This is a genomic window from Aliarcobacter sp., from assembly GCF_041672065.1.
Lineage (GTDB): Bacteria > Campylobacterota > Campylobacteria > Campylobacterales > Arcobacteraceae > Aliarcobacter > Aliarcobacter skirrowii.
In genome coordinates, this window is sequence record NZ_JBAZAH010000010.1 from 1 (window position 1) to 43,091 (window position 43,091).

Annotated in this window: 43 protein-coding genes and 3 tRNA genes; 16 read left to right on the forward strand and 30 right to left on the reverse strand. The window is 28.5% G+C overall.

Annotation, left to right across the window (positions count from 1 at the left end; translation table 11 throughout):
- Both WC168_RS02765 and WC168_RS02770 read right to left on the reverse strand, forming a co-directional pair.
- Nucleotides 1-123, reverse strand: a 123-nt coding sequence (locus tag WC168_RS02765) for an anion permease (protein ID WP_372617457.1), incomplete at its 3' end; no start/stop codon positions are given.
- Between the two features lie 68 nt (nt 124-191).
- Nucleotides 192-1,481, reverse strand: a complete 1,290-nt coding sequence (locus tag WC168_RS02770; RefSeq protein ID WP_372617408.1) for a tellurium resistance protein TerC — start codon at nt 1,479-1,481, stop codon at nt 192-194.
- A gap of 67 nt (nt 1,482-1,548) precedes the next feature.
- Here WC168_RS02770 and maf point away from each other — a divergent pair, with 67 nt between their 5' ends.
- Nucleotides 1,549-2,097, forward strand: a complete 549-nt coding sequence (gene maf / locus WC168_RS02775) for a septum formation inhibitor Maf (protein ID WP_066351498.1) — start codon at nt 1,549-1,551, stop codon at nt 2,095-2,097.
- Here maf and WC168_RS02780 read toward each other — a convergent pair.
- The 10 genes from WC168_RS02780 to gap form a co-directional block, all read right to left on the reverse strand.
- Nucleotides 2,092-3,234, reverse strand: coding sequence for an MFS transporter (locus WC168_RS02780; RefSeq protein WP_372617411.1), 1,143 nt, complete (start codon nt 3,232-3,234; stop codon nt 2,092-2,094). The two genes, maf and WC168_RS02780, sit on opposite strands and share 6 nt — an antisense overlap.
- A gap of 97 nt (nt 3,235-3,331) precedes the next feature.
- Nucleotides 3,332-4,354 (reverse strand): cytochrome-c peroxidase, encoded by a 1,023-nt coding sequence (locus WC168_RS02785; protein WP_372617413.1) that lies wholly within the window; start codon nt 4,352-4,354, stop codon nt 3,332-3,334.
- A 121-nt stretch (nt 4,355-4,475) separates the two neighbouring features.
- Nucleotides 4,476-6,281: a 1-deoxy-D-xylulose-5-phosphate synthase gene (dxs, locus tag WC168_RS02790; RefSeq protein WP_372617415.1), complete on the reverse strand. Its 1,806-nt coding sequence runs from the start codon at nt 6,279-6,281 to the stop codon at nt 4,476-4,478.
- A 7-nt stretch (nt 6,282-6,288) separates the two neighbouring features.
- The gene (hisC, locus tag WC168_RS02795) at nt 6,289-7,392 is read right to left on the reverse strand and encodes a histidinol-phosphate transaminase (protein WP_066409072.1); all 1,104 of its coding nucleotides are present in this window, start codon (nt 7,390-7,392) and stop codon (nt 6,289-6,291) included.
- 18 nt (nt 7,393-7,410) lie between these two features.
- Nucleotides 7,411-8,493 carry a chorismate mutase gene (gene pheA / locus WC168_RS02800; RefSeq protein WP_066351485.1) on the reverse strand — a complete coding sequence of 361 codons (1,083 nt, stop codon included), beginning with the start codon at nt 8,491-8,493 and terminating at the stop codon, nt 7,411-7,413.
- A gap of 9 nt (nt 8,494-8,502) precedes the next feature.
- Complete coding sequence (gene lysA, locus WC168_RS02805) at nt 8,503-9,711, reverse strand: diaminopimelate decarboxylase (RefSeq protein ID WP_372617418.1); 1,209 nt, start codon at nt 9,709-9,711, stop codon at nt 8,503-8,505.
- A gap of 24 nt (nt 9,712-9,735) precedes the next feature.
- Nucleotides 9,736-10,560: an enoyl-ACP reductase FabI gene (gene fabI / locus WC168_RS02810; RefSeq protein ID WP_279133943.1), complete on the reverse strand. Its 825-nt coding sequence runs from the start codon at nt 10,558-10,560 to the stop codon at nt 9,736-9,738.
- Nucleotides 10,560-11,270 (reverse strand): triose-phosphate isomerase, encoded by a 711-nt coding sequence (locus tag WC168_RS02815; protein ID WP_372617420.1) that lies wholly within the window; start codon nt 11,268-11,270, stop codon nt 10,560-10,562. Before WC168_RS02815 ends, fabI begins: the two co-directional genes overlap by 1 nt.
- Nucleotides 11,271-12,473, reverse strand: a complete 1,203-nt coding sequence (gene pgk / locus WC168_RS02820) for a phosphoglycerate kinase (RefSeq protein WP_066161972.1) — start codon at nt 12,471-12,473, stop codon at nt 11,271-11,273.
- A gap of 8 nt (nt 12,474-12,481) precedes the next feature.
- Nucleotides 12,482-13,480 carry a type I glyceraldehyde-3-phosphate dehydrogenase gene (gap, locus tag WC168_RS02825; protein ID WP_372617422.1) on the reverse strand — a complete coding sequence of 333 codons (999 nt, stop codon included), beginning with the start codon at nt 13,478-13,480 and terminating at the stop codon, nt 12,482-12,484.
- A gap of 90 nt (nt 13,481-13,570) precedes the next feature.
- On the opposite strand from gap, the gene nadD reads away from it, so the two are divergent.
- Together nadD and rsfS are read left to right on the forward strand one after the other, a co-directional pair.
- Entirely contained in the window at nt 13,571-14,119 is a 549-nt protein-coding gene (gene nadD / locus WC168_RS02830) for a nicotinate (nicotinamide) nucleotide adenylyltransferase (RefSeq protein ID WP_066351476.1), read from the forward strand.
- A complete protein-coding gene (gene rsfS, locus WC168_RS02835; protein ID WP_066351473.1) occupies nt 14,109-14,435 on the forward strand; it encodes a ribosome silencing factor in 327 nt (108 codons plus the stop codon). Before nadD ends, rsfS begins: the two co-directional genes overlap by 11 nt.
- Nucleotides 14,436-14,471: 36 nt before the next feature.
- On the opposite strand, the gene WC168_RS02840 is transcribed toward rsfS, so the two are convergent.
- Nucleotides 14,472-15,332, reverse strand: a complete 861-nt coding sequence (locus WC168_RS02840) for a hypothetical protein (protein WP_372617425.1) — start codon at nt 15,330-15,332, stop codon at nt 14,472-14,474.
- Nucleotides 15,333-15,449: 117 nt separating this feature from the next.
- Here WC168_RS02840 and WC168_RS02845 point away from each other — a divergent pair, with 117 nt between their 5' ends.
- A complete protein-coding gene (locus tag WC168_RS02845; RefSeq protein ID WP_372617427.1) occupies nt 15,450-16,823 on the forward strand; it encodes a DUF4885 family protein in 1,374 nt (457 codons plus the stop codon).
- Here WC168_RS02845 and argS read toward each other — a convergent pair.
- Genes argS through WC168_RS02890 form a run of 9 tightly spaced genes read right to left on the reverse strand, consistent with a single transcriptional unit; the run spans nt 16,816 to nt 24,127 of the window.
- Nucleotides 16,816-18,405 (reverse strand): arginine--tRNA ligase, encoded by a 1,590-nt coding sequence (gene argS, locus WC168_RS02850; protein ID WP_372617429.1) that lies wholly within the window; start codon nt 18,403-18,405, stop codon nt 16,816-16,818. The genes WC168_RS02845 and argS overlap by 8 nt on opposite strands.
- Nucleotides 18,406-18,439: 34 nt before the next feature.
- Nucleotides 18,440-18,676 carry a twin-arginine translocase TatA/TatE family subunit gene (locus tag WC168_RS02855; RefSeq protein ID WP_066161955.1) on the reverse strand — a complete coding sequence of 79 codons (237 nt, stop codon included), beginning with the start codon at nt 18,674-18,676 and terminating at the stop codon, nt 18,440-18,442.
- A 60-nt stretch (nt 18,677-18,736) separates the two neighbouring features.
- Entirely contained in the window at nt 18,737-19,123 is a 387-nt protein-coding gene (crcB, locus tag WC168_RS02860; RefSeq protein WP_066161952.1) for a fluoride efflux transporter CrcB, read from the reverse strand.
- Nucleotides 19,113-19,799 (reverse strand): lysophospholipid acyltransferase family protein, encoded by a 687-nt coding sequence (locus WC168_RS02865; protein WP_372617432.1) that lies wholly within the window; start codon nt 19,797-19,799, stop codon nt 19,113-19,115. Before WC168_RS02865 ends, crcB begins: the two co-directional genes overlap by 11 nt.
- Nucleotides 19,786-20,859: a hypothetical protein gene (locus WC168_RS02870; protein WP_319079686.1), complete on the reverse strand. Its 1,074-nt coding sequence runs from the start codon at nt 20,857-20,859 to the stop codon at nt 19,786-19,788. Before WC168_RS02870 ends, WC168_RS02865 begins: the two co-directional genes overlap by 14 nt.
- Before the next feature lie 20 nt (nt 20,860-20,879).
- Nucleotides 20,880-21,551 carry a phosphoribosylformylglycinamidine synthase subunit PurQ gene (purQ, locus tag WC168_RS02875; protein ID WP_372617434.1) on the reverse strand — a complete coding sequence of 224 codons (672 nt, stop codon included), beginning with the start codon at nt 21,549-21,551 and terminating at the stop codon, nt 20,880-20,882.
- A 2-nt stretch (nt 21,552-21,553) separates the two neighbouring features.
- The gene (gene purS, locus WC168_RS02880) at nt 21,554-21,799 is read right to left on the reverse strand and encodes a phosphoribosylformylglycinamidine synthase subunit PurS (RefSeq protein ID WP_372617436.1); all 246 of its coding nucleotides are present in this window, start codon (nt 21,797-21,799) and stop codon (nt 21,554-21,556) included.
- Nucleotides 21,800-21,844: 45 nt separating this feature from the next.
- Entirely contained in the window at nt 21,845-22,798 is a 954-nt protein-coding gene (locus WC168_RS02885; RefSeq protein ID WP_372617438.1) for a phosphoribosylaminoimidazolesuccinocarboxamide synthase, read from the reverse strand.
- Between the two features lie 21 nt (nt 22,799-22,819).
- Complete coding sequence (locus tag WC168_RS02890) at nt 22,820-24,127, reverse strand: S41 family peptidase (RefSeq protein WP_066356630.1); 1,308 nt, start codon at nt 24,125-24,127, stop codon at nt 22,820-22,822.
- Nucleotides 24,128-24,238: 111 nt separating this feature from the next.
- On the opposite strand from WC168_RS02890, the gene WC168_RS02895 reads away from it, so the two are divergent.
- Nucleotides 24,239-24,817, forward strand: coding sequence for a hypothetical protein (locus tag WC168_RS02895; protein ID WP_066161932.1), 579 nt, complete (start codon nt 24,239-24,241; stop codon nt 24,815-24,817).
- Nucleotides 24,818-24,820: 3 nt separating this feature from the next.
- Nucleotides 24,821-25,804 carry a hypothetical protein gene (locus WC168_RS02900; protein WP_066356627.1) on the forward strand — a complete coding sequence of 328 codons (984 nt, stop codon included), beginning with the start codon at nt 24,821-24,823 and terminating at the stop codon, nt 25,802-25,804.
- Nucleotides 25,805-25,808: 4 nt separating this feature from the next.
- Here WC168_RS02900 and WC168_RS02905 read toward each other — a convergent pair whose 3' ends face one another.
- The 5 genes from WC168_RS02905 to WC168_RS02925 form a co-directional block, all read right to left on the reverse strand.
- Nucleotides 25,809-26,807: a tRNA pseudouridine(13) synthase TruD gene (locus WC168_RS02905; protein ID WP_066161926.1), complete on the reverse strand. Its 999-nt coding sequence runs from the start codon at nt 26,805-26,807 to the stop codon at nt 25,809-25,811.
- On the reverse strand, nt 26,804-27,175 hold the full coding sequence (gene dksA, locus WC168_RS02910) for an RNA polymerase-binding protein DksA (protein ID WP_066161923.1): 372 nt from the start codon (nt 27,173-27,175) through the stop codon (nt 26,804-26,806). The genes WC168_RS02905 and dksA overlap by 4 nt, the downstream gene beginning before the upstream one ends.
- Before the next feature lie 90 nt (nt 27,176-27,265).
- Nucleotides 27,266-27,341, reverse strand: a tRNA-Cys gene (locus WC168_RS02915).
- A gap of 45 nt (nt 27,342-27,386) precedes the next feature.
- A tRNA-Ser gene (locus WC168_RS02920) sits at nt 27,387-27,475 on the reverse strand.
- 13 nt (nt 27,476-27,488) lie between these two features.
- Nucleotides 27,489-27,575: transfer RNA gene (locus tag WC168_RS02925), tRNA-Leu, on the reverse strand.
- Nucleotides 27,576-27,754: 179 nt separating this feature from the next.
- On the opposite strand from WC168_RS02925, the gene ilvD reads away from it, so the two are divergent.
- The 5 genes from ilvD (at nt 27,755) to WC168_RS02950 (ending at nt 35,108) form a co-directional block, all read left to right on the forward strand.
- Nucleotides 27,755-29,443, forward strand: coding sequence for a dihydroxy-acid dehydratase (gene ilvD / locus WC168_RS02930; protein WP_372617441.1), 1,689 nt, complete (start codon nt 27,755-27,757; stop codon nt 29,441-29,443).
- 92 nt (nt 29,444-29,535) lie between these two features.
- Entirely contained in the window at nt 29,536-30,954 is a 1,419-nt protein-coding gene (locus tag WC168_RS02935; protein WP_319087414.1) for a Do family serine endopeptidase, read from the forward strand.
- A 12-nt stretch (nt 30,955-30,966) separates the two neighbouring features.
- On the forward strand, nt 30,967-31,644 hold the full coding sequence (locus WC168_RS02940; RefSeq protein WP_217226786.1) for a response regulator transcription factor: 678 nt from the start codon (nt 30,967-30,969) through the stop codon (nt 31,642-31,644).
- Nucleotides 31,641-32,858 carry an ArsS family sensor histidine kinase gene (locus WC168_RS02945; protein WP_066356624.1) on the forward strand — a complete coding sequence of 406 codons (1,218 nt, stop codon included), beginning with the start codon at nt 31,641-31,643 and terminating at the stop codon, nt 32,856-32,858. Before WC168_RS02940 ends, WC168_RS02945 begins: the two co-directional genes overlap by 4 nt.
- A gap of 132 nt (nt 32,859-32,990) precedes the next feature.
- Complete coding sequence (locus WC168_RS02950; RefSeq protein WP_372617444.1) at nt 32,991-35,108, forward strand: TonB-dependent receptor domain-containing protein; 2,118 nt, start codon at nt 32,991-32,993, stop codon at nt 35,106-35,108.
- A 36-nt stretch (nt 35,109-35,144) separates the two neighbouring features.
- Here WC168_RS02950 and WC168_RS02955 read toward each other — a convergent pair whose 3' ends face one another.
- Both WC168_RS02955 and alaS read right to left on the reverse strand, forming a co-directional pair.
- Nucleotides 35,145-35,615 carry a hypothetical protein gene (locus tag WC168_RS02955; protein ID WP_372617446.1) on the reverse strand — a complete coding sequence of 157 codons (471 nt, stop codon included), beginning with the start codon at nt 35,613-35,615 and terminating at the stop codon, nt 35,145-35,147.
- Nucleotides 35,616-35,636: 21 nt separating this feature from the next.
- Nucleotides 35,637-38,192: an alanine--tRNA ligase gene (gene alaS, locus WC168_RS02960; protein WP_372617448.1), complete on the reverse strand. Its 2,556-nt coding sequence runs from the start codon at nt 38,190-38,192 to the stop codon at nt 35,637-35,639.
- A 198-nt stretch (nt 38,193-38,390) separates the two neighbouring features.
- Here alaS and trxA point away from each other — a divergent pair, with 198 nt between their 5' ends.
- The 4 genes from trxA (at nt 38,391) to purF (ending at nt 41,910) form a co-directional block, all read left to right on the forward strand.
- On the forward strand, nt 38,391-38,708 hold the full coding sequence (gene trxA, locus WC168_RS02965) for a thioredoxin (RefSeq protein ID WP_066351435.1): 318 nt from the start codon (nt 38,391-38,393) through the stop codon (nt 38,706-38,708).
- A gap of 135 nt (nt 38,709-38,843) precedes the next feature.
- Nucleotides 38,844-39,773 (forward strand): thioredoxin-disulfide reductase, encoded by a 930-nt coding sequence (gene trxB, locus WC168_RS02970; RefSeq protein ID WP_066351432.1) that lies wholly within the window; start codon nt 38,844-38,846, stop codon nt 39,771-39,773.
- Between the two features lie 4 nt (nt 39,774-39,777).
- On the forward strand, nt 39,778-40,551 hold the full coding sequence (dapB, locus tag WC168_RS02975; protein WP_066161893.1) for a 4-hydroxy-tetrahydrodipicolinate reductase: 774 nt from the start codon (nt 39,778-39,780) through the stop codon (nt 40,549-40,551).
- A 12-nt stretch (nt 40,552-40,563) separates the two neighbouring features.
- On the forward strand, nt 40,564-41,910 hold the full coding sequence (gene purF / locus WC168_RS02980; protein ID WP_372617451.1) for an amidophosphoribosyltransferase: 1,347 nt from the start codon (nt 40,564-40,566) through the stop codon (nt 41,908-41,910).
- A gap of 23 nt (nt 41,911-41,933) precedes the next feature.
- On the opposite strand, the gene WC168_RS02985 is transcribed toward purF, so the two are convergent.
- Entirely contained in the window at nt 41,934-42,563 is a 630-nt protein-coding gene (locus WC168_RS02985) for a DNA-processing protein DprA (protein ID WP_372617453.1), read from the reverse strand.
- 126 nt (nt 42,564-42,689) lie between these two features.
- Between WC168_RS02985 and WC168_RS02990 the strand changes: the two genes are divergently transcribed.
- Complete coding sequence (locus WC168_RS02990) at nt 42,690-42,959, forward strand: hypothetical protein (RefSeq protein ID WP_372617455.1); 270 nt, start codon at nt 42,690-42,692, stop codon at nt 42,957-42,959.
- The last annotated feature ends 132 nt before the right edge of the window (nt 42,960-43,091 follow it).

The following is a 43,091-nucleotide window of genomic DNA, read 5'->3' on the forward strand; positions in this document are numbered from 1 at the left end:
TACAGCTAAGAATATACCAAAAAATCTCCAAGCTTCAATGCTTAAGCCTTCAGGGGCAGGAATAAACCAAATAATTAACCCCAATAATATAGGTACAAGTAATTTTATATTTTTACTTGACATAAAATCTCCTTATAAAAAAATTAAGTAATTATAATATATTTTTATTACAATCTTATTATAAGAAAAATTTAAATATTTAAAAAGTGTGATAAAAGATATAAAAATATCAGACATATAAAATAAATCTTAATTGCATAAATAATATTTAATTTAAAAATCTCTTTTGGATTGCAAGAGTATCTTGAACTTAAAGTTAGATTTAACCCAGATATTGGAGAGGTTGATACTGTTGTTGCCCATGACATTAAAAAAGTCATAGCAAGAAGAGTATGATTTGCATTGACAAAAAAATCTCCCAAAATTGATATAGATATAATTGGATGAATTCCAATAAAACCTAAAATTATAAAAGTAAGTAAAACAATTGAAGCTGTTTTGTAATCAAAAATTTCAAAAGGGAGTTTAAAATCAAATGATAAAAGAGTAGTTCCTATAAAAATTCCAAAAATACCAGCTACTAAAAATAGTGTTAATTCACTCTTCATTTTTGGTAAATCATCAATTATATAAAATTTTAATATTTTAAAACTTTCAAAAAAACCTTTTTTTATAGGTAAAATAAAAAGAGTAAGAAGTAAAGAGAAAAGTGAGATTAAAACAATAATTTTAAGATCTTCGTAAAAATGGTGAGTAAATAGAACAAAAATAGCTAATAGAAGTGGAATAAAAAGTGTTTGTAAAGATAAAGGATAGCCTTGAAATGTTGATAAATCAAACTTTTTATTGTAGTTTACTTCAAGTAGCGTAATTATAAAAGTTGCTATTGCTAAAAATATTCCAAAAAAGATTATTGTAAGCGTTTGTAAATTTGGAGCATAAGTAATAGCAGCTGCAAATGCCACAAAAAAAGGTGACCAGTAAGCATCACTTGCAAATGATCGAGTAAGTAAAACTATTTGTAAAGTACTCAATTTCCCTTTTTTGTACATTTTATCAGCAACCAAAAGTAGGGCTGATAGATTTATAACTGAACCAAATAGATGAATACTTAAATATGTTTTTATAAATGAGCTTTTTCCACTTGGAAGTTCAATACTCTTTTCACTTCTAGGAGTTGCAATAAGTTTTAAAAATCCAACTGCTATTAAAAGATTTAGAAGATATAAATTTATACTAAATGCTTTGTAAAAATCTATTTTTATATCATTAAAATAGCAGTATAAAAGGGATAAAAAGGATAAAAGTAGAAGTGTTGATATAAGTTTTCTCTTTTTTAATGTAAAAAACAAAATTGTAACAGCTATCCAAATTGATACAACAGCCACTATTTGAAGATTTTCATTAAAAAAGTATGAGTAGAGTGTAAAAATAAACGATAAAAATATTAAAAATCCTGAAAATCTTGAAAGTGCTAACATAAAAATCCTATATCTTAAAATCGTATTATATTAAAACTTAGTATAATTCAAGGAAAAAAGGAAAAAATTGATAAGACTTGGTTCAAATTCGCCAACAAGAGCAAAGATACTAAAAGATTTTAAGATTGATTTTATACAAAGTGGTGGAAGTTTTGATGAGGATAGTATAACAACTTCAAATCCTAAAGAGTTTTGCTATGCTGCTACAAAGGGAAAATTTGATGAGTTGTATAATAGATATGGGATTGAAATACCACTTTTGGTTGCTGATAGTGTAGTAACTTGTGAAGGTAAACTTTTAAGAAAAGCAAAAGATTATGAAGATGCAAAAAATATGCTAGAACTTCAAAGTGGAAATGAAACTTCTGTAATTACTTGTATGATTTATAAATCAAAATCTATTGAGTTAATTGATATATCTATTACAAGTTATGAGTTTGAAGAGTTTAGAGAAGATGATCTTTTAAACTATTTAAAAAGTGGTGAGTGCTTTGGAAAAGCAGGAGCAATTATGGTTGAAGGTTTTTGCAAACCTTATATAAAAAAGGTATCTGGTCTTGAAACTACAGCTATGGGACTTAGTATTGAAAAATTAATACCTTTTTTAAAACTATAAAGTTTTAAAAAGGTCTTTGTTTAAAGCTACAACTAAAGCTACAACTAAAAGTAAAATCACAAATACAATTAGCATTATATTCCAATTAAATGCTTTGTATATCATTGATGGAACAAGTGAGCCTGTTGCTCCTCCTAGATAGTAAAAGGTTAAATACATTCCAGAAGTTAAAGATTTTTGTGATTTTTGCATAGAGTTTGCAAGTTGAGTGCTAACTGTATGAGCTGTAAACATTCCTATACAAACTAAAAATAGAAGTAAAAAAAGATATAAAATATTTTCTATAAATAGTGATGATATAGTAAAGATAAAAAATATTGTTGCATATAATATGGTATTTATTTCACCCTTGAAAAAATTTACTATTTTTTTAGAGTTTAATGATACTAAAATTCCCATTCCATATCCTAAATATAAAAGAGCAATTTGAAACTCAGAAAAATCACTTGATAACTCTTTTGCTCTAAAAGGAAGCACATTTAAAACACCTGAGAATACAAAAAATATACAAAACATTACAAAATATACTATTACAAATCTTCTATCTTTTAATATATTTACTACATCTGAAATTTTTGGTTTTATAATATTGGCTTCACCATTAAAGTTTAGTTTTTTAATTAATAAAATAGAGATAAATATAGCAAATGACAAAGAGTAAAATACATATTCATAAGAAAAAGTTGTTGCAATAAACCCTGAAAAAACTCTTCCAATAAGTCCTCCAAAAACTGTTCCAGCAACATAAATAGACATATTAAATTTAATATTATCTTTATCTATATTTGCCAAAATACTCATAAGTGAAGTTAAAATTGCTGGAATTACTAATGCTTCACAAACTCTAAAAAACAAAAATAGTTCATAACTATTTGATAAACCTAAAAATATGTTTGTGATTAATAGAACTATTGATGCATTTATTAACATCTTTTTTGCACAAACTTTCTCTAAAATATAACCGTATATTATTGGTGCAACTGCTAAAAAGAACAAAATAACAGCTGTAAAAAGTGAAGCCTCTGTAATAGTTACTTTAAATTTTGTGGCTAAAAGTGGTTGAAGTGGTTGAGTTGCATACATTACAGACATTGTAACAATTAGTCCATATATGATAATTAATAGATTACTTTTCAAAATAGATTACCTAGCCTTTAAAAAAGCTAATTCTACTCTTAAAAATATTTGTTTAAAGTTAAGCAAAATAGTAAAACTAGGGAAAAATCCCTAGTTTTTAATCAAATGAAGGTTTTGGAGTTTTATCGTTTGATTCTGGAAGTTGTGGATAAACAATAGCTGGTTTTTCACCTGTTAATGATTTTAAGAAAGTTACAATTTTAGAAGCTTCTTTATCAGAAATTTCTATTCCTAATTGTACAGAACCCATCTCTTTAACTGCCTCTGCTAAAGACCAGATTTGTCCATTGTGGAAATATGGAGCTGTTTCAGTTATATTTCTTAAAGATGGAGTTTTAACCATACCGTTCTCATCACCTGCAAAGTCACCAACGCTTATAAATTTGTATTTATTTGCAACTTGGAATGGTTGCATTGTTCCACCAAGAGCAATTCCTGTGTGACAAGCCGTACAACCTTTATTTAAGAATAATTCTAATCCCTCTTTTTCAGCTTTTGTTAAAGCATTAGCATCACCTTCTAAGAATTTATCAAATCTTGATGGTGTAACTAAAGTTCTTTCAAATGTAGCAATTGCACTTGTGATTTTATCAAAATCAACTTTTGTATTTTTCCCATAAGCTTTTTTAAACTCATCTACATAAGCTGGAATTGAATTAATTCTCTCTTCAACAAGTGCTGGAGGTGCAGCCATCTCTGGACCTGCTTGAATTGGACCTGCTGCTTGATCAGCTAAGTGAGGGCTTCTTCCATCCCAAAATTGTGCTTTAAAAAATACTGAGTTATAAACTGTTGGAGAGTTTAAGTGGTGTGGATTTGAAGTCCATCCATGTCCAATTGCAACAGGAACACCATCAGCTCCACCAAGTGCTAGATTATGACATGTGTTACAAGATATTAAATTACTTCTTGAAAGTCTTGGATCAAAATATAATTTTTTTCCAAGTTCAACTTTTGCATCTGTTATTGGATCTGCTTTATCATCAATTAATTTCATTAAAGCTTTTTTATCTGATGGGATAGGCTCCAAACCAAAGTTTTTTGATTTTGTGATTAATGCTTGATCAGCAAAAAGTGTAGTTGCACCTAAAAATAGTGCTAAAGAAATTTTTAGTTTCATATAAAATCCTCCTAAATGATTTAAGAAATCATAGGAAAATTTTTATTAATTAGAGCTTAGTTTTATCTGTTTTTATAAATAATATTATAATTTTTACTTATAAAATAGGAGATAAAATATCCTATTTTATCTTTTCAACTAACTGTTTTGGAAGAAGACCTAAAGAGTCTTCAACAAGCTTAGTGTCGCCGTGTTCTATAAAGTTATCTTCAAATTCAAATGATTTTAAAGAGATATTTTTTATACTCTCTTCATTTAAAGCCTCTAAAATAGCACTTGCTACACCGCTTTGTTTTTGTGAATCACTAAAAACATACCAAGAGTCATATTTTTTTGATAAATCTTTTAAGATATTTTTATCTATTGGTTTTATAAATCTTAGATCTAATATTGCTATATCTTCACTATGAAGCTGTTCAACTTCAATAGCTTTTGATACACCACTTCCATATCCAATGAAAAGTTTATTTGAAGTTCCATTTTTAAGTAGTTCTGCTTTTCCTAACTCAAATTTAGAAGCTTTGTACTCTAAATCTTTAAATGAACCTCTTGGATATCTAATTGCACAAGGACTATTTAAAGTATATGCAAACTCTAAAGATAGTTCCAATGTTTCGTTATCTCTTGGAGCAAATAAAATCATATTTGGAATAAATCTTAAAAAACTAATATCAAAAGCTCCTTGATGAGTCTCACCATCATTTCCAACAATTCCAGCTCTATCCATTGCAAAAACAACAGGCAGATTCATAATACAAACATCATGAATTATCTGATCAAAACCTCTTTGTAAAAATGTAGAGTAGATTGTAACAAAAGGTTTAAATCCCTCTTTTGCCATAGCTGCCATTGAAGTAACTGCATGTTGTTCAGCAATTGCTACATCCCAAAAACGAGAAGGAAACTCTTTCATTAATTTATCCATTCCGGTTCCACTTGGCATGGCGGCAGTTACACCAACAATATTTTCATATTTTTTTGCTAAATTTAATAAAGAGTTAGAAAATACTTCAGTTGCACTTATTTGTGTACTTTTTTTGATAAACTCTCCATTTTCAACATTAAAAGGACCAACTCCATGCCACTTTTCATGTTGTCCTTCAGCAATTTTATAACCTTTTCCTTTTACAGTTCTTGCATGAACAATTACTGGTTTATTCATAGATTTAGCTATTTCTAAAGTCTCTATAATCTCTTTTAGATCATGTCCATCAATTGGACCTATATAATCAATTCCCATCTCTTCAAATAAAATACCAGGAGTTATTAGTTTAATTGAGCTCTCAATTCTTTTTGCTAAATAAGTTGTACCTTCTGGCATATTGTTTCGTATAAACTTATCAACTGTTGCTTTAAAACTTTGATAAGTTTTTCCAGCTAATATTTTTGATAGATATTTTGAAATTGCACCAATTGGTTTTGCAATACTCATTTCATTGTCATTTAAAATTATTACAACTGGAAGTTTTAAATCTCCTAATTCGTTTAGAGCTTCATAAACCATTCCAGCGCTCATAGAACCATCTCCAATCATAACAACTGGAACTCTATTTTCACCTTTTAGTTTTATAGCTTTTGCTGCACCAACTGCAAGTGAGATAGAAGTTGAACTATGACCAGCTACAAAGTAATCAGCAGAGCTCTCATTTGGTTTTGTAAAGCCACTTAATCCACCAAATTGTCTAATTGTTTCAAACTCATCCCATCTAGAAGTTAAAAGTTTGTGAGGATAACATTGATGAGAAACATCAAATATAAATGGATCACTATTTACATCAAAAACTTTGTGCATTCCAATAGTTAATTCAACAGCACCAAGTGTTGATGAGAAGTGCCCACCTTTTCTTGATACTACATCAATTATTCGCTCTCTTATTTTGCAAGATAGCTCTTTTAACTCTTCGATTGATTTATCTTTTATTTGCATTTTAAATCTATTTTAACTCTTCTAAAACTTCAGTCAGCAGTTTAAAAAACTTAGTATTTTGTGCTTGAGTACCAATTGTAACTCTAATTGCATTTAGACCATAACCTGTTAAATCTCTAATAATCATCCCTCTTTCTAAAAGTTTTTGAGCAATCTCTTTTGAAATAAAGTTTTTGAATAAAATCGTAATGAAGTTTGTATATGAAGGTATATATTCAAAACCATTGTCTTGGCAATATTTTTCATATCTTTTCATCTGTTTAAAGTTTTTTTCAATACAATCATCTACAAACTCTTGATCTTTTAAAGCTTCAATAGCTGCTGCTAAGCTTAAAGTTGTAATATTAAAAGGAGCTCTTATTTTATAAAAAGTTGAAATAATATCCTCATTTGCTAAACCATAACCAACTCTCATTCCTCCAAGAGCATAAGCTTTTGAGAAAGTTCCAAGATAGATTGCATTTGGAAATTTTTCTATTAAATCTTTTGGAGAGATTCTTTTTTTCTCATCTTTAAAACTAGCATACTCTTGATATGCACCATCAACTACAACTAATGTGTTTTTATCAATAGTTTCTAAAAATTCATAAACTTCATCTTTATCTAAACACTCCCCTAATGGATTGTTTGGAAGACAAAGAAAAATTACATCAGCTCCATGTTTTTTATAAAGTTTACTAAACTCTTTTAAGTTGTGTTGAGAAGATTTTGTTTTGATAATCTTTGCACCAACTTGTTTTGAATATATTTCATACATAGCAAATGTTGTTTGAGCCATTAAAACTTTTGAATTCTTTTTACATTTTGCATGAACTGCAAACTCTAAAATTTGATCACTTCCAGAACCAATAATTACATTTTTGCTATTAAGATTGAACTTATTTGCCAAAGCTTCTTTTAATTCAAACATAGAGTCATCTGGATATAAGTACATATTTTTTGCAAGACTCTCTATTTTTGCAACAACTTTTGGGCTTGTCCCATAAGGATTCTCATTTGATGCAAGTTTTACAACATCTTTTTGATTAATTCCATACTCTCTTACAACTAACTCAATTGGTTTTCCAGCCTCATAAGTTGATAAATTCTTCAACACTTTATTAAATTTCATTTTTGCTCCTTGCTTAATTTATATATCTTTTATCTCTTTTACATAAGATCCTAAAACCTTTATACTACTCTTATGTTTATCTAAAACCTCTTTAACATTTTCATCATCTTTATGTCCATCAAAATCTATGAAAAATATAGATATTCCTTCAACAATATGAGATTTTATTTTTGTTAAATTTATTCCAGCATCGTTAAAATCATTTAGAAATTTTACAAGTGCTCCTTGAGTATCTGGAAGATTTACCAAAATAGATGTTTTGTCATTTCCACTTTGAGAATTTTCAAAATCACTTAATATGAAAAATCTTGTTTTATTGTTATCTTTATCTTCAATATTTTCAAATAAGATTGGAAGATTATAAAGTTTTGCTGCAACATGAGAACAAATTGCCGCACTATTTGCTTCAATTGCTGCTAGTTTTGCAGCTTTTGTTGTTGATTCAACTGGAATTAATTCAACTTCATTTAGTCCAAAATTATTTAAAAATTTTCTACACTGATCAAATGCTATATCTTTTGAATATATCTTTTTTATATCGCTTATTTTATCACAAGTTGTTGCAAGTGTGTGATGAATGTTTAATACAACTTCAGCAACTATTTTTGAGTTAAAATTTGTAAAACCATTTATTGTGTCATTTACAATTCCATTTGAAGAGTTTTCAATTGGTACAACACCAAATTTTATCTTTTTTGACTCTAACTCTTTAAAAATTCCCAAAATTGAGCTAATAGATACATAAGAGCTCATAGCTCCAAATCTACTCTCAGCTGCTTGATGTGTAAAGCTTCCTTGAGGACCCAAATATCCAATGTTTTCTGGTAGTTCAATATTTCTTGATATTGCAAAGATTTCTAAAAACAGAGCTTCAATAGCACTTCTATTTAAAAGACCATTTTTTTCTTTATTAATTTTATCAAGTCTATCAATAATAGCCTTCTCTCTATCAGGTCTATATATTGCACCACCACTTTTTGCTTTTAAAGCCCCAACTTTATGAACTAGCTGCATTCTTTCATCTAAAAGTTCAAGAAGTCTATTATCAATATTATCAAGCTTATTTCTTAATTCAAGTAAGCCATCTTCACAACTTGCCATTCAAAATCCTTATTTTATAAACTCTTCTTCTAAAGCAATTAAATCTTCAAATTTTTCTCTTCTTCTAATTAATCTATCAACACCATTTTCAACTGCAATCTCTGCAACTCTTCCTCTTGTATTGTAGTTACTAGACATTGTAAATCCATAGGCTCCAGCACTGTGAATTACCACTAAATCATCACTTTGTGTCTCTTGTAAATCTATATTTTTTGCAAAAAAATCTCCACTTTCACAAACAGGTCCTACAATGTTACAATTTGAGAAGTTTTTATTATCATTTAAAACTTCAATTTTATGATAAGCATTATATAAAGCAGGTCTTATTAAATCATTCATAGCTCCATCAACAATAACAAATCTCTTATTTCCGTTTATTTTTTCATATAAAACTTTTGTTACAAAATATCCAGAGTTTCCAACAATAAATCTTCCTGGTTCACAAATAACAGTTAAATCAAGACCAAACATAGAGTCTAAAATTGATTGTGCATACTCATATGTATCAATTAGCTTCTCTTCATCATAGATAATTCCTAAACCACCACCAACATCCATAAATGATAGTTCAATTTTTATAGCTTTTAAGTTTCTTACTAAATCAGCCACAATTTTAACAGCATCTTTAATTGGTTGAAGTTGAGTAAGTTGCGATCCAATATGACAGTGAATTCCAGTTGGCTCTAAAAAATCACTATTTTTACACTGAATATACATTCTTTTTGCTGTATCAATATCTACTCCGAACTTATTTTCATGTAGACCTGTTGAGATATATGGATGAGTTTGTGGATCAATATTTGGATTTACTCTTATTGAGATTCTTGCAACTTTATTTAACTCTTTTGCTATTGTTTCAACTTTATTTAACTCAGCAGCACTCTCTACATTTATAAGTAAAATATCTAAAGTTAAAGCCTCTTTTATCTCTTCATCACTTTTCCCAACACCTGAGAAGATAATTTTATATGAAGGAATTCCAACTTTTAAAGCTCTTTTTACCTCTCCAATACTAACACAATCAGCTCCTGCTCCTAAGTTTGCAAGATGTTGTATTACACTTAAATTCGAGTTTGCTTTAACTGCATATGCTATTAGAGATTTTCTTGCTCTAAATGACTCTTTAAGCTCAGTATACTGTTTTTTAATGTAATCAAAATCATATACATAATATGGTGTTTGATATTTTTGTGCAAGTGTTTTAAAATCTATATTCATAATTCTCCTAATTAAAGTTTATATCTATTTATCAGTTCCATTCCAAGCAATTTTTGGTTTTCCATCTTCAAACTCAACTGCTGGCATACCCATTATATTAAATCCACTATCAACATGGTGAATTTCACCAGTTACCGCACTACTTAAATCGCTAAGTAAATACATTCCAGAGTTTCCAACTTCATCAATTGTTACATTTTTCTTTAATGGAGAGTGAGCTTCATTCCATTTAAGCATAAATCTAAAATCACCAATTCCAGCAGCTGCTAAAGTTTTGATTGGACCTGCACTAATAGCATTTACTCTAATTCCATCTTTTCCTAAATCTTCTGCTAGATATTTAGTAGTCATATCTAAAGCTGCTTTTGCAACTCCCATTAAGTTATAGTTTGGAATATATTTTTCTCCACCATAATATGTTAATGTTAAAATTGAAGAGTTAGAAGATAAAAGAGGTTTTAACTCTTTTGTAACTTCAATTAATGAAAATACAGATATATCCATTGCTATATCAAATGCCTCTTTTGATATATTGTGAAATCTTCCGCTTAAACCCTCTTTTGGAGCAAAAGCGATTGAGTGAACAATAAAATCAATCTCGCCTAAATCTTTTTTTAAAGATTCTCTTAAAGCAACTATCTCTTCAGGTTTAGAAACATCACAAGGATAAACTAAATTAGAGCTTCCAAACTCAGCAGCTATTGGTTCAACTCTTTTTTTAAGAGCATCATTTAAATATGTAAATGCAATTTGTGCACCTTGTGCATGACAAGCTTTTGCAATTCCATAAGCAATTGATTTGTCATTTGCTACACCTAAAATAACACCTTTTTTACCCTTCATTATCATTATAAATCCTTTGTATTTTCTAAAATTTGTATAAAATCATCTATTTGCCAAGATGCAGTTCCAATTAAAGCTCCATCAACATTTTTAATAGAGCAAATCTCTCTTACATTTTCAACTTTAACACTTCCACCGTAAAGAAGAGGTTTGTTGATTTTTGATTTTATTGCATTGTGAACTTTTTTGATATCTTCGTTTGTTGCAGTAACACCTGTACCAATTGCCCAAACAGGCTCATAAGCAAGAATTAAATTTTCATAGCTTGTATCAATACCAACAAATTGTTCAAAAATATACTCTAAAGTTTTGTCTAAACCTTCATTTTTAACCTCTAAAGGCTCTCCAATACAGTAGATTATTTTAAAATCTAAGTTTTTGTAAAACTGATATTTTTTTGCAATCTCTTCTTGAGACTCATTTAAAATATGTCTTCTTTCACTGTGACCTATTAATATAGTTTTGATTCCAAACTCATCAATTTGTAAACTTCCAATCTCACCTGTAAAAGAGCCATATTCTACAGCATAAGCATTTTGAACACCAATTTTAAGATTTGAAACTATATTAAAAGAGTCTAAAGAGCATGAAGTTGGAAATACTAAAACTTCATTTTGAATACTTTTTTCAATCATAAAAGAGTTTAATTTTTCAATATACTCTTTAGTACTCTTTCTTGTATGGTTTGTCTTAAAATTACTTGCAATAATTGCCATTTATTTATCATCCTCAATAACTAAAGCTTTAACTCCAGGAAGAATTTTTCCTTCAATTAACTCTAAAGATGCTCCACCACCAGTGCTTATAAATGTCATATCATCTTCATCACCAGTAATTCTTACTAAATCAGCTGTATCTCCTCCACCAACAACAGTGGTCGCATATGAACTTGCTACTGCGTGAGATATTTTTGTGCTTCCTTTTGCAAATTTTTCCATCTCATAAACACCCATTGGACCGTTCCATAAAATAGTATTTGCATCATTTAAAACTTCACTAAATAATAAGGCAGTTGCTGGTCCTATATCAAGCCCTATCCAAGATTTTGGTATCTCTTGAACTGGAACAATTTTAGCAATAGCTTCAGCATCAAAAGCTTCAGCAACAACAATATCAACAGGAAGATATAGTTTTGTATCTTTTTGTTTTGCTAATTCCATAATTTTTAAGGCTTCAGGAATTAAATCCTCTTCAACAAGTGATTTTCCAATTTCATATCCTAAAGCTTTTAAGAATGTAAATGCCATTCCGCCACCAATTACAATTTTATCAACTTTTGGAACAAGATTATAAAGTGCTTCAAGTTTTCCAGATACTTTTGATCCTCCAACTATTGATACAAATGGTCTTTTAGGATTTTCAACAATATGGTGGAAAAATTTAATCTCTTTTGCAAGTAAAAATCCAGCAGCTTTGTGATTTATATCAAAATATTTTGCAATACCTTCAACAGATGAGTGAGCTCTGTGAGATACTCCAAAAGCATCATTTACATAAACATCAGCCATTGAAGCTAATTTTTTACTTAACTCTTCATCATTTTTTGTTTCACCAGCTTCAAATCTCATATTCTCTAAAAGCATTATTTCACCAGATTTTAACTCTTTTGCCATTTGTAGAGTTTTTTCACAAACTACATTTGGAGCTAATTTTATCTCTTGCTTTAATAAAATATGTAATCTTTTTGCAATTGGTGCTAGTGAGTATTTCTCTTCAAAACCACCTTTTGGTCTTCCAAAGTGGCTAGCTAATATAACAGAGCAATCATTATCAATACAATATCTAATTGTATTCAAAGCACTTCTAATTCTTCTATCATCTGTAATGTTATTGTACTCATCAACTGGAACATTAAAGTCACATCTAATAAAAACTTTTTTACCAGCAATATCTATATTTTTAATCTCTTGTAACTTCATTTTATCCCTTATTTTTTCGATATATAAACAGCTAAATCTACAAGTCTAGCAGAATATCCCCACTCATTGTCATACCAGCTCATAACTTTTATCATATTTCCACCAATAACTTGAGTTAAATCAGTAGCAATAATTGTAGAGTTTGTATTTCCTATTAAATCACTTGATACAAGCATTTCATTATCAACTGCAACAATACCAGCTAACTCTTTTGATTTTTGAGTAAATAAAGCATTTATCTCATCTTTTGTAGTATCTTTTTTGATTACAAAGTTTACATCTACCATAGATACATTTGGAGTTGGAACTCTTACGCTTTGACCATGAAGTTTTCCATCAAGTTGAGGCATAATAAGTCGCATAGCTTTAGCTGCACCTGTGCTTGTAGGAATCATATTAGCAGCACCAGCTCGTGCTCTTCTTTTATCAGATTTGTGTTTTACATCTAATATATTTTGGTCATTTGTATATGAGTGAATAGTTGTCATTAAACCTTTTTCAATTCCAAAAGCATCATCTATAATTTTAGCTATTGGTCCAAGGCAGTTTGTAGTACAAGATGCATTTGAAACTATATTTTCACCACCATAAGTTGACTCGTTTACACCCATAACATAAGTTTTTGTATCATCTTTTGCAGGTGCACTCATAACAACTTTTTTAGCACCATTTTTTATATGAACTTGACAAGACTCTTTTGTTAAATATGCTCCTGTACACTCTAAAACAATCTCTGCACCACAATCTTTAGTAAATGTTAGCTCATTTGCATCTCTAGTTGAGTATAATTTTGCATTAATTTTACCCATTTTTAAGTAACCATTCTCAACTTTAACATCACCATTAAAAGTTCCATGAACAGTATCATATTTTGTAATATACTCAAGCATTGAAGCTTCAGCAGTATCATTAATAGCAACCAGTTCAACATCATCTCTGTTGGCAATAATTCTAGCCACACATCTTCCTATTCTTCCAAATCCGTTTATTGCAACTTTAATAGCCATCTAATCCCTTTATAAAAATTCTAAATAGCAAATATTTTATCGAAAAATTGCTATAATATAATTTAATTCATAATTTGAGGTAAGTTTTTTTTGAAAATTGCAATTTTTGGTGGTAGTTTTGACCCAATACATTTAGCACATGAAAAGATAGTTAAGACTGCACTAGAAGTTTTAGATATTGATAAATTAATCATAGTTCCAACTTATCTAAATCCATTTAAAAAAGATTTTTTATTTGAGCCAGAGATTAGATTCAAGCTTTTAAAAAAAGTTTTTGAAGATGATAAAAGGGTTGAGGTTTGTGATTATGAGATTAAGCAAAAAAAACTAAGCTACACTTATGAGACTATTAGATATATTAAAAGTTTATTAAATCCTAGCAAAATCTACTTCATAATAGGTGAAGATAATCTAAAATCTCTTTATAGATGGCACAATATTGATGAGCTAAAAGAGAATTTAGAGTTTGTTGTGGCTAAAAGAGCTGGATATAATCTCTTATCAAGTGAGTTTAAAACTCTTGATATAAATATAGATATTAGCTCTACAAGACTGCGTGAAAAATTAGATTTAAACTATGTTCCAAAAGTTATTTGGGAAGATTTAAAAAACTTAAAAAAGGAAAAAATTGAAAAATAGAGTAGAGAATATAAAAGCTATTTTAGAAGATAAAAAAGCTGTTGATGTTGAACTTTTTGATTTGAAATCAAAAGAGTATTTAGTTGATTATGTTGTAATTGCTACAACTTTAAATCCAAAACATGGTGCTGCACTTTTGGATTATTTAAAAACAGATTTAAAACCAAAAGGTGAAGAGTTTTTAAGAGTTGATGAAGATGAGAATTGGACTGTTATTGATTTAGGAGATATTTTTATTCATTTAATGAGTGAAAAATATAGAGAAAAATATAACTTAGAAGATTTTTTAGAAAGCTTTGCAAAGCCTAAAAATTAAATAAAGATAGAGATTTATCTCTATCTTTTGTTTAGATTAAAACCCATCAGTTATATCATACTCATAATTTATTGTTGCTTTTACATTTTTCATAGTTGAAGCTCCTAATGCTTTTTGATTATATTTAAAAGACCAAACTTTTTTTACTTCTAAGTCATCATTAACAGTTATTGGATAATTACTTCCAAGCACACTTGATGTGTACCAAATATTGTTTTGACTTGAAGATATTTTGTGTAGTATTCCACCTTTGCTAGGAGTTACTGTACCTGTTGTTGTAATAGATTTAACAATAGCACCATTTGGAATAGATGAATTATTTGTTAAATTCATATTAATAATTGAAGAATCAACACCATTTGGGTTTGTTAATATATCTGGATTTCCAGGATTTGAAGCAGTACCTACAAAATCAAATGTTCCATTAGCTGAATATATTCTTTTTTCAACTGTAACCGTAAAATACATATCGCCAGTATAACTTCCTCTAGTAACTTTTATATAAAATGTTTGTGCATTTATATCAGCATCTGCATTTGCAAAAAGAAATGGTAAGTAATTAGAAGTAGTATTTATTATAGTATCTCCTAGATTAATTCTTTTGCCAGTACTATCAAGTGTTTCTATTGTCATACCTAAATAGCTATCATTGTAGGAAGTTCTAGCATATATTTTATCTCCAGCACTTGCTGTAAATTTATAATAAGCTTCATTTATATTTGGTTCTAGCCAAGTAGTATCTGGAGTATAATATTCCCAATAACCCATTACATAGGCATCATTTAATGTATTATTGCCTGTAATTGTAGCAGAAACATTTGTTATACCAAATAAACCAACAAAAAACATTACTAAAACAGCTTTTAGTATCTGTTTAAAACTTTTTTTCAACATCATTTTTGTCTCCTTGTATATAAGATATTTGATTTTATGATTGTTAAAGTTAAATAAAGATTAGTTTGATAAAATTAATCTAAATTAAAGAAATGTAATAATAAAAAAAGGGGAATTGTTATGAAGATAAACACTAATATTCAGCAGTTTAGTTCGTTAAGTGGAATAAAAGTAACACAAAATAATTATACACAACAAACTAATAAAAATAGTGAAGCAGTAAATATTGATATAGATAAAAATACTTTAAATAGCTTAAATCTACTTTCATCTTTAGATGAAGAAACTTTTATTAAAAGCTACAACAACTTTATAAGTGATGATGAAAAAGCTGTTAGAAATAGACTAGAAGAAGTTTACTCAAAAGCAACAAAAGAGAATAAAAAATTTGCAAATCCAGAGCAACATATTAGTGATAAATATTACTCACAAGCTTCACCATATTATATAGAAGGATTAAGTCGAATAGAAAGAGATGTAGCTCATAAACATGAAATGGATTATTTAAAATATGGGAAGTTAAGAAATATAAGCTTTATTGACCCAAATATAAAAGATTTAAATTCAATGAATGATAGAGTAGAGAGTGCTGAAAAAAAAGCATTTAATAGAGATATGGTTAATGAGCAGTTCCAACAACTTTTAAATAAATATGGTATTTCTATTCCTAAAGATAGTAATCTTAGATTTACAATTGAACCTTATGATTATAAAGTAACTGTTAGCGGACTTGATGATAAAAATCTATCTAGTTTAATAGAAGATGTTTTAAATACAGGAGATAACTCAAAAGAATTATTTAGTCATATTTCACTTAGTCGTTCAAGCTATATAGATGATTCAATACAATTTAGTAAAGATAAATCAATGAAACATTCTATATATCATACTGTAAAAGAGCTAACTGGCTATGACTTAAGAGATTTGGAAAATGTAGATGGTAAATTTATTACAGAAGATGGAACAGATGTTATGGAGCTACTAAGAATTGGTGTTATAAATAGTAAAAATATTCCTGAGGAATACAAGGGAGTTGCCTTTGATGGTTATAGTGCGAATTTATCAGAACTTGCAAAAAAAGGCTTTGAAAATGTACCTGATTTGGTTTTATCAATAGATTATAAAAATGGAAGTTTTTATGATGTAGGACAAAGTGAAAATTTTGGAATGGGAAAAACAAAATGGATAGATGAGTTAAAAGCTTCAAAATCTCAAACTTTAGGAGAAGCTTTCAAAAATTATAGACAAGATAGTGTAAATCTTGAAGATAAACAAGATATTATAAAAGATGCTTTAAATTTAAATACTCTAACTTTGGATAGTTTAAAATCTGAAGCAAAAGGTTTATTTGAAGAGTATGGAACAACTGATTTTGAATTAATCAAACTAATACTAATGCAAAAATATCTTACTGGAAAAGAGGATAGTCAAGCCGATAAAGAATTTTATAAACTCTTAAAAGAGTGGGAAAATCATACAAAAGAGATTACATAATCTCTTTTGCTTCAATTCCAAGAAGTTTAAGTCCTGTTTTTATACTTAATTTTGCCATACTTAGAACTTTTAAGTAAGTTTTTTCTTCACTACTTCCAATAATTTTATGTTCATTATAAAACTTATGTACGCTAGAAGCTAGATTGTATAAGTATTCAGTAATTTTTTGCATATCTCTTTTAGAAAATGCATCCTCTAAAACAGATTTTAAAAGAAGTGATTCATAAACTAAATTTAAAGCTTCACTATTTAAAGCTTCAAAGCTCTCATCTTTTACATCATCTAAACTTAAATTTGATTTTACAAAAACTTGATTTATTCTTGCGTGTGCATAGTTTATATAAAAAATTGGATTACTTGAGTCTTGATTTTTTAACATATCAATATCAAACTCCAAGTGAGTATCACTTTTTTTAGTTAAGAATATAAATCTTAAAGCATCACTTCCAATCTCAGAAGTTATATCAGACATTAATATAACATTACCAGCTCTTTTACTCATTTTATAAGGTTGTCCACCTTTAAGTAGCTGAACCATTTGAGATAAAATAACCTCAAGTTTAGAAGAGTCATTTCCTAAAAACTCAATAGCTGCTTTTACTCTTGTAATATAACCGTGGTGATCAGCTCCCCAAATATTTATATATTTGTCAAACTCTCTATCAAATTTATTTTTGTGATAGATTATATCTCCAGCTAAATACGTAGGAATTCCATTTTCTCTTACAACAACTCTATCGCTATCATCACCAAATTGTGTTGATTTTAGATAAACTTTTTCATCTTTTGTGTAAAGTGAACCATTTTTTTCTAAAACAGTTTTTGTATTTTCCCATGAGCTATAAAGTGATTTTTCGGATACAAAATTTTGAAAACTTATTCCTAAATCACCTAAATCTTTTATGATTATTTGCATTACTATATCTTTTGCAAAAATTGCCATCTCTTCAAATCTACTCTCATCATAGATAATATCTTTTCCATATTTTTCTATAATTTTTTCGGCAATCTCTATTAAATATTCGCCTCTGTAATAACTCTCTGGATACTCTACAGTTTCATTAAATATAAAATCTCTAGCAGCCAAACTAACGCTAATTCCAAGAAGTTGCATTTGAGCACCAGCATCATTTATATAGTACTCTGTTGTTATAGGATATCCTAAATATGTTCCAACTTTATATAAAGTATCTCCAAAAACAGCCCCTCTTGCATGTCCAATATGAAGAGGACCTGTTGGGTTTGCACTTACATACTCTAGAAGTATTTTTTCATCTTTTTTATCACCTTTTGCAAAATCATCTTTTTTTTCTAAGGCTTCATTTGTAAGTTTTTCTATAAATTTTTTAGATAGTTTAAAGTTTATAAAACCTTTTACAGCTTCAACTTTTTCAAAAATATTTGGATTTTGCAACTTTACAGCCAACTCTTCAGCTAAAATCATAGGAGATTTTTTTAACTCTTTTGCTAAAGAGAATGCAACTGGTGTTGCAAAATGACCAAGTGAGCTATCTTTTGGCTTCTCTAATACAATATCTTTTTGTAAATTTTTTTCAATAAAATCTTTAACTATATTTTGCAATTTAATCTCTTTGTAGGTGTTTTAAGACAAAGGCTTAAGCCTTTGTTTTGTCTTCAGTTTTAGTAGCTTCTACTTTATTATCAGCTTTTTTTTCACTATCTTCGATTTTTGAAGCTGTAGCACTCTCTTCATCTTCATCTTTTATAGCTTTTTTAAAGTTTTTAATACCACTTCCTAAACCTTTTGCAAGTTCAGGTATTTTTTTACCACCGAATAATATTAGTATAATTAAAACAATTACTAGTAATTGCATACCACTTGGCATACCCATAATAATTCCTTTTTTTTAAGATAAAGAATATTATATCTTTTTGTAGCTTAAAATTTTTTTCTATTTAAAAATAAATTGTGCAATTTTTACACCAAGAAAAATTGCAAATATAGAACCAGAAATATTTAAAATAATATTTAATATTGCTAAATTTAAAGAAGAGTTTAATAGTAAATAGCTGTCAAGTGCAAAAGTTGAAAATGTTGTAAGACCACCTAAAAAACCTGTAATTATAAGAAATCGTACGTTTTCAGAAACAATAAAATTAGATATATAAAAATAGACAAAACCAAGTATTAGTGAACCTAATATATTAACTATTAAAATGCCTAAAGGAAAATCAACTGGATAATATTTTGTTTGATAAAAAACAGTTATGGCTCTTAAAATCGAGCCGACTGCTCCACCAATACCAATTGCAATAAGAGTTTTAAACTCAAGAAACATAGTTTTTATACTCTTTGTAAAATACCTCTTTCATATTTTTTTCAGTATCTTCATACCAAGAGCTATCTTTGCTAGCAAGAACTGGTTCTAAAAATACAACTTTTACAACTCCTGAAGATGCTTCCAATCTTTTTGAATCAACAATATTTCTAGTATTAAACATAACAACAGGTTGAACTTTTAGGTTATATTTATTTCCAAGCATTTTAGCTCCTGCTTTAAAATCACCCATAAAAGTTCCATCTCCTCTAGTTCCTTCTGGGAAAATTGCTATTGGACGACCTTTATCTAACCTATCTTTTGCTTCACTTAATAGATGAATTAAACCAGCTTTATTCTCTCTATCAATACTAATCATTCTTGGAGCTTTTATAATATGACCAAAAAAGAACATATCAGTTATCTCTTTTTTTGCAACCCAAGCTATGTTTCTTTTGTGAATATACTCCATTACTATAATATCAAGCATTGATTGATGATTTATTAAAATTAAATCACAACTCTCATCAAGTTTACCCTCAATTTCAAGCTTAATTCCCAAAAAGTACATTTGAATAGTCATCCAAATTTTAATAACTTTATGTGTATTATTTCTAAATATGTACATAAAAAATATAACAAATGCAACAGTTATTGAAAACTGAATTGCTACAAAAAGACCTCTAATTTTTTTCAAAACTCTCCTCCTTAATCCAGCCAATAAAACTGTTATCTAAACCTAAAACTTTTTTAAATTGACCTTTTTTCTCTAATACTTCAACTCTCTCTTTATTTGTTGTTTTAAAAAATATTGTTGAGTTTTTTGTAGGAAGAATATATATAAATGAATCCTCGCTTACATAACCTTTTTGATTTGGAAAATTATAAATAATTGCAAATATAAGTGAAATAAACATAAGCGTAAATATAATTTTGTTTCTTCTTTTCCAAATAAATAGTAGGAAAAATATTACAAAAACAACAATGGCAGCGATTTTTTTATATTTTTCAAATGTTGAATCATTTGGATTTAAATCAGTTTGTGTACTTACTAACTCATTTTGTAAAATAAGTGGAACCTTCATCTCCACAAAACTATTAGTTTTGCTATTAAAATATGTAAATATAAGATTTTTTTGATAAATTGGTGTTACAAAATAGTAAACTAAATTTTCAATATTCTCTATCTCTTTAATTGATGAGATTCCTTGCTCTTCTATCTCATTTAAATGAAAGTTTCCCAAATTTGAGTTTATTGCATCTATATCTACAATTGTAAGAGCATCTTTATTGTTATATTGTTTTGTTTTATATGCTTTTATAACTAAATCATCAGCAATAATATTTGTAAATCTTTTATCACTTTTTCCAATCTCTAAATAATTTATACTACTTAACTCTAAAATATCATTATCAATAACTTCATTATAGTTTAAAAGTGAGATATTTATAATTGGAAGTTTAAAATTAGGGCTTAAAACTTGAAGATAGTAACTATTTTCATACTTATTATTTGATATTTTTTTCCAAGGAGAGTTTGGATTTATGATATCTATATCTTCCATTTCAAAGAATTCAGTTTTTAAATCTGTAAAATTTGAAGTTGTTACTAAAGCTTCAACTTTTATCTCAAATTTTTGATTGGCATATATATTTTTTGGTATTTTAGAAAATGATAAATAGAGATTTTTTGATGCAAATAGATTTACAGTAAGAAGAGTTGAAAAAAGTATAAATAAAGATATTAATTTTTTCATATTATTTAAAGTAGAAAAATCTACTTTAAAAATCCTTTCAACATATTAATACCATCTGTTGAACCCAAAATATCTTCAATTGCACGTTCTGGATGAGGCATTAAACCAAATACATTTCTCTCTTTATTGCAAATTCCTGCGATATTTGAAACACTTCCATTCATATTTGTAACTTCACCATCTTTTGTACAATATTTTAATAATATTTGATTATTAGCTTCAAGCTCTTTTAATCCAGCTTCATCAATATAGTAGTTTCCATCATGGTGAGCTACAGGAATATTAACTATATCTCCAACATTTAAAAGTCTTAAAAATTCATTGTTATTATCTATAACTTTTAAGTGATGATATTTTGATATAAAGTGTAAAGTGTCATTTCTTTTCATTGCACCTGGAAGTAAACCAGCTTCTAAAAGAATTTGAAAACCATTACAAATTCCTAATACTTTTCCACCATTTGAAGCAAATTTTTTAACATCTTCCATGATATTTGCAAATCTAGCAATTGCACCACTTCTTAAATAGTCACCATAAGAAAAACCTCCTGGAACAACTACTAAATCTGTATTTTCTGGAAGCTTTGTATCTTTGTGCCAAATAACTTCAACTTCACAACCAAGTTTATCAAATGCATATTTTGCATCAAATTCACAGTTTGTTCCTGGAAATTGTAGAACTGCTACTTTCATAATTAACCAACTATTTCTATTGTGTAATCTTCAATTACAGTATTTGCTAAAAGCTTTTCACACATTTTTGTAACTTCTTCTTTTGCTTTATCTTTATCGTTTGAATTTAACTTAATAATAATCTGTTTTCCAACTCTAACATCAGATATTAAATCTTTAAATCCTAAAGTTCCTAAAGCATGATTTATTGCTTTTCCTTGATCATCTAATACACCTTTTTTTAAACCTACATTTACAATTGCTTTCATATTTTATACCTTTACTTATATTTTTTTGGGATTATATCTAATATTTTATTTGCTTAATCTTTCTAAAATTGTTCTATATCCATTTAAAATTTTATCTTTAATCTCTTGTGGAACAACAACTTCTAACTTTTCACCAGCTTTTAAAGATTTAGCTTTTTCTTTCCAATTATCTTTTTTACCAAAATCTCTTAGAATTTGCTTATCCATAGATATGAAATTATTTTTTTCAAAATCTTCTAATGCTATAAATCTTGAGCTTTCAGGTGTTAAAACTTCATCTCCTAAAACCCAATTTCCACTCTCATCAACAAAAATCTCAAATTTTGTATCAACTACAACAATTCCTCTAGCTTGTGCAAAAGATGTAAACTCTTTAAAAACTCTCTCTAAGTTTGAGATTATTTCAGGAAACTTATCTTTTACTTTTTGTGAATTTAAAGGCTCATCTTTAATTCCTTTTGTAGTAGGAGTAAAGATAGGATTTTCAAATTTATGCCACTCTTTTAAATCATTTGGAAGATTTAATCCATAAGGGTCTTTATTCTCTTGTAGAGCTTGAAATAGCGAACCTGTTAAATAGTTTCTAAATATTAGCTCAAATTGAACCGTTTCTCCATCAATTTCAGCTTCAAGAGGTTTACATAGTTTCATAAGCTGGCATCTTGGTGAAAGTGAAATATCATTTGAAATTTTTTCATCTAATATCGCTGTTCTTATTGCAGCTTTTTTTGCAAAATCTGCGCCAAAATTTGATATTTGAGTTTGAATTATTCCTTTACCTTCAATTTGAAAATTAAGTGGAATATCAAAAACAGATGTTCTATCACTTCTTACAAGTAGAGTTTTAGGTTCATCTCCTGGGCAACTATAAAGGTCTGCATTTTTACCTATATAAAAAAGTTTATATCCAGCATTTTCTAGCTCATCAAAACCTTTTTGTGTAGTTGTTTTTTTATTGTCTGGCCAAAGTTTTAACTCTTTTATTTTTTCTATATTCATTTTTCTTCCTAATTTTTCTTCCTAATTTTTCTTCATAATTATTAAACTTTTTAAAATTGCTAATGATGTATTTAGTTGGTTATCATTTAGCAGCTCCTCTTTTGAAACTATTTTATTTGAATCATTTTTTGATGATTTTGAATCATTTTTTGATTTTTTATCAACTTTATCTAGCTCACCTTCAAGATGTCTTTTTAAATCAGCCTCTTTTATTCTAAAAGCAGAATCTTCATCTTGTGTAACTTTCCCAGCACTTGCAATTATATCTGGAGTTACACCAAGAGCTTGAATAGTTCTTCCACTTGGAAGGTAGTACTTTGCAATTGTTAATTTAATATTTTCAGTTTGTTCATCATTTATTGGCAGTACTGCTTGAACAGAGCCTTTACCAAAAGTTTTTTCACCAATAATTACAGCTCTTTTATGATCTTGTAGTGAACCACTAACAATCTCTGAAGCTGAAGCAGAACCCTCATTTACTAAAACTACAAGTGGCAAATCTGATTTAAAGCCAAATTTAGTTGCTTCAAACTTCTCTTCAGACTCTTTGTCTCTCCCTTTTTGAGAAACAATTGTTCCTGATTTTACAAATAGATCAACAACCCCAATTGCTTGACCTAAAAGTCCACCTGGATTGTTTCTTAAATCCAAAATAATACCTTTTGCGTTTGGATTATTTTTAATAGCTTTTTGTAGCTCTTCAGTTACTTTAGCATCAAAACTAGAGATTCTAATGTATAAAAGATCTTCATCTTCAACTGTTTTTGCAAATACAGATTGAACTTTTATAATATCTCTTTGCATCTTTATCTCAATTGGTTTTAATTCACCCTTTCTAACAACTGTAATAGATATATCAGTTTTTGGTTTTCCTCTCATAATGCTTACAGCTTCATCTAAAGTCATTCCTAAAGTTGCTTTGTCGTCAATTTTTAAGATTATATCAGATGCTTTAACACCAGCTTTATATGCTGGAGTGTCATCAATTGGTGAAATTACAGTTAATGCACCATCTCTCATTCCAACAGTAATTCCCAAACCTCCAAACTCTCCAGCTGTTGTAATACTCATCTCATTTGAAGCTTTTTTGTCTAAATAGCTTGAGTGAGCATCTAGCTCTTGCATTAAACCTTTTAAAGCTTTATCAATAATCTCTTGAAGTTTTATATCATCAACATAATACTTTTCAACTGTTCCAATAACTTTTGTTAATTTTGTTAAAGACTCAAATCTTGTTTGGTCTGAAGTAGCTGTCTCATTTTTCTCTTTTGCGAATAAAGAAATTGTTAAAAATAGTGATAAAATAGAAGTTATAATTAGTTTTTTCATAATAAATTACCTTTAAAATTAATGGCTACAATTATACAAGAAAAAAAATAAAAGTAAGGTTTTATCAATATTTTTGTAGAATATTGCTTATTTTAAAAAAAGGTTAGATAAATGAGTATAAAAGATGATGTAAACTATCTAAAAAATGAATTAAACAATGAAGAGAAACTTTTAGAGAATTTTGTAAAGCTAGAGAGATTTTTCAAAAAATATAAAAAAATTATATATGTGTTGATACTCTTAGCAATTATTACTCCTATTGCAATTTTTACAAAAAATAAGATTGATGAATCAAATTTATATAAAGCAAATATAGCATTAAATAACTATTTGGAACAAGGTGACGAGAGCTCTTTAGAGTATTTGAAAAATAAAAATCAATCTTTGTATGAAGTGGCACTTTTTTTAACAGCAAAAAAAGAGTTAAGTGAAATAAATATCTCTTCAAAATATTTAAAAGAGCTATTAGAGTATCAAATTGCTGCAAAAGAGATGAATTTTGATAAGTTAGATGCTTTAAGAAAAAATGATGATTTTTTGATTAAAGATTATGCGATACTACATGAAGCTATTATTTTAGTAAATCAAGAAGAGTATGAAAAAGCAAAAGCTATCTTAGAAGAGATAAATCAAGATTCAAAAGTTTATGAACTGGCAATTTTATTAAAACATAATCTAGTAACGAAGTAAAATATGAGATATATAATTAGTGCAATTTTTATAATTTTTGTTTTTAATGCTTGTTCGGGTAAAAAATATTTTGAACCAGAAGAGTTAAGTAAAGGTTTAAATCTTGAAAAAAACTCTATAAAAAGTGATATAAAATCAATGAATAAAATTGGTGCAACTTTAGAAGATGGTAAGTTTATAACAAAATTAGGAGTTAGCGAAGATAAGCTAAAAGAGGGTTTTGATTTTATAAATTTAACAGATGATCAAAAAATTATAGCAACAAACAATTTAGACAAAATTTTGATTGACAAAATAGAGATTACAACTTCAAATCCAGTTGTTGCAGCTAGTTTAGTTGAAGATAAATTAGCAATTTTATACTCAAATAATAGTATTGAATTGGTTGATGTAAATACAAATAAAACACTATTTAAAGAGTATTTTCCTCTGTCTTTAGCAAATGATACAAGAGTTACAAACCCTTACTTTATGGGAAGTCTGGTTCTTTTTCCAACTTTAAATGGAAGATTGGTAATAGTATCTTTAGTATCAAATGAGATTGTAAGAAACATAGCAATAGACCCAGATAATGAGTTTAATAACATTATAGCTTTAGGATTTGTAGATGGTGGTGAGAGTTTAGTAGTTGCAAGTTCAAATAAAATTGTATCTATATCTCCAAGAGAAGTATTTACAAAAGATTATAATATTAGAGATGTTATTTTTAAAGATAACTATATTTATTTAGCAAATATAGAAGGTGAAATTTTTAAATTAAATAGTTCACTAGAAGAGTTGTCAAGTGTTAAGTTTAAGTATGCTAAATTTTTTGCTCTAGCTTTTGGAACATCTTTATATGCTCTTGAATCTCAAGGTTATTTGATTAAACTTGATGAGAATTTAGATAAAAATGAGATTTATAGATTTAAATTTGATAATAAACAAAGAGTTATAGCTATTGAAAATAGACTATATTATGAAGATAGATATATAACTCTTCCTTAAGTATTTAGCCAAAATTTCTATTGGCTAAAGCTTCAATTAAAACTGTAGCATAAGAGCCTTTTGGAAGTATAAAATCTAAAAGAGCCTCTTTTTTCTCCTTATTATATTTTGTAGATAAAATTTCTGGAAATACAATAGCTTCTCTTCTGTAACCTTTTTCTCTAATATCACTATTATCATATTTTTGCTCTATTTTTAAAGCTTCATCTCTTGCTTTAAAAACATCATTTCCAGGTAGAAGTCCTGTTGGAGTTATTTTTTTATCTTTAAAATCATTTATAATCTTTTCATTTATAGCTTTTGGTGTAAAAAGTTTAGAGCTTTCTATGTCATAAAATATATCACCATTTAAAAGTTTAAATTCACTTTTGTTTAGTTTTAATCTTTCAACCAACCAAGCATTAAAATATGTGCTCTGGTAAGCACTTATAAGCATCTTAGCTACTTTTTTATCTTTTACTTTATAATCATCAAAAAGTAGTTGTTTTGCTTTTTCTAAATTCTCTTCAACCTCTTTTCCAAATCTTTGAAATCCAAAATAGTTTGGCATACCAAACTTGCTAATATCTTTTAAAACTTTATCTATAGTATAAAGCTCTTCAAGTTCAACATCTTTTAGATTTATCTTAAATCGATTCCCTTTTAAATCACCAATATTTAGTTTTTTATTGTGTAAACCTATTTCAAAAATCTCTATTTTCTTAGATTTATAATTTTTGATATCTTTTTGATATTTTTTAGGTATTGAAATATATTGAGTTGTTGTTGCATTTTTATCTTTTAATCCAGCATAACCAATCTCATTTGAAAATACTCTAAGATGTTTTGCAACTTTATCTATAAGTTCCCAAGTATCGCAATTTTGCTTTACTATTTTTAGTATTAAAAAGTTCCCAAAACCTGAAAACTCTATAGGCTCTTCTTCAACTATAAAGTCTTCAATATTTTGAAAAAAATTGAAATTTAATTTTTTATCGTGTAAAAAATACTCTCTTTTTATCAAGCTTTTGCTCTTTTTTGCTCTTCTTGCTCAAAAACTGTTCTGCACTCTGTACAAAATCTAGCAAATGGTTTTGCTTTTAATCTTCCAATTGGAATATTAACTCCACACATATCACAAATTCCGTAGCTTCCATCTGCTATTTTTTTTAGAGCAGTTTCAATCTGTTTTAATTCTTCTAGTTGATGATTAGCAATCATACCTTGTGTAAATGAATCACTAACAAAATCAGCATAATCTAAATCGTCGTTTAAGTCTTGATCTTTTAGTTGTTCTATACTATCTCTACTATTTTTTACATTTGTAAAAATAGTATCTTTTCTTTGTAGCAATATCTCTTTTAACTCTTCAATTTGGCTTTTGTTTGCCATATTCCCCTCCAAAATTTTAAAAGTGATATTATATCAAAAAAAGTAGTTAATAAGCTTAAAATTTATTTAAAGTAGTATTGAAGTTCGATTTGGAGGAGGTAGTCGGACTCGAACCAACGCATGTCGGATTTGCAATCCGAGGCATTACCAACTTTGCTATACCTCCAACAGTAAGTTATAAATTGGATTTATTCATTTGTATGTAAGCAAATGGAGGAGAGCGAGGGATTCGAACCCTCGGAGGCTTTCACCTCGCCGGTTTTCAAAACCGGTACATTCGACCAACTCTGTCAGCTCTCCATCATTTAAAAAATGGTGCGAATGGTGAGAATCGAACTCACACTCCGAAACCGGAACGGGATTTTAAGTCCCGCGCGTCTACCTATTCCGCCACACTCGCATAATTTTAAGAACTCTATTTTAAGTTACTTCTTAAAATGGACTGGAATTATAGTAGCTTTTTTTTCATTTGTCAAGAGTTTTTAAAAAAATTTTAAAATATTTTTTATTTAATAAAATATGAAAAGTAATATATGTATAATCTATGAAATTTTTAAAATAATTCACAAAAGGATAGTTATGAGAAGTGATGAGATAAAAAAGGGTCATAATAGAACTCCACATAGATCTTTATTAAGAGCAACAGGGTTAAAAGATGAAGATTTTAATAAGCCATTTATTGGAGTTGCAAACTCTTTTATAGAGATTATTCCAGGACACTTTTTTTTAGATAAGGTTTCAAAGATTATAAAAGATGAGATAAGAGCAAATGGATGTGTACCTTTTGAGTTTAATACAATAGGTGTTGATGATGGTATTGCAATGGGTCATGATGGAATGTTGTTTTCTCTTCCAAGTAGAGAATTAATTGCAAACTCTATTGAAACTGTTATGAATGCACACAAACTAGATGCAATGATTGCTATTCCAAATTGTGACAAAATAGTTCCAGGTATGATTATGGGAGCTTTAAGAGTAAATGTTCCAACTGTTTTTGTAAGTGGTGGAGCTATGCAAAAAGGTTACACAAAAGATGGAACACCAATAGATTTAGCAACTGCTTTTGAAGCTGTTGGAAAATTTGAAGCTGGAGAAATCAGTGAAGAAGAGCTAAAAGATATTGAGTGTAATGCATGTCCAGATGGAGGAAGTTGTTCTGGAATGTTTACTGCAAACTCTATGAATACACTTATGGAAGCCATGGGAATTGCACTACCTGGAAATGGAACAATCTTAGCACTTACAAAAGAGAGAGAAGAGTTATATAGAAAAGCAGCAAGAAGAGTTTGCGAAATTGCTCTTGATAAAGCAAATATTGAAAAATTTAGATTAAGAAATATTTTAAATGAAAAAGCTGTAAGAAATGCCTTTGCTGTTGATATGGCAATGGGTGGAAGTTCAAACACTGTTTTACACATGCTTGCAATTGCAAAAGAGGCAGGAGTAGATTTTGAATTAAAAGATATAAATGCTATTTCAAAAAGAGTTTCACATATTGCAAAAATTTCTCCATCTTTAAGCACTGTTCACATGGAAGATATAAATAAAGCTGGTGGTGTAAATGCTGTTATGAAAGAGATGACAAAAAGAGGTGATGATATTTTATTAGATAACCTTACAGTTACAGGTGAAACAGTACTAGAAAGAATTAAAGATGCAAATATAAAAGATACAAATATAATTCACACTATAGACAATCCTTATTCACAAGTTGGTGGATTAGCTATTCTTTATGGAAATCTAGCACAGCAAGGTGCTGTTATAAAAACAGCTGGAATTACAGGAGCTAGAGCTTTAAAAGGAACAGCTGTTTGTTTTGATGGGCAAGCTGAAGCTATAAAAGGAATTGTTGAAGGTAGAGTAAAAGCTGGTGATGTTGTTGTAATTAGATATGAAGGTCCAAAAGGAGGACCTGGAATGCAAGAGATGCTTGCTCCTACAAGTTTAATTATGGGAATGGGGCTTGGAGATAAGGTTGCACTTATAACTGATGGAAGATTTAGTGGAGCTACAAGAGGTGCTTCTATTGGGCATGTTAGCCCAGAAGCTGCTGAGGGTGGAATGATTGGATTATTAAAAGATGGAGATATTATTCATATCGATGTTGATAAATATATTTTAGAAGTTGAATTAAGCGATGAAGAGATTGCGAAAAGAAAAGCTGAATTTATACCTTTAAAAAAACCAATCAATTCATCATGGTTAGGTCAATATAGAGCTTTAGTAACAAATGCAAGTAGTGGAGCTGTTTTAAAAACAGATTTATAACAAAATAATTAACTATATGTTAATTATTTATTGGAAAACAGTTTACATAGTAGCACTATAATTTTCTAATAATTTATCAAATAAGGATTAAAATGATTAAGAAGATAGTTGTTGTTTCTTTGATTTTATCAACTCTGCTATTATCAAAAAATATAGAGTTTGAAGAGATGGATAAAAATCCAAATAGAGTAGCACCAAATTCACAAAGTGAGATTTTATCTTTTAATAGCAGTATAAACTCTTCTTTAAATTCAGTAGTTAATATATCTACAAAAAGAAGTGTAAATGCAGCTTCTAATGTTCCATTTCAGATGCTTGATGACCCATTTTTTAGGAAATTTTTTGGTGATGAGTTCTCTAATCAATTTAAACAAAATAGAGTACAAAGATCTTTAGGTTCGGGTGTAATTGTTACAAAAGATGGTTACATTATTACAAATAATCATGTAATTGAAAATGCAGAAGAGATATCTGTAACTATTGCTAATGATCCAGTGGAGTATAGTGCAACTTTAATAGGAAGAGATAAAGATAGTGATATTGCAGTTATTAAAATTGATACAAAAAAGAGCCTAACTCCAATAAAACTTGGTGATTCAAGCACTTTATTGGTTGGTGATGTAACTTTTGCTATAGGTGATCCTTTTGGAGTTGGAACAACTGTTACAATGGGAATAATATCTGCTTTAAATAAAAACAAAGTTGGAATCAATAAATATGAAAACTATATTCAAACAGATGCATCTATAAATCCTGGAAATAGTGGAGGTGCTTTAGTTGATAGTAGAGGTGCTTTAATAGGAATTAATACAGCGATATTATCAAAAAGTGGTGGAAATGATGGAATAGGTTTTGCTATTCCTGTTGATATGGTAAGAGATGTTGTAACAAAACTTGTAACTGATGGTAAAGTAGTAAGAGGATATCTTGGGGTTATGATTGCTGATTTAGATAAGGATACTCAGCAAGTTTATAAAAGAAAAGAGGGGGCTATTATTTTAGATATTTCAGCAGATACACCAGCTGCTCAATATGGTCTAAAAAGAGGAGATTTAATATACTCAATAGATGATAAAGTTATAAAAGATAGAACAACTTTACAAAATGTAATAGCATCTTTTAAACCAAATGAGAAAGTTGTATTTGGAGTAGAAAGAGATAGAAAAGATTTGAAAATAGAGGTTGTATTAGGTGACAGATCAACAATTGAAGGTGTATCTTCAAGTGATAGAAAAATATTAGATGGATTAAAAGTTAGCACAATTAATGCTGATATGATAAAAAAATATAGATTATCTTCAGATATAAATGGAATGCTAATAACAGAAGTTGAACCAAAATCAAAAGCAGAGAAAGTTGGATTTTTAGCTGGGGATATTATAATTCAAATAGAGGATATTGAAATTAAAAATTTTGAAAATATTCAAACAGCTTTAAAAAAGTATAAAAATGATTATAAAAGAGTTTATGTAAATAGATATGGTCAAACTTTAATGCTTGTAACTCAATAAAAAGGATAACACATAATAAAAGTACTTATGATAGAGGATGATTTAGAGTTAGCTCAAATCATCACAGATTATTTAAAATCGTTTGATATAGATGTTACAAATACAGATAGTCCATATATTGGACTATCTATGCTTGATATAAATAAAGATTTTCAACTTATAATTTTGGATTTAACACTACCTGAAATTGATGGTTTGGAACTTATTCCAAAAATTAGAGAAAAATCTCAAATTCCAATTATTATAAGTTCAGCTAGAGATGATATTTTGGATAAGGTTATGGGATTAGAAAGAGGTGCTGATGATTATTTGCCAAAACCTTATAATCCAAGAGAGCTTCAAGCAAGAATCAAAACCATTTTAAAAAGAGTTGATTCACAAGCTAGTATAAAAAAAGATAAAAATAATTCACCATTTGAGTTAAGAGAGAAAGATATGCAAATATTATTTAAAGGTGTATCTCTTTCTTTAACATTGGCAGAATATGATATATTAAAACTACTTATTCAAAGAAATAAAGGTGTTGTTTCAAGAGAAGATTTTATATATACAAGTGATAATATAGAAGATGATTCATCTTTAAAGAATATAGATGTGATTATCTCAAGAATTAGAACAAAGATAGCAAAAATTGATGATTCTCAACAATATATTAAATCGGTTAGAGGTATTGGTTATCAACTAATATGATAAGAAATATCTCTATATCTACATTTGTAAATATAATATTTGCATTTGCTTTTTTTGGAATTTTTATAACTTTTGCAATATTTATAAGATATGACAAACAAAGACACGATTTAAATTTACAAAATAGATATGAGCTAATCGCTGAAAACTTTTTGATTCTTTTTCAAGATCACCCAACTGCTTCAAAGTTAGATGAACTATATAAAAAATTAAATGTAAAACCAATAAATAGTGTTGAGAGAAAACTTGAAATTATTAATAATGCTCAAGAGTTAACAATAAATAAGAACTATTCAGGAACTTATAGAGTCTATAAGTTTGATAATATGTATTATGTATATGTGCAACAGTATGGTTACAATGTGATGATAAAAGACTCCAAACAGTACAATTACAATGTTGCTTTTATAGTTGCTGGTTTGATACTCTCAATTGCTATTTTTTTACTTCTTTATGAGATTATAAATAGAAAACTAAGACCTCTAAAAGAGTTAAATAGAAAAATTATAGAGTTTTCAAATGGAAATAAAGATATAAAGTTAGAGTATAAGAGTCGTGATGAGGTAGGCACTATTGCAAAAAATTTTAATGAAGCTATAAATATAATAAATAATCAATCAAAATCAAAAGATCTATTTATGAGAAATATGATGCATGAGCTTAAAACTCCTATTACAAAAGCTATGTTTATTGCTGAAACTTTAGAAGATGATAAAACCAAAGAGAGTCTTCAAAAAGCTTTTAGAAGAATGGATGATATTATAAAAGAGTTAGCAACTGTTGAAAAATTAACTTCAAAAAATACGATGCTATATAAAGAGAGAATAAATTTTAATACAGTTTTTGAAAAATCAATTGAACTTTTAATGATAAATCAAGATAAAATTGATAAAAAAATAGAAGATTTTGAGTTTGAAGTCGATACATATATGATATCAATTGCTTTGAAAAATTTAATTGATAATGCTATTAAATTTAGTACAGATAAAAAAGTTATAGTTGAAGCAGATTCAAAATCAATAAAAATTATTTCAAAAGGGAGTGCTTTGAAAAATGATTTATCATTTTATACAGATGCTTTCTATCAAGAAGAGAAAAGAAGTAGTGGATTTGGCTTGGGGCTTTATATTGTAAAAACTATTGTAAACTTACATAAATTTAAATTAAAGTATCTTCATAAAGATTCTTACAACTATTTTATAATAATCATATAAATTTTTAATAATTACTATCATTTTCAAGCTATTTTAAGTTTTTAATTATATTATTCCATTTATCTTTTATTAATAATTAATATCGATTATTAATAATTATCTCAAATATAATTAGAATTAAAAGGAATAAATATGCGAATAAAATTAGCTCTAAGTGTTGCTACTTTAATTTTTGGTGGAGTTGCTTTAAATGCAAGTGAGACAACAAAACTTGACTCTGTGCAAGTTGTAACATCAGCTTCAGGATATGAACAAAAAATAACAGATGCACCAGCATCGATTTCAGTTATTACTCAAGAGGATCTTAAAAATAAAAAATTTTCAAATTTAGCTGAAGCTATTGAAGATATTGAAGGTGTAGATGTTGATAGAACTTCAGTAGGAAAAACAGGTGGTTTAAATATTAGTATTAGAGGTATGGGTTCTGAAAATACTTTGATACTTATTGATGGAAGAAGACAAAATTCATCAGGTAATAATACTCCAAATGGCTTTGGAGAAACTAATAATAATTTTTTACCACCACTATCTGCCATTGAAAGAATAGAAGTGATTCGTGGACCTATGAGTACACTTTATGGAAGTGATGCTATGGGTGGAGTTGTAAATATTATTACAAAAAAAGTATCAGATGAGTGGACAGGTTCTATAGGTGTTGATAGAACATTTCAGGGAAATTCTGATTTTGGAAATAGTTATACAACAAATGGATATTTAAGTGGTCCATTGATAAAAGATAAGTTAGGATTAGCTCTAAGAGGAAGTTATTACGATAGAAGTGCATCAAATATAAAGTATGATGATGGAGATGATGTAAGCAAGAGAGGAAATTCGCCTGTTGAGGGAATAAATTGGTCTTTTGGAAGTAAATTGACATATACACCTACAGAATATCATGACATTTTTATTGATGCTTTTACATCTAAACAAAAATATAATAATGATAAAGCTCAACTAGGAACTCTTAACACAGCAACTAAATCTTCTGGTTATGATAAAGAGCTTAGATTTGAAAGAGAACAGATTACTATAGGACATAACTCAAGATTTGATATAGGTACTTTAGAATCAAGTATTATGAGAACTCAAACAGAAAAATTAGGTAGATTAATACCTGGTACTATAGGTACACCTTATGTTGGAATGCCAAGTATCATTGGTGGAAATAAAAGAGAATTGAAAAATACAGATACAGTTTTTGATACAAAATTTGTTACTGATATTTTAGATAAAAATATTATAACTATTGGTGGACAATTTTGGAATTCAGAATTTAATGATGGTTTAGTAGAAGAAAAATTTAAGCAGGATATGTGGGCTTTGTTTTTGGAAGATGAAATATCTATAACAGATTCTTTGATTTTAACTTTAGGAGGAAGATATGATTATCATGATAAATTTGGTGGAAATTTTAGTCCAAGAGCTTATGCAGTATATACTGCAAATGATAATTGGACAATAAAAGGTGGAGTTTCAAGAGGATTTAAAGCACCACAAGTTCAACAATTACATGATGGAATAAATGGAGCAACTGCTCAAGGTGCTACTTTGACAATAGGTAATCCTGATTTAAAACCTGAAAAATCTACAAATTATGAAACAGGTATATATTATACTTCAGATAGTGGCTTTTCTGCAAATACAACAATTTTTTATAATCTATATGAAGATAAAATTGAACGAGATGGTAATGTTACTATAAGTGGGCATCCAACAATTCCAAATGGATCATATGCTAAAAATAGTAATATTGGAGAGGCTGAAACAAAAGGTTTAGAATTTGGAACAAAAATTCCATTTAATGATTATATAGATTTAAGTGCGAATTATACATATATGAAAACAGAGAAAAAAGAGGGTTCTGATAAAGGTGGAGCATTTGTTAATACTCCTGAGCATGCAGTTAATGCGAAATTAAATTGGAAAGCAAGCAACAAATTAAATGTATGGTTAAAAGGTGAATACAAAGGTGAAAGAAAAAGATATACAAAATCATACGATAATTTAACTGCTTCTGAAAAAAATATTTATGATCAATTAGGAGATAAAAAAGCATATAGTTTATTTAGTTTAGGGGGAAATTATGAAGCTACTAAAAATTTAACTTTTAGTGCAACTATTTATAATTTATTTAATAAAGATTTTTATGAAAGGAGCTCTTATCAAGATGGTGTAGATACAAAATATGTAGCAGATGAGCCTAACATTGAAGATAGAAGATTGTGGGTATCAATGAATTACACATTCTAAAACTTAAAAGACTCAAGAAGATTTTTCTTGAGTCTTTTAAAATCCTCTTAAAACAATTCCTAAATAAATCTCAATTAAACCTAAAAAGATATTTATAGGTATTAGATATTTTGAAATAGGTTCTAAAGTTTTTTTAGTTAAAACAAACTCATTTTTTTTAAAATATTTTTCTGCTTTGTGTCGTTTAATAAAAATAAATATAAAAATTAGAGTCATAGCTAGAAGTATAATCTCTTTAGCTATAGCAAAACTATTTGCTTTTAAATCAAAAGAGATATGCATAACAATAGCACTAAAATATATAAGTACAATTGAAATAATAACCATATAAAAAAACTTTTTTAAGTTCTCTAAGGTTCTTTCCAATCTAACTTTTGCTTCATCAATTTTTAGTATAGAGTAGTGAACAGCAAATCTCATTACTATCATTCCACCAATCCAAATAGCAACAGAAATAAGATGTAAAAAGAGTATTAAAGATGGATATTTCCCAAAAATTTCAATCATAAATCTCCTTTTACTCTATTTTTATAATTTAGATTTTGCCCAAGAAATAGCTCTCTCTTTAGCCTCTTCAATTTTACTAACATCTTTTCCACCAGCAGTTGCAAAATCTGGTCTTCCACCACCATTTCCACCAAGGATTGTTGCAATCTCTTTTATCCAATCACCAGCTTTTATAGATGTATTTTTACTTCCTGCAACTATTGTCACCTTATCATCTTTTACTTGAAGTAGTAATATTGCTAATTTCTCATTTGCATTTTTACTATCGTCAACAATTTTTTTCAAATCACCATTTTCAACTATGTTAACTATTAGTTTTACATCACCAATTAACTCTTCTTTTAAAGTTGTAGATGCTTGATTTTGTGAGTTTTTAAGCTCATTTTTAAGCTCTTTTATCTCATTTTTTAGTTTTTTTACACCAGCTATTAAATCGTTTGATTTAATCTCAGCTTGAAGCTCATTTAGTCTATTTAACTGCTCTTTTGTGTATCTAAATGCACTAGCTCCAACAACAGCCTCTATTCTTCGTATCCCTGCACTAACACCTTGCTCTTTTACTATGTAAAAACTTCCAATTTCAGATGTATTTTTTACATGAATTCCTCCACAAAACTCAATAGAAACATCCTCACCAAAGCTTACAACTCGCACAATTTCACCATATTTTTCACCAAACATAGCAATCGCACCTTTTTTCTTTGCAAGTTCAAGTGGAAGCTCTTCAACTTCTCCTTCTAATGCTCTTGCAATCATAGAGTTTACTAAATCTTCAACTTCATTTATCTGCTCACTTGTCATAGCTTTTGGGTATGTGAAGTCAAATCTAAGTTTTGATGAGTCATTAAATGAACCAGCTTGAGAAACGCTATCTCCTAAAACCATTTTTAAAGCTGCTTGAAGTAAGTGAGTAGCACTGTGATGTTTTGCAACCTCGTGTCTATTTATAACAACTGCTTCAATATTTTGGTTTTGAACTAGTTTTGCATCTTTAACATCAACTTTTGATAGATTTAGATTATGGAATTTTGAAGTTTCTAAAACCATTGCGTTTTTACCTTCAAACTCTATTGCTCCAATATCTCCATTTTGTCCACCGCTTGTTGCATAAAAAGGAGTTTTATCTAAAAGTACCCAACCAATTTGATTCTCTAAACTATTTACCTCTTTAAAATTCTCATCTAATAAAGCTTTAATTTTTGAGCTAAATGTTGTATTTGTATATCCTACAAACTCATTTTCTCCATACTTTTCAATTAAAGCTTTAAAATCTCCCTCATTTGCACTATCTCCACTACCTTTCCAAGCAGCTTTTGCCATAGCTTTTTGATTTGTCATAAGCTCTTCAAATTTATCTAAATCTACTTTTAGACCTTTGTCTTTTAGCATATCTTGTGTTAAATCAAGAGGGAAACCATAAGTATCATATAGTTTAAATGCAACTTCTCCACTAAATATATCTTTTGTATTTTCTAATTCATCATTAAATAGTGTAATTCCAGCATCAATAGTTTTAAAAAATCTCTCTTCTTCTAAAGTAAGTTGCTCTTTTATATAGTTTGCATTCTCTTTTAATTCAACATAGTGTCCACCCATGATATCAACCAATGTATCAACAAGTTTAGCCATAAATGGTTTTCTAAGACCTATTAAATATCCATGTCTAACTGCACGTCTTAAAATTCTTCTTAAAACATAAGGTCTTCCTTCATTTCCAAACAAAATCCCTTGTGATAGCATAAATGAAGTTGCTCTTAAATGGTCTGCAATAACTCTATAAGATCCAATATTCTCTTTAGTTGCTTTTTTATTTGCAACTTTCTCTAAAGCTTCAATTATAGGTTTGAAGTTTGAAGAGTCAAAGTTGTTAAATACACCCTCTTTAATTGCTATAACTCTCTCTAAACCCATTCCTGTATCAATAGATGGTTTTGGAAGTGGAAGAAGTTCTCCATCTTTTGTTCTTTCATATTGCATAAATACAAGATTCCAAATTTCCAAAAATCTATCACCATCTCCACCCATCTTATCTTCAGGAGTGTTAAAATGCTCTTCTCCTTGATCATAGAAAATTTCACTACAAGGACCACAAGCGCCTATATCTCCCATTGACCAAAAGTTATCTTTATCTCCAAATCTCATAATTCTATTTGGATTTATATGTTTAGACCAAATATCAAAAGCTTCATCATCGCTTTCATGAACCGTAACCCAAAGTTTTTCAATTGGAAGCTTTAGATTAACTGTTACAAACTCCCAAGCATAAGCAATTGCATCTTCTTTAAAATAATCACCAAATGAGAAGTTTCCAAGCATTTCAAAAAGTGTATGATGACGTGCTGTGTAACCAACATTTTCAAGGTCATTGTGTTTTCCACCAGCTCTTACACAAAGCTGACAAGATGTTGCTCTTTTATTTTCTGGAGCTGGAACACTTCCAGTGAAAATATCTTTAAATTGTACCATTCCAGCATTTGTAAACATAAGCGTTGGATCATCTGGAACCAGTGGCATTGAAGATACAACTTCGTGACCTTTACTTTTAAAAAACTCTAAATACTCTTTTCTTATATCCATTAATTTTTCCATATATTTAAATAAGCGCAAATATATCTAAATTTTGATTTAGCTTCTATTAGTAAAATAGAAAAATTATTAAAAAGCTTAAATATAAAACAAAATTTAAGTTTTTTAAAGTTATAATCTTATGTTTTAGTTATAGGAATATAATTTTAACTTATGAGTGAAATTAAAAATTAATAAAAAGGATAAAAAATGGCAAAATATATAGAATTAACAGCAGCAAATTTTGATGAAGTAACAAGCAAAGGTGTATCAATGGTAGACTTCTGGGCTCCTTGGTGTGGACCTTGTAGAATGATTGCTCCAGTTATTGATGAATTAGCAGGAGATTTCGATGGAAAAGCAAATATCTGTAAAGTAAATACAGATGAGGAGCAAGATTTAGCTGTAAAATACGGTGTTAGATCTATTCCTACAATTATATTTATGAAAGATGGAAAAGTTGTTGACCAATTAATTGGTGCATCTTCAAAACAAGCATTTACTGATAAAATTAACTCTTTATTATAATATTTAATTATATATTTGATAAGGAGAAAGGAAGGTGTTTTACATCTTCCTTTTTTTAATTCAAATCATTTAAGATAGATATAAAATATTAAATGATAAAATTTTTCCATTAATTTAAATAACAAAGGAGTTAACATGTTAGATTTAGCAATTATTGGTGGTGGACCAGCTGGACTTACAGCTGGATTATATGCAACAAGAGGTGGATTAAAAGATGTAGTTATGTTTGAAATGGGAATGCCAGGAGGACAAATTACAGGTTCATCTGAAATTGAAAACTATCCAGGACAAGGCTCTGTTATGAGTGGTATGGATTTAATGGCAACTTGGCCAGAGCAGTGTCAAAAATTTGGATTAAAACATGAAATGGCAGAAGTTTCAAATGTAACAAAAGTTGGAGATATTTTTAAAATTACAACTTCAGATAAAAAAGAGTTTGAAGCAAGAGCAGTTCTATTTGCAACAGGTTCAGTTCCAAGACGAGCTGGATTTAAGGGTGAAGATGAGTTTTTTGGAAGAGGAGTTTCAACTTGTGCAACTTGTGATGGATTTTTTTACAAAGGAAAAGAGGTTGCAGTAATTGGTGGTGGAGATTCAGCTTTAGAAGAGGCTTATTACTTATCAAAAATGTGTAAAAAAGTATATTTAGTACACAGACGTGATACATATAGAGCCGCTCCAAGTACAATAGCTCATGTGAAAAATACAGAAAATATTGAAGAAGTTACAAATGTTTCAGTTGAAGAAGTTTATGGAGATATGAGTGGAGTTTTAGGATTAAAAGTAAAATCAAATGTTACAGGTGAAATTAGAGATTTACCAACTCCAGGTGTTTTTGTATTTGTTGGAAGAAATGTTTTAAATGCACCTTTAAAACAAGCTGATGGATCATTTTTATGTGAAATGAGCCAAAATGGTGAAGTTGTGGTAGATTTAAAAATGAGAACTAGTGTAAAAGGTCTTTGGGCAGCTGGAGATATTAGAATTGATGCAGCAAAACAAGTTGTTTGTGCAGCAGCAGATGGTGCAACTGCAGCTGTTGATATAATTGAGTATTTAGGATAAATATATGGTTAAAATAGGTATTTTAGGAAGTTCAGGAAGAGTTGGAAGTTTATTAATCGATGATTTAAAAAATGATAAAGAGGCAAAATTAGCTTGTGTTCATGTTTTTAGTAAGATTGATAAGATTTTACCAGAAGATACAGTTGTAACAAATGATATAAATGTATTGTTTGATGAGAGTGATGTAATAATAGATTTTTCACAACCTATTGCAACTGAAGAGTTATTAAATGCTGTTGTAGAAGGTAAAAAAAGAAAACCTCTTGTAATTGCAACAACTGGATTAAACAAACACCAGCAAAACTTACTTCTTGAAGCTAGTAAGCTAGTACCTATTTTATATGCTACAAATATGAGTTTAGGAGTTGCTGTTTTAAATAAACTTGTTGCTCTTGCATCGAAAACTTTAAGAGATTTTGATATAGAAATAGTTGAACAACACCATAGAAATAAGATTGATTCACCATCAGGAACAGCTCTTACTTTAGGTGAATATGCAGCAAATGCTAGAGATTTAAATTTAGATGAAGTTAGGATTTCGGGTCGTGATGGACAAATTGGAGCTAGAACAAAAGATGAGATAGCTGTTATGGCTATAAGAGGTGGAGATGTTGTTGGAAGGCACACAGTTGGTTTTTATAATGATGGAGAGTTTTTAGAGTTAAACCATACAGCAACAGCTAGAAATACTTTCTCAAAAGGTGCATTAAAAGTTGCAAAATGGCTTGTGAATAAAGATGTAAATCTTTACTCTATAAATGATGCTTTAGGTTTATAAAAAGGATAACAAATGTGTGCAATAGTAGGAATTTGTGGAAATGATAATGCCGCAAGATTAGCGTCCATGGCTCTTTTTGCAATGCAACATAGAGGTCAAGAGGCAACAGGTATCTCATCATCTTGTAATGGAAAAATATATACAAAAAAAGATAGAGGTTTGGTTTCTGAAGTGTTTAATGATGAAGCCTTGGCATATTTAAAAGGAAATATGGCAATTGGTCACAACAGATATGCAACAGCTGGAAGCGATTCTGTTTTGGATGCACAGCCTGTTTATGCTAAATATAAGTTGGGTGAAATATCAATTGTTCATAATGGAAATCTTATAAATAAAGATGAGGTTAGACAAGATTTAATTGATAAAGGTGCAATATTTCAAACAGGAATGGACACTGAAAATCTTATTCATCTAATAGCAAAAAACACAAAAGATCATCTAAAAGATAGAATTATTGAAGCTTTAAATAGAACAATTGGAGCGTACTGTTTTATAATTCAAAGTAGAAGCAAACAGTTTGTAATAAGAGATAGATATGGAATTAGACCTCTGTCTTTAGGAAAATTAAAAAGTGGTGGATATATAGTTGCAAGTGAAACTTGTGCTTTTGATTTATTAGATGCTGAATTTATTAGAGATGTTAAACCTGGTGAAATGTTAATATTTAGCGAAGAGTCTGATATAGAATCAATTCAACTTTTTGAACCTGAATTTAGACCATGTGCATTTGAATATGTATATTTTGCAAGACCTGATTCTGTAATTGACGGTAAAAATGTATATACAACAAGAGAGAATATGGGTAAAGCACTAGCAAAAAATGATTCTAATAGTAAAATAAAATATGATATGGTTGTTCCAGTTCCAGATAGTGGAGTTCCAGCAGCTCTTGGTTATGCAGCACAAAGTGGAATACCATTTAAATATGGAATTATTAGAAATCACTATATAGGAAGAACTTTTATTGAACCAACTCAAGAGATGAGAAATAGCAAGGTTAAAATGAAACTAAGCCCTATGAGTTCAATTATTGCTGGGAAATCTTTACTTGTAATTGATGATTCAATTGTAAGAGGAACTACTTCAAAAAGAATAGTAAAAATGCTAAAAGAGGCAGGTGCTAAAGAGGTACATTTTAGAGTGGCAAGTCCTGAGATTAAATTTCCTTGTTTTTATGGAATAGATACTCCAACAAAAGAGGAGTTAATCTCTACAAGAATGACTAAAGATGAGATTTGTAAATATATAGAGGCTGATAGCTTAGAGTATTTATCAATTGAAGATTTAGTTAAGGCTATTGGAGATAATAGACACTATGCTTTAGAGAGCTTTGATGGCGATTATTTCGTAAAAGCATAAAAAGAGCTTCTAGCTCTTTTTTATTAACTACAAAAAATCTTTCCATCTTTTATATAAATCTTCCCATCCAACTCATACTCTAAAATCTTATTTGAATATTTTAAAATAGCATCATCATATCTAGGAGAAGTTTTGCAGTACTCTAAAACTTCATCAATAATATTTAAATTTTTATTTAATAATCCAATACCAACAAAATCTTCAATAAACTCATCAATGTCATAAATAGGTTTTGCTAAACCTTTTTTTAATAAATTATTTGTTCCTAAACTATCATTTATTCTATGTGCTAATACATAAATATCTTTTTTTTGTTTTAGTGCAAACTCTACAGAAGTGATACTTCCACTATTTAAATCAGCCTCTGTTACAATTAATTTCTCACCTAAAGATACAACAATCTCATTTCTTAAAACAAATGTGTAGTTTCTAGCTTTTTCACCCTCTTTAAAACTAGAAATAATAAGACCATTTTTTTCAATATCCGCAATTTGATTTCTATTTACACTTGGATATCTTATATCTAAACCATTCGCAACAACTGCAATAGTATTGTTTGAACCAGCTGCACTATGTGCAATGCTGTCAACTCCCATAGCAGCTCCACTAACAATACAAATATTATTTTGAGATAATTTTGATGTTATTTCCAATGATAAATCGAACTCAAATCCCTCCTAATTCAACATAGTTATATCTAATGATAAGAATAAAATAAACTGAATTATATAAATAAATAGAAATAAAATTAAAATTATAATAAAAAGGAGAAATATCTTATGAAAAAGAATTTTATTAAAAATAGAAAACAACAAATTATTGCAGTATATGATGAGTGGGGAAATCAAATTGAGATTCCAGTTATATTTAATAAAAAGAATATAGTAATTGATGGTAATAAAATTGGTAAGAGGAAATGGAAATCTATTATGCTTGAAATTGAAAATAGATATGACTTGATGGATGAAAATTTTGATTATGCAACATTTTTTATGAATGATGAATTTATAAGAAAAGTTGAACAGTCAATATTTAATTATGAAAAATAAATTTTAAAGCCTTTTTATAAAGAATAACTTAAAATGAAGAGAAAATTAAAAAAGGCAATATTTTATTAACAATATATTTTTAAAGAACATTTGCAAGTAAATATTTCTTGCTGATGTTTGATTTTTGAAGTA

Bases quoted from the DNA above. Each gene is read 5' to 3' on its own strand.
- WC168_RS02950 (WP_372617444.1), top strand. From the start codon at position 32,991: ATGCGAATAAAATTAGCTCTAAGTGTTGCTACTTTAATTTTTGGTGGA.
- dapB (WP_066161893.1), top strand. From the start codon at position 39,778: ATGGTTAAAATAGGTATTTTAGGAAGTTCAGGAAGAGTTGGAAGTTTA.
- lysA (WP_372617418.1), bottom strand. From the start codon at position 9,711: ATGAATATAGATTTTAAAACACTTGCACAAAAATATCAAACACCATAT.
- purF (WP_372617451.1), top strand. From the start codon at position 40,564: ATGTGTGCAATAGTAGGAATTTGTGGAAATGATAATGCCGCAAGATTA.
- hisC (WP_066409072.1), bottom strand. From the start codon at position 7,392: ATGAAATTTAATAAAGTGTTGAAGAATTTATCAACTTATGAGGCTGGA.
- trxB (WP_066351432.1), top strand. From the start codon at position 38,844: ATGTTAGATTTAGCAATTATTGGTGGTGGACCAGCTGGACTTACAGCT.
- WC168_RS02870 (WP_319079686.1), bottom strand. From the start codon at position 20,859: ATGAAAAAATTAATATCTTTATTTATACTTTTTTCAACTCTTCTTACT.
- WC168_RS02785 (WP_372617413.1), bottom strand. From the start codon at position 4,354: ATGAAACTAAAAATTTCTTTAGCACTATTTTTAGGTGCAACTACACTT.
- purS (WP_372617436.1), bottom strand. From the start codon at position 21,799: ATGAAAGCAATTGTAAATGTAGGTTTAAAAAAAGGTGTATTAGATGAT.
- dksA (WP_066161923.1), bottom strand. From the start codon at position 27,175: ATGGCAAACAAAAGCCAAATTGAAGAGTTAAAAGAGATATTGCTACAA.
- WC168_RS02840 (WP_372617425.1), bottom strand. From the start codon at position 15,332: ATGATGTTGAAAAAAAGTTTTAAACAGATACTAAAAGCTGTTTTAGTA.
- WC168_RS02770 (WP_372617408.1), bottom strand. From the start codon at position 1,481: ATGTTAGCACTTTCAAGATTTTCAGGATTTTTAATATTTTTATCGTTT.
- WC168_RS02990 (WP_372617455.1), top strand. From the start codon at position 42,690: ATGAAAAAGAATTTTATTAAAAATAGAAAACAACAAATTATTGCAGTA.
- purQ (WP_372617434.1), bottom strand. From the start codon at position 21,551: ATGAAAGTAGCAGTTCTACAATTTCCAGGAACAAACTGTGAATTTGAT.
- pheA (WP_066351485.1), bottom strand. From the start codon at position 8,493: ATGGCAAGTTGTGAAGATGGCTTACTTGAATTAAGAAATAAGCTTGAT.
- trxA (WP_066351435.1), top strand. From the start codon at position 38,391: ATGGCAAAATATATAGAATTAACAGCAGCAAATTTTGATGAAGTAACA.
- crcB (WP_066161952.1), bottom strand. From the start codon at position 19,123: ATGTTTCTTGAGTTTAAAACTCTTATTGCAATTGGTATTGGTGGAGCA.
- ilvD (WP_372617441.1), top strand. From the start codon at position 27,755: ATGAGAAGTGATGAGATAAAAAAGGGTCATAATAGAACTCCACATAGA.
- WC168_RS02885 (WP_372617438.1), bottom strand. From the start codon at position 22,798: ATGAATATAGAAAAAATAAAAGAGTTAAAACTTTGGCCAGACAATAAA.
- dxs (WP_372617415.1), bottom strand. From the start codon at position 6,281: ATGCAAATAAAAGATAAATCAATCGAAGAGTTAAAAGAGCTATCTTGC.
- WC168_RS02955 (WP_372617446.1), bottom strand. From the start codon at position 35,615: ATGATTGAAATTTTTGGGAAATATCCATCTTTAATACTCTTTTTACAT.
- WC168_RS02900 (WP_066356627.1), top strand. From the start codon at position 24,821: ATGAGATATATAATTAGTGCAATTTTTATAATTTTTGTTTTTAATGCT.
- pgk (WP_066161972.1), bottom strand. From the start codon at position 12,473: ATGAAGTTACAAGAGATTAAAAATATAGATATTGCTGGTAAAAAAGTT.
- WC168_RS02815 (WP_372617420.1), bottom strand. From the start codon at position 11,270: ATGGCAATTATTGCAAGTAATTTTAAGACAAACCATACAAGAAAGAGT.
- WC168_RS02945 (WP_066356624.1), top strand. From the start codon at position 31,641: ATGATAAGAAATATCTCTATATCTACATTTGTAAATATAATATTTGCA.
- alaS (WP_372617448.1), bottom strand. From the start codon at position 38,192: ATGGATATAAGAAAAGAGTATTTAGAGTTTTTTAAAAGTAAAGGTCAC.
- gap (WP_372617422.1), bottom strand. From the start codon at position 13,480: ATGGCTATTAAAGTTGCAATAAACGGATTTGGAAGAATAGGAAGATGT.
- WC168_RS02895 (WP_066161932.1), top strand. From the start codon at position 24,239: ATGAGTATAAAAGATGATGTAAACTATCTAAAAAATGAATTAAACAAT.
- WC168_RS02890 (WP_066356630.1), bottom strand. From the start codon at position 24,127: ATGAAAAAACTAATTATAACTTCTATTTTATCACTATTTTTAACAATT.
- fabI (WP_279133943.1), bottom strand. From the start codon at position 10,560: ATGATAATGAAGGGTAAAAAAGGTGTTATTTTAGGTGTAGCAAATGAC.
- WC168_RS02935 (WP_319087414.1), top strand. From the start codon at position 29,536: ATGATTAAGAAGATAGTTGTTGTTTCTTTGATTTTATCAACTCTGCTA.
- WC168_RS02855 (WP_066161955.1), bottom strand. From the start codon at position 18,676: ATGGGTATGCCAAGTGGTATGCAATTACTAGTAATTGTTTTAATTATA.
- WC168_RS02845 (WP_372617427.1), top strand. From the start codon at position 15,450: ATGAAGATAAACACTAATATTCAGCAGTTTAGTTCGTTAAGTGGAATA.